Below are 57,671 nucleotides of genomic sequence, written 5' to 3' on the forward strand. Positions count from 1 at the left end.
GGCAACGAGGGCGTCGAGGTGTGCGCCTGTCTGGGCCTGCTCTCCGACGGCCAGGCCGAACGCCTGCGCGAGGCGGGCGCCGACGCCTACAACCACAACCTCAACACCTCCGAGGCCACCTACGGCGACATCACCACCACCCACACGTACGCCGATCGGGTGGACACGGTGCGCAAGGCGCACGAGGCCGGACTGTCCGCCTGCTCGGGCCTGATCGCGGGCATGGGCGAGAGCGACGAGGACCTCGTCGACGTGGTCTTCTCGCTGCGCGGGCTGGACCCCGACTCCGTTCCGGTGAACTTCCTGATCCCGTTCGAGGGCACCCCGCTCGCCAAGGAGTGGAACCTCACCCCGCAGCGCTGCCTGCGCATCCTGGCGATGGTCCGCTTCGTCTGCCCGGACGTGGAGGTGCGCATCGCGGGCGGCCGCGAGGTCCACCTGCGCACGATGCAGCCGCTCGCGCTGCACCTGGCCAACTCCATCTTCCTCGGCGACTACCTGACCAGCGAGGGCCAGGCGGGCAAGGCCGACCTGGAGATGATCGCCGACGCCGGGTTCGAGGTGGAGGGCGCCGGCGAGGTGACCCTGCCCGAGCACCGGGCGGCCGGCGGCGGGTGCGGTACGCGGGCGGAGGCCGGCTGCGGCGGACACGGTGAGGCGGGCTGCGGCGGCGAGGCGGACGGCGAGGTGGACGGCGGCGCCGGGTGCGGGTCGCACGCGGGTGGCGGGGTGTGCGGTACGGCCTCCGTGCCCGCCGCCGCCGAGCCGCGCACCGATCTCGTCGCCGTGCGCCGCCGGGGTGCCGGAACGGATGTCGCGCCCAATGCCTGACCTGCCCCGCATCGGCGTTCCCGAACTGCTCGAACTGGACCGCCGGCACGTGTGGCACCCGTACGGCCCCATGCCCGGACGCGTGGACCCGCTCGTCGTGGAGTCGGCGAGCGGGGTCCGGCTGAAGCTCGCGGACGGCTCGGGCGAGCTGATCGACGGCATGTCGTCCTGGTGGTCGGCGATCCACGGCTACAACCACCCTGTCCTCAACGAGGCGGCGCACGCGCAGCTGGGGCGGATGAGCCATGTGATGTTCGGCGGGCTCACGCACGAGCCCGCCGTGCGGCTGGCGAAGCTCCTCGTCGACCTGTCGCCGGACGGCCTGGAGCACGTGTTCCTCGCCGACTCCGGCTCGGTGTCGGTCGAGGTCGCGGTGAAGATGTGCCTCCAGTACTGGCGGTCCCTCGGCCGCCCCGGCAAACAGCGCCTGCTGACCTGGCGCGGCGGCTACCACGGTGACACGTGGCAGCCGATGTCGGTGTGCGACCCCGAGGGCGGGATGCACGAGCTGTGGTCCGGGGTGCTGCCCCGCCAGGTGTTCGCCGACGCGCCGCCCGCCGGGTACGAGGAGTCGTACGCGGAGCATCTGCGCGAGGAGATCGCACGGCACGCGGACGAGCTGGCCGCGGTGATCGTCGAGCCGGTGGTGCAGGGCGCGGGCGGGATGAGGTTCCACTCCCCCGCCTACCTGCGCGTGCTGCGCGAGGCGTGCGACGCGCACGACGTACTGCTGGTGTTCGACGAGATCGCGACCGGATTCGGCCGCACCGGTGAGCTGTTCGCGGCCGGGCACGCGGGGGTGAGCCCGGATGTCATGTGTGTGGGCAAGGCGCTGACCGGCGGCTACCTGACGCTGGCGGCGACGTTGTGCACCGCGAGGGTGGCGGACGGGATCTCGCGCGGCGAGGTCCCGGTCCTCGCCCACGGTCCGACGTTCATGGGCAATCCGCTGGCCGCGAGCGTGGCCTGCGCGTCCCTGGGGCTGCTCCTCGACCAGGACTGGCGGACCGAGGTCAAGCGGATCGAGGCGGGCCTGCGCGAGGGCCTCGCCCCGGCGGCGGAGCTGCCGGGTGTGCGGGACGTACGGGTCCTCGGTGCCATCGGGGTGGTCCAGCTCGACCACGAGGTGGACATGGCCGCGGCCACCCGGGCCGCGGTGCGGGAGGGCGTGTGGCTGCGCCCGTTCCGCGATCTGGTCTACACGATGCCGCCGTACGTCACGGGTGACGCGGACGTGGCACGGATCGCGCGCGCGGTGTGCGCCGCGGCGCGGGAGGGATGACATGCCGGTACTGGTGATTTCAGGGACGGGCACGGAGATCGGCAAGACGGTCACCACCGCGGCCGTGGCCGCGGCGGCGCTCGCGGCCGGCCGTTCGGTCGCCGTGCTGAAGGCCGCGCAGACAGGACTGCGGCCGGACGAGCGCGGGGACGCCGACGAGGTGGCCCGGCTCGCGGGAGCGGTGACGACGGCCGAACTGGCGCGCTACCCCGAGCCGTTGGCGCCCGGTACGGCCGCCCGGCGGGCCGGGATGCCCCCGGTGCGTCCGCACGAGGTGGCCGAGGCGGCGGCCAAGCTGGCCACCGAGCACGATCTGGTGCTGGTCGAGGGCGCGGGCGGGCTGCTCGTGCGGTTCGACCCGGAGGGCGGCACGCTCGCGGACGCGGCGGCGCTGCTCGGCGCACCCGTGCTGCTCGTCGCCCCGGCCGGGCTGGGCACGCTCAACTCAACCGAGCTGACGGCACGCGAACTGCGGCGCCGTAAGGTCGAGTTGGCGGGCGTGGTGATCGGCAGCTGGCCCGGCTCGCCCGATCTCGCCTCCCGCTGCAACGTCGCCGATCTGCCGGAGGTCGCGGACGCCCCGCTGCTCGGCGCGATCCCGGCCGGGGCGGGCACCCTCGCGCCCGCCGGCTTCCGTGCCGCGGCACCCGGCTGGCTGGCGGCACGGCTGGACGGGAACTGGGACGCCGGGGCGTTCCGGGATCGGGAGGCGCGGTAGCCGTCACCACCGCGTGACCAACTCGGGCTTCTGGAACCGGTGTTCGAGTTCTGGACACCGTAAAGCGCTTCGCATGCGGGTCGGGCCCCACTAGGCTCGGCCCGTTCGCGAGTCGGGGTGTCGAGGTCACGGGGAGGCAGTCTTGTCCACTTCTGCTGCGGAGGACGTGCCGGGCGTTGTGCCCGGCGGCGGGGTCGCGGCCCGCGCCCGCGGCCTCACCAAGGCGTACGGATCGGGCGAGACGGCCGTGCTCGCCCTGGACTCGGTGGACGTGGAGATCGCGAGCGGCCGCTTCACGGCGGTGATGGGTCCCTCCGGCTCGGGCAAGTCCACGCTGATGCACTGTCTGGCCGGGCTCGACACGGTGTCGGCCGGTCAGGTCTGGCTGGGCGACACGGAGATCACGGGTCTGAAGGACCGGGAGCTGACGCGGCTCCGGCGGGACCGGATCGGGTTCATGTTCCAGTCGTTCAACCTCATCCCGACGCTGAACGCCGCCGAGAACATCACCCTGCCCATGGACATAGCCGGCCGCAGGCCCGACCAGCAGTGGCTGGACCAGGTCATCGACACTCTGGGACTGCGCGGGCGGCTCGCGCACCGCCCGGCCCAGCTGTCGGGCGGTCAGCAGCAGCGGGTCGCGTGCGCGCGGGCGCTGGCCTCGCGGCCCGAACTGATCTTCGCGGACGAGCCCACCGGCAACCTGGACTCGCGGGCGGGTCTGGAGGTGCTGGGCTTTCTGCGCAGCGCCGTGGACGAGCTGGGCCAGACGGTGGTGATGGTCACCCACGACCCGGGCGCCGCGGCCCACTCCGATCAGGTGCTCTTCCTCGCCGACGGCCGGATCGTGGACCGGATGGAGCGGCCCTCGGCGGACGCCGTGCTGGAGCGGATGAAGGCGTTCGACGTGGTGCGCGGGCGCGTGGACGAGGGCGGGGCCTCACCGGACGTGGCCGCTTCGGCGGACGACGGGAAGAAGCCGGCGGGGCAGGACGCGCCGGACGGCGGAAAGGCGCGCGACGGGGCGAAGGCGCCGGACGGCGTGCAGGCGCGCGATGTCCTGCGCGAGCAGGACGACCCGACCGTGCGGGAGGGCTGACCCGGTGCTGAAGGCGACCCTGAGGAGTTTCCTCGCGCACAAGGGACGGCTGGCGCTGTCCGCGCTGGCCGTCGTGCTGTCCGTCGCGTTCGTCGCGGGCAGTCTGATCTTCTCCGACACCGTCACCCGCACTTTCGACCGGCTGTTCGCGTCGACCTCCGCGGACGTGACGGTCGAGCCCAAGGAGGACCTGAAGTCCCCGGTGCCGACCGGCACGATCGCGACCGTGCCGGCCGCGCTGCTGGACCGGGTGCTGAAGGTGCCGGGTGTCGCGGCGGCCCACGCGGACGTGTCGGTGCAGAACGTCGTGGTCGTCGACAGCCACGACAAGTCCGTCGGGCCGACCACCGGCGCCCCCACCATCGCCACCTCCTGGTACGTGACCCGCCGCAGTCCGGTGCGGCTGACCTCGGGACACGCGCCGCACGGTGCGGGCGAGGCGCTGCTCGACGCGGACACGGCCGACAAGAAGCACGTGGGCATCGGCGACACGCTGACGGTGCAGGCGCAGCCGGGCACGTTCCCGGTGAAGGTCGTCGGCATCGCCACGTTCACCACCACCAACCCCGGTGCCGCCCTGGTGTTCCTCGACCCCGCCGAGACCGGCCGCCTGCTGCTCGGCTCCGCGGCCCGGGCCACCAGCATCTCGGTGGACGCGGCCGCGGGCGTCTCCGACACCGCGCTCAAGCAGCGCGTCGCCGCCGCGATCGGCACCGGGGACGGCACCTACGAGCTGAAGACCGCGGACGAGCAGGCCAAGTCGGCCGCGGCCGACCTCGGCGGGTTCCTGGACGTCATCAAGTACGTGATGCTGGGATTCGCCGGGATCGCCGTCCTGGTGGGCATCTTCCTGATCGTCAACACCTTCTCCATGCTGATCGCCCAGCGCACCCGTGAGCTCGGACTGTTGCGGGCGCTCGGCGCGGACCGGCGCCAGGTGCGGCGGTCGGTGCTCACGGAGGCGCTGCTGCTCGGTTTCACCGGCTCGACGCTGGGCCTCGCGGCCGGCATCGGGCTGGCGTTCGGGCTGATCCGGCTGATGGGCGCGTTCGGGATGAACCTGAAGGCCGCGGAGATGGTCATCGGCTGGGGCACGCCGGTCGCGGCGTACGCCGTCGGCATGGGCGTCACCTTCGTCGCCGCGTACCTGCCCGCGCGCCGGGCGGCGACCGTGTCCCCGATGGCGGCCCTCTCGGACGCCGAGATCGCCGGTGTGGGAAAGCCCTTGAAGGTACGGGCGGTCGTGGGCGCGGTGATCGGCGCCCTCGGCGCGGCCGCGCTGGCCGGGTGCGCGGCGGCCACGAAGGCCGCTTCGGCCGGGTCGCTCCTTGCGCTGGGCGTGGTGCTGACGCTGGTCGCGACCGTCGTCGCGGGACCGCTGCTGGTACGGCCGGTGATCCGCGTCCTGGGCGGCGTGTTCCCGTTGCTGTTCGGGTCGGTCGGCCGGATGAGCCAGCGCAACGCCCTGCGCAACCCGCGCCGCACCGGCGCCACCGCGGCCGCGCTGATGGTCGGACTGGCCCTGGTCGGCGGCATGTCGGTGGCGAGCGCGTCCATGTCCGCCTCCTTCGACCAGGAGATCGACAAGACGCTCGGCGCCGACTACATCGTCCAGAACTCCAACTTCACCCCGTTCACCAAGGAACTCACCGACCGTGTGGCCGCGACGCCCGGTGTCGGGCTCGTCGTACGGCAGCGGCTCACGGCGATCGCCGTACGGCTCCCGGACGGCAAGCGTGTCGAGACCGCCGCCGCGGGCTACGGGCCCCGCCTCGACGACGTGGCCCATCTCGCCTACACCGAGGGGGACTCGGCGGCCGCGCTGGCGGACGGCAGCCTCGCCATGGACTCGGGGTTCGCGAAGGACCACCGGGTGAAGGTGGGCGATGTCGTCCCGGTCGAGTTCCCGGGCCGGCGCCGGGCCGAGCTGACGGTCGGCGCGCTCACCGACCAGGGCGGTTCCGACGGCTTCGGCGTGCAGGGCGGGATCTTCCTCGGGATGACGACGCTGGACAAGTACGTGCCCGACGGCCAGGACTCCGCGCTCTACGTCAACGCGTCCGCCGGCACCGACGCCAAGCAGCTCCGTCCGCGCCTGGAAGCGGCGCTGAAGCGGTTCCCGCAGGTCCAGGTCCGCGACCAGGCCGACTACAAGAAGCTGGTGCACGACCAGATCGCCGTGCTGCTGTACCTCGTGTACGCGCTGCTCGGACTCGCGATCGTCATCGCCGTGCTCGGCGTGGTCAACACGCTCGCGCTGTCCGTGGTCGAACGCACACGGGAGATCGGGCTGCTGCGCGCGATCGGCCTCGGCCGGCGGCAGTTGCGCCGGATGATCCGTCTGGAGTCGGTGGTGATCGCGGTGTTCGGCGCGGTGCTGGGGCTCGGGCTCGGACTCGTGTGGGGCGTGTGCACCCAGCAGGTGCTGGCCCTCAACGGCATGACGGCGCTCGCGATCCCCTGGGGCACGATCGTGGCGGTGGTCGTCGGCGCGGCGGTCGTCGGCATCGTGGCGGCCCTGCTGCCGGCGTTCCGGGCGTCGCGGATGAACGTGCTGGCGGCGATCGCGCACGAGTGACGGGCTCTACGCCGCCTCCCCGGCAGGGGGCACGCGGATGACGGGGTGGCCCCGGGGCGCGGAGACGGCCCGGGGCCACGGCCGTGTCCGCGCGACCGCACGCGGTCGCCGCCCGGGGCTCAGGCGGGCGGTCGAGTGTCACCTTCCCGTCCGGCACGGTATACATGGTCCAGTAATGCGTGATCTGCACGGGGGCGCGTCCCGGCGCAGACCTCGGGCCTGCTCGGCGGGCCCGCGCCGCCGGGGCCCGTGAGCCGGGCGGCCGGGACCGCCCCTTGAGCACCGTGTCCGGGACACCCGCGCCCGCGCAGACCTTCCGGAAGAAGGATGCGCCATGACAACAGACGCCGAGACCGTGACCTTCGCCGATCTCGAACTGGCCCCCGAAATCCTGCGGGCTCTGACCAGCCTGGGTTACGAGGAACCCACCCCGATCCAGCGGGAGGCCATCCCTCCCCTGCTGGCCGGTCACGACCTGCTGGGCCAGGCGGCCACGGGAACCGGGAAGACGGCCGCCTTCGCCCTGCCGGTGATCGAACGCATCCACCGGGAACGCGGCGGCAAGGGCGGACCCGCCGCGCTGGTGCTGGTGCCCACCCGTGAGCTGGCCATCCAGGTGTCCGAGGCGGTCCACCGCTACGGAACCGATCTGGGCGTCCGGGTCCTGCCCGTGTACGGCGGCCAGCCCATCGGGCGGCAGCTGCGCGCCCTGGAACGCGGCGTGGACGTGGTCGTGGCGACACCGGGCCGGGCGCTGGACCACATCTCCCGAGGCTCGCTGCGCCTGGACGACCTGCGCACGGTCGTCCTGGACGAGGCCGACGAGATGCTGGACATGGGGTTCTCCGAGGACATCGACCAGATCCTGGAGAACGTGCCGGAGGAGCGCCAGACCGTGCTGTTCTCGGCGACGATGCCGTCCCGGATCGACGCGATGGCCCGCCGTCATCTGAAGAAGCCGGTCCGGGTGGAGATCGAACGGGAGGCCCCGGCCCCGGGCGAGGCCCCGCGGGTGCGGGAGTCCGCCTACATCGTGGCGCGCGGGCAGAAGCCGGCCGCGCTCGGCAGGCTGCTGGACGTGGAGTCCCCGGACGCCGCCATCGTCTTCTGCCGTACCCGCGACCAGGTCGACACCCTCACCGAGACGCTGAACGGCCGCGGCTACCGCGCCGAGGCGCTGCACGGCGGCTTGAGCCAGGAACAGCGGGACCGGGTCATGGGCCGGCTGCGCGGCGGTACGGCGGACCTGCTGGTCGCGACCGACGTGGCCGCCCGCGGCATCGACGTCGAACACCTCACCCACGTGATCAACTACGACGTGCCGTCCGCGTCGGAGTCGTACGTGCACCGCAGCGGCCGGGTCGGGCGCGCCGGACGCGAGGGCGTGGCGATCACGCTCGCGGAACCGCGGGAGCACCGGATGCTCAAGTCGATCGAGCGGGCCACCGGACGCACGATCCCGGTGGAGAAGGTGCCCACGGTCGCCGACCTGCGGGCCAGGCGCCTGGAGCTGACGCGGGCCTCGCTGCACGAGAGCCTCCTCGAGGACGAGGACCTGGAACGGTTCCGGGTGGTGGTGGAGACCCTCGGGGACGAGTTCGACGTGATGGACGTGGCGCTGGCGGCGGTGAAGCTGGCCCACGAGTCGAGCGGCGCCGCGTTCGACGAGGAGGAGATCCCCGAGATCGCGCCGCGCGACCGGGACCGTGATCGCGGCCGGGACCGCGGTGCCCCTCGCGGGCGCAGGGGCGGCGGGCGGACGTCGCCGGGCATGACGCGCCTGTTCGTCGGGGCCGGGCGCAGCGCCGGTATCCGGCCGCAGGACCTGGTCGGTGCCATCGCCGGGGAGTCGCGGCTGAGCGGACGGGACATCGGGTCGATCGAGATCGCCGACCGTTTCTCGCTGGTGGAGGTCCCCGAGAACGCGGCCGAGGACGTGATCCGTTCGCTGCGCGGAGCCACGATCAAGGGGCGCAAGGCGCACGTGCGCCGGGAGCGCGACCAGGTCCGCTGACCGGGCAGGCAGAGACCGGACGGACGCAGGCCGAGCAGGCGCGGGCCGAGCAGGCGCGGGCCGGGCAGGCGCGGGCCGGGCGGGCGCGGGCGCCCGAGGGGCGGACCGTCCCCCGGTCCACGGACCGGAATTCGTTCGCGGCGCGCCCCCGCCCTCTGCTTGGCTCGCGCCATGAGTGATCTCCGTATCCGCCACGCGGTCTCCGACGACATCGACACGGTGCTGGGCTTCTGGCGCGAGGCCGCCGAGGGGACGAGCATCAGCGACGACCACGAGGGCGTGTCCCGGCTCCTCGCCACGGACCCCGAAGCGCTGCTCCTCGCGGAGCGCGACGGGGTCCTCGCGGGGACCGTGATCGCCGGCTTCGACGGCTGGCGCTGCTCGGCGTACCGCCTCGCCGTCCACCCCGGCCACCGGCGGCAGGGTGTCGCCACGGCCCTGTTGCGCGCGGCGGAGGAGCGGTTCGCGGCCCTGGGCGGCCGCCGCGTCGACGCGATGGTCCTGGAGGTGAACGAGCGGGCCCGGCTGACCTGGTCCGCGGGCGGCTACCGGCGCGAGGACCACTGGCGGCGCTGGGTGAAGCCGTTGCCGGACGGCGCGGTACCGGGCACGACCGTGCCGGTCGGCGCCGCCCGGAGCGCAGTCGCCGCCGACCGTACGGACGGCACGGACTGACCGGCCGCGTGGGACGCCCAGGGCGGTGCCGCTCCGGTCTTCGCGGCACCGCCCGGGCAGGCTCTTTGCCTTTCCTTTACTCTGGGAGGACACTCGTTCCTCCGTGAAAGGTTGTGAGCGTCCCGCCATGGGCGACCCTCCCCGTCCGCGACATCGCGCGATCCGGCCCGCATTGCCCGATCATGGGACGGGGGTGACCCGATGACCGAAGTGCTGCTCCTTCTGGTGGCGATCCTGCTGTCGCTCGCCTGCGGCGCCTTCGTGGCCGCGGAGTTCTCGCTGACCACGGTCGAACGGGGTGAGCTGGAACGGGCCGCCGCGCGCGGTGAGCGCGGCGCGGCGGGCGCGCTCAAAGCCGTACGGAATCTGACCTTCCAGCTCTCGGGCGCGCAGCTCGGCATCACCGTCACCAACCTGGTCGTCGGCATGCTCGCCGAGCCGTCGATCGCCAAGCTGCTCGCGGGGCCGTTCCGGGCCATGGGCCTGTCCCCCACCACGGCGAGTTCGGTGGCGCTGATCCTGGGCACGGCCCTGTCGACGGTGTTCCTGATGGTCGTCGGCGAGCTGGTGCCCAAGAACTGGGCGATCTCGGCGCCGCTGGCCGTGGCCAAGCGGGTCGGCAACCCCCAGCGCTGGTTCAGCGCCGCCTTCCGCCCCTTCATCACGCACCTCAACAACACCGCCAACCGCGCCGTACGACGGTTCGGTCTCACGCCGACCGAGGAGCTGACCTCCGCGCGCGGACCGCAGGAACTGGTGGCCCTCGCGCGGCACTCCGCGAAGGCGGGAGCCCTGGAGCCGGACACGGCCGAACTGTTCGTGCGCACCCTGAACCTCGCCGATCTGACGGCGGAGAACGTGATGACCCCGCGCGTCCAGGTCGTCGCCCTCGACACCCAGGCGACCTGCGCGGACGTGGCGAACGCGACCCGGGCGACCGGCCTGTCCCGGTTCCCGGTCTACCGCGGGAACCTCGACGCGGTGGTGGGGGTCGCCCACGTCAAGGACGTGCTGGCGCTGCCCGCCGGGGAACGGGCCTTCCGCTCGGTCACCCAGGTGATGCGCGAGCCCCTGCTGGTGCCGGAGTCCCTCACGGTCGACCGGCTGCTCGACCGGCTGTCGGGCCGGCGCACCATGGCCGTCGTCATCGACGAGTACGGCGGCACGGCGGGCGTCGCGACCCTGGAGGACATCGTCGAGGAGGTCGTCGGCGAGGTGCGCGACGAGCACGACCCGCACGAGACGCCCGACCTCGCCCCGGCCGGCGCGGACTCCGAGGGCCGGGCCCTGTACTCCGCGGACGGCGCCGCCCGCATGGACGAGCTGGCCCGGGTGGGCCTTCGGGTGCCCGAGGGGCCGTACGAGACGCTGGCCGGACTCGTCGCGACCGGCCTGGGCCGCATACCGGCCGTCGGGGACCGGATGGAGGTCGCCGGGTGGCGGCTGGACGTCGTGGACTCCTCCGGGCACCGGGCGGCCCGGGTGCTGATGCACGCGCCGCTCGCCGGCGGGCCGCGCGACGGACGCGGGGACGAGCGGCGGGACCGGCTCGGCAGGCGATCGGAGCGGCAGGGGCGGCGGGCGGACCGTGACGGCCGGCCCGGCCACGGTGACGGCCGGCCGGGGCGGGGTGACGGCGGGACGGGGCGGGACGACGGTCCGGCGGACCGGGGCGACGAGTGGACGGAGGGGGCGCGATGACCGCCGTACAGCTGCTGATCGGTCTGGCGACGCTCGTCGTGAACGCGTTCTTCGTGGGCGCCGAGTTCGCGCTGATCTCGGTGCGGCGCTCGCAGGTCGAACCGCTGGCGCAGGAGGGCGACCGGCGGGCCCGGAGCGTGCTGTGGGGCCTGGAGCACGTGTCGGCGCTGCTGGCCGCGGCCCAGCTCGGCATCACGCTGTGCACGCTGGTCCTGGGTGTGGTGGCGGAGCCGGCCATCGCGCATCTGCTGGAGCCGGTGTTCCACGCGATCGGCGTGTCCACGGGCGTGGGGCACGCGGTGTCGTTCGTGATCGCGCTGACCCTGGCGACGTATCTGCACATGCTGCTCGGCGAGATGGTGCCCAAGAACATCGCGCTCGCCGAACCGGTGCGCAGCGCGCTGCTGCTCGGTCCTCCCCTGGTCGCGCTGTCGCGGGCGCTGCGTCCGGTGATCTTCACGATCAACGCCTTCGCGAACACGCTGCTGAAGCTGCTGCGCGTGGAGGCCAAGGGAGAGGTCGCGGCGACGTTCTCGGACACCGAGCTCGCCGAGATCGTCAAGGACGCGGGGGCCGCGGGCCTGATCGACGAACGGGCCCGCGAGCGCCTGCACGACGCCCTCGAACTGGGCAGCCGGCCGGTGCGGGACGTGGTGGTGCCGCTGGAGCGCGTGGTCTACGCGCGCGTGGGCGTCACGCCCGAGCAGCTGGAGGAGCTGTCGGCCGACTCGGGCTTCTCACGGTTCCCCGTGGTCGACGTGGGCCGCCGGATCGTGGGCTACCTGCACGTCAAGGACGCCCTGGACGCCTCGCCGCGGGACGTGCCGTTCCGGCTGCGCGACATGCGGTCCATCGCACGCGTGCGGGAGAGCACGCCGATGGACGACGTGCTCACCGCGATGCGCGGCAGCCGCACGCACCTGGCGGCCGTGCTCGGGGACGACGGGCGGCTGGCCGGCCTGGTGACGATGGAGGACGTGCTGCGGGAGCTGTTCGGCCAGCCGGCGTGAGCGGCCGCGACGGCGGCGGGAAGGGGTGCGCGGGGGGCCGGGGTCACCGGTCCGCGGTTCCCCTGTCCGGGATACGATCGCTGGCGCCATGCAGACGAATCCCACACCCCCCGCGTACACCAGCCTCGTCGCCGTCGGCGACTCCTTCACCGAGGGGATGTCGGACCTGCTGCCCGACGGCTCCTACCGGGGCTGGGCCGACATGCTCGCCGCGCGGATGGCCGCCCGCACCCCCGGTTTCCGGTACGCCAACCTCGCGGTGCGCGGGAAGCTGATCGGGCAGATCGTCGACGAGCAGGTCGACGTGGCGGCGGCGATGAGGCCCGACGTCATCACGCTGGTCGGCGGCCTCAACGACACGCTGCGGCCCAAGTGCGACATGGTGCGGGTGCGGGACCTGCTGACCGAGGCCGTGGAGCGGCTGGCGCCCAGCTGCGAGCGGCTCGTGCTGATGCGCAGCCCCGGCCGGCAGGGCCCGGTGCTGGAGCGGTTCCGGCCGCGCATGGAGGAGCTGTTCGCCTGCGTCGACGAGCTGGCCGCCAAGCACGGCGCCGTGGTCGCCGACCTGTACGCCGCCCCGTCGCTGGCCGACCCGAGGCTGTGGGACGTCGACCGGCTGCACCTGACGCGGGAGGGGCACCGCCGCGTCGCCGAGGCGGTGTGGCAGTCGCTCGGTCACGAGGCCGAGGACAGCGAGTGGCGCACCCCCATGCCGGCCACCCCGCCGCCGGGCTGGGTCTCGCGCCGGACCGCGGACGCGCAGTTCGCCCGGCAGTACCTGCTGCCCTGGATAGGCCGCCGCCTCACCGGCCGCTCCTCCGGCGACGGCCGCGCCCCGAAGCGCCCGGAACTGCTCCCCTACGAGGGCCCGGCGGCCTGACCCCGCCCGGCGGCAGGTCCAGCCGCCGGACCGGCGACTGGACCTGCGGCCGGACCAAGGCCCGGACCAGGAGTCCGGCGCCGGGCCGGGCCCGCCGGGGTGCGCGCGTCGCAGATCCTGTGGCGCCCGTCTCGTAGCTTCCTCCGAAGCCGCACGTGGCGCTGGCCTGCACGAATCGCCAGTAGAATCCGTACACGTGACTTCAGCGCCCGCCAAGCCCCGCATCCCGAACGTCCTCGCCGGACGTTACGCCTCCACCGAGCTCGCCACGCTCTGGTCGCCCGAGCAGAAGGTGAAGCTGGAGCGGCAGCTCTGGCTCGCCGTGCTGCGGGCCCAGAAGGATCTCGGCATCGAGGTGCCGGACGAGGCCATCGCCGACTACGAGCGCGTCCTGGACACCGTGGACCTCGCCTCCATCGCCGAGCGCGAGAAGGTCACCCGGCACGACGTGAAGGCGCGGATCGAGGAGTTCAACGACCTCGCCGGGCACGAGCACGTGCACAAGGGCATGACCTCGCGTGACCTGACGGAGAACGTCGAGCAGCTCCAGATCCGGCTCTCCCTGGAGCTGGTGCGCGACCGCTCGGTGGCGGTCCTGGCCCGTCTGGGCAAGCTGGCCGGCGAGTACGCCGAGCTGGTCATGGCCGGCCGCTCGCACAACGTCGCCGCACAGGCCACCACCCTCGGCAAGCGTTTCGCGACCGCCGCCGACGAGCTGCTCGTGGCGTACGGCCGCGTGGAGGAGCTGCTCGGCCGCTACCCGCTGCGCGGCATCAAGGGCCCCGTCGGCACCGCGCAGGACATGCTGGACCTGCTGGGCGGGGACGCGGCCAAGCTCGCCGAGCTGGAGCAGCGGATCGCCCACCACCTGGGCTTCTCGCAGGCGTTCACCTCGGTGGGCCAGGTCTACCCGCGCTCGCTGGACTACGAGGTCGTCACCGCCCTGGTGCAGCTGGCGGCGGCGCCGTCCTCGCTGGCCAAGACGGTCCGGCTGATGGCCGGGCACGAGCTGGTCACCGAGGGCTTCAAGCCGGGACAGGTCGGCTCGTCCGCGATGCCGCACAAGATGAACACCCGCTCCTGCGAGCGCGTCAACGGCCTGATGGTGATCCTGCGCGGCTACGCGTCGATGACCGGCGAGCTGGCGGGCGACCAGTGGAACGAGGGCGACGTGTCCTGCTCGGTGGTGCGCCGGGTCGCGCTGCCGGACGCGTTCTTCGCGCTGGACGGCCTGCTGGAGACGTTCCTGACGGTGCTGGACGAGTTCGGCGCCTTCCCCGCCGTCGTCGCCCGTGAGCTGGACCGCTACCTGCCGTTCCTGGCCACCACCAAGGTGCTGATGGGCGCGGTGCGCGCGGGTGTCGGCCGTGAGGTCGCGCACGAGGCGATCAAGGAGAACGCCGTGGCCACCGCGCTCGCGATGCGTGAGCAGGGCGCCGAGCGCAACGACCTGCTCGACAAGCTCGCCGCCGACGAGCGGCTGCCGCTCGACCGCGGACAGCTGGCCGCGCTGATGGCCGACAAGCTGTCCTTCACCGGCGCCGCCGCCGACCAGGTGGCCGTGGTCGCCGGCCGGATCGAGGAGATCGTCAAGCAGCGCCCGGAGGCCGCCGGCTACACCCCCGGAGCGATCCTCTGAGGTTCACCCGGGCCGAACTGGAGGCCGCCCGCGACCGCGTCGTCCCGGACGTGGTCGCGGACGGCCTCCGTGTGCTGTTCTGCGGTATCAACCCGGGGCTGATGTCGGCCGCGACGGGCCATCACTTCGCCCGCCCCGGCAACCGCTTCTGGCCGGTGCTGCACCTGTCCGGGTTCACGCCGGGGCAGCTGAGGCCCGACGAGCAGGGCGAGCTGCTGTCGTACGGGCTGGGCATCACCAACGTGGTGGCGCGGGCGACCGCGCGGGCCGACGAGCTGAGCCCCGAGGAGTACGTGGAGGGCGGGCGGCTGCTGACCGCCAGGGTCACGCGGTACGCGCCCCGGTGGCTGGCCGTGGTCGGCGTGACCGCGTACCGGTCCGCCTTCGGGGAGCGCAAGGCAGGGGTCGGGCCGCAGGAGCGGACCATCGGGGACACCCGGGTGTGGGTGCTGCCCAACCCCAGCGGGCTGAACGCGCACTGGACGGCCGCGACGATGGCGGAGGAGTACGCGCGGCTGCGGGAGGCGGCGGGCGTGGCGGATCAGGGAGGGTCCGTCTCGGTCACGACACCGAGCAGCTGAAACGGCAGCTCCTTGTAGCCGTAGGACACGCCGAGGACGACCCATCGGCCCGAGGAGGGCGCCCGCCAGAGATGGACGTCCGGCACGTGCTCGCTCAGGCCGGCCCAGGGTTCCGCTATCTCCTCGTCCTCCATCACCCGGTCCAGGACGCTGCGCAGACTGAAGTGCTGGGACGGCCCCCAGCGGTCGCTGAGCCGCTCCACCAGGCCGTCCCGGTCGGCCTCGTACTGCGCCGCCGTCTCCTCCCATCCGGTGCCGTCGTCCTCCCAGAAGTCGCCGCTCGTCCGCAGCACGGCCGTGTGATGGCCGGGCCCGCTCTCGCCGCACCGCGCCCATACCTCCGTCGGGGAGAACTCCAGGGCGCACAGCCGGTCGATGAGGGCAAGGTGCTGGGCGACGTCCATGTGTTCCAGTAAAGCGGGCACCACTGACAACTGGCGGTCCGTCAGGCGTCCCGGCGCCGTACGCACCAGCCTCCCGCGAGCAGGGCGGCGGCCGCCCACAGCGCGGTGACCGCGAGTCCGCTCCAGGGCCCGGGGGATCCCTCCCAGGCGCTGTGCAGGGCGGCTTGGCCCGCCCGGTCGGGCAGGTAGCCGGCGGCGCCCGCGGACAGGTCGCCGACGACGAAGGACACGATCAGCAGGAACGGGATCAGCAGCCCGAGCGTCACCGCGCCGCTGCGCAGGACGGCCGCGAGCCCGGCGGCGAACAGCGCCATCAGCGTCAGGTACAGGGCGCAGCCCGCCGCTCCCCGCAGTCCCTCGGCCCAGGTGGGCCCGGACGCTCCGAGGGTGGCCCTGCCCACCGCGAGCGCCGCGAGTCCGGTGAGCGCTCCGGTGGCCAGTACCGGCAGCGCCACCGCGGCGGCCTTCGCTGCGAACCAGCGCGTCCGGTCCGGCACCGCCGCCAGCGTCAGCCGCAGCGCACCGCCCCGGTACTCGCCGGACACGGCCGTGGCGCCGAAGGCGACGGCGGCGATCTGCCCGAGGCTCACGCCGAAGAACGCGGAGAACAGCGGGTCGGAGCGGTCGGGGTCGGCGGCGGCGACCGCGGAGAACCCGACGGTGACGACGAGGATCGCGGCCAGGGCGGCGACGAGCGACCGCAGCGTGCGGATCTTGATCCACTCGGCGTGCAGAGCGGGGACGAACGGCATGGTCAGGCCTCCTGCGGCGGTGCGGTGAACTCGGCCTCGGCGGCCGTCAGATCGAGATACGCCTCTTCCAGACTCGCCTCAAGGGCGGCGAGTTCGAGGACGGGCAGGCCCGCCTCGGACATCAGGCGGCCGACTTCCTCCACGCGCGCCTGCCGCACGGTCCATGTGCCGTAGGCGTCCCGTGCGGCCTCGTGGCCGTGCCGGGTGAGCAGCACGCCGAGGCGGTCGGATTCGGCGTCACCGGTACGGACCCTCACCTGGGGCCGCACGCGCGCGTGGATGAACTCCCGTACCGGGGTGTCGGCGAGGAGGTGGCCCCGGCCGAGAATCACGAGGTGGTCGGCGAAGGCCGCGGTCTCGCCCATGAGATGGCTGGAGACCAGGACGGTACGGCCCTCGGCGGCGAGCGAGCGCAGCAGGACGCGGACCCAGACGATGCCCTCCGGGTCGAGGCCGTTGGCGGGCTCGTCGAGGAGGACCACCTCGGGGTCGCCGAGCAGCGCGGCGGCGATGCCGAGACGTTGCCGCATCCCCAAGGAGAACGTCCGCACCCGGCGCCGGGCCACCGGCGTGAGCCCGGTCCGCTCCAGGACGGCGGCCACCCGGCCGACGTCGATGCGGTTGCTCGCCGCGAGGACCCTGAGGTGGTCGTGGGCGGTCCGGGAGCCGTGGGCGGCCCGCGCGTCCAGCAGGGACCCCACCCGGCGCAGCGGATCGCGGAGTCCGGCGTACGGGCGGCCGCCGATGGTCGCGGTGCCCGAGGAGGGGCGGTCGAGGCCGAGGACGAGCCGCATGGTGGTGGACTTTCCGGCGCCGTTGGGGCCGAGGAAGCCGGTGACCCGGCCGGGGCGCACGGTGAGCGTCAGGCCGTCGACGGCACGCCTGCCGCCGTACTCCTTGGTGAGGTCGCGCAGTTCGATGGAGGTCATGGCCGACAGCCTCGCCGGGCGGCGGCCCGGACGCCTCCCCCGCGGGCGGGGACCCTCTCCCCCGCGCGGGGGAGGTCCGCCGCCGTGCCCCCTGCGAGGATGGCGCCATGGTCAGCGCCGTACGTCTCCTGCTCCGCCCGCTGTCGCGCGGGAGGACGTACACGCGCCTGCTGCATCTGTGGGTGCCGATGCTGATCGTCAGCTTCTGGCTGTTCATCGATCCCCGGACGCCGTGGATGCCCGCGCTGCTCGTCGCCCCGGCCGGTCTCGTGCCCGCCGTGCGGATCGGCGAAGGGGTGCAGGCGCGGCTGCTGCTGACGCCGGGTGAGCGGGAGCCGGGCATCTCCGCGACCGCGGCGGCCTCCTGGCGGGACCGCGGGCGCACGGTGCTGTGGCTGGAGGCGCGGATGCTCCTCGGGGCGGCGACCGTGTTCGTCAGCGTGCGGTCGCTGGTCCTCGCGTTCGAACTGGCCGGGTGCGCCTGGGGGCGGGCGCCGTCCGGGGTGCCGCTGCTGGAGCACCTGCCGCCCGGCAGGGGGTACGCCCTGCTGGTGCCGCTCCCCCTGTTCGCCCTGTACGGCGCGGTGGTCGGGCTCGGTGAGCTGGTCACGGTGTGCGCGCGCCGGCTGCTCGGACCGTCGGCCGCCGAACGGCTGGCGGCGCTGGAGGAGCGCACCGAGCAGCTACTGGAACGCACCCGTATCGCCCGGGAGTTGCACGACTCGATCGGGCACGCGCTCACGGTGGCGGTGGTCCAGGCGGGTGCCGCGCGGGCGGCCGGCGACGCCGAGTTCACCGGCCGCGCCCTGTGCGCGATCGAGGAGACCGGCCGGGCCGCGCTGGAGGATCTGGAGCGTGTGCTGGGGGTGCTGCGCGAGTCGGAGCGTCCGGTGGGCGGCCGTCCCACGCTGGCCGACGCCGGCCGGCTGCTGGAGTCGGCGCGTGCCTCGGGCGCGGTGGTGGACGCCGAGGTGACGGGCGCGGTGGCGGCGGTGCCGGGCCCGGTGTCGCGCGAGGGGTACCGGATCCTCCAGGAGGCCCTGACCAATGTGCTGCGGCACGCGGGAGCGGTGCCCGTGAGCGTACGGGTCGCGGCCGGGGACGGCACGCTCGCCCTGGAGGTCCGCAACCCCCTGCCGGGCGGGGCCCCCGCACCCGGCCGGGGCAGCGGGCTGCGCGGCATGCGCGAGCGCGCCGCGCTGCTCGGGGGAAGCGCGCGTACGGGGCCGGAGGGCGGCGAGTGGCTGGTGCGGGCGGAACTTCCGCTGGGCTGACCCGAACTGAGCCGGACCCGGTCGGGCTCCGCTGGGCTGACCCGAGCCGAGCCGAGCCGGGTCCGGCTGGGCTGAGCTGGGCTGGGCTGGGCTGGGCTGGGCCAGGCTCCGCCGGGCTGGAGCGGGCCCCGGCGGCTGGGCGGATCCCGCCCCTGTGGAGGGCGGTCCGCGGCATCTAAGCTGGCCCGATGCCGGTCACCGTACTTCTCGTGGACGACGAGCCCCTGGTCCGCGCGGGGCTGCGGGCCGTGCTGGGGGCACAGCCCGACATCGAGGTGGTGGGCGAGGCGGCGGACGGGGCGTCGGTGATCCCGCTGGTGCGCCGGCTGCGGCCCGACGTCGTCGCGATGGACGTCCGGATGCCCCTGCTGGACGGGATCGAGGCCACGCGCGCCGTCCTGCGCACCGTCGACGACCCGCCGAAGATCCTGGTGGTGACCACCTTCGAGGACGACGAGTACGTCTACGAGGCCCTGCGCGCCGGTGCCGACGGCTTCCTGCTGAAGCGGGCCCGGCCGGCCGAGATCGTGCACGCGGTGCGCCTCGTGGCGGAGGGCGGCTCGCTGCTCTTCCCCGCGTCCGTACGGCGGCTCGCGGACCGCTACGGCGGACGGGACGCGGCCGCGGGCCGCGAGCGGTCCGGCGCGCCCCTGTCGGCGGCCCGGCTCACGGAACGCGAGGCGGAGGTGCTGCGGCTCATGGCGCGGGGACTGACGAACGGTGAGATCGCGGGCCGGCTGGTGGTGGGGACGGAGACGGTGAAGTCGCACGTGAGCGCCGTACTGGCCAAACTCGGGGCCCGGGACCGCACACAGGCGGTGATCTCCGCCTACGAGTCCGGGTTCGTCGCGCCCGGGTGAGCGGTGACGGCCGCGCGCCCGGCGGGGAACCCGGCTCTCGCCGGGGTGGACCGGGCCGAGTACGATCCGCCCCACACGCGCGCGAGCTGGGAGGACGGACGGTGGGGCAACTGACCGGCGGCGATCCCTCGCTGCTGCGGAGGATCAATTCCACGGTGGTGCTGCACGCGCTCCGGGCCACGGACTGCGCGACGCTCACCGAGATCACCCGGCTCACCGGCCTGTCCCGGCCCACCGTCGAGGGGGTCGTGGAAGGGCTGATCGAGGCCGGACTCGTGGTCGAGAAGGCCGCCGACGAGGGCACCGCGCGCCGCCAGGGGCGGCCCGCCCGGCGCTTCCGGTTCCGGGCCGAGGCCGGGCATCTGCTGGGTCTGGAGATCGGGCCCCACCGGGTCGCCGCGCTCCTGTCCGACCTCGACGGACGCGTGCTGGGCACCCAGGCCAGGGAGGTCGGCGAGACGGCTCCGGCGGACGAACGGCTGGACCGGCTGCGCGGCGCGGTCGCCGAGCTGCTGCGCCGGACCGGGGTCGCGCGGGGCTCCCTGCGGGCGGTGGGCGTGGGCACGCCCGGCATCGTGGAGGCCGACGGGACGGTCCGGCTGGGCACCGCGCTGCCGCAGTGGACGGGCCTGCGGCTGGGCGAGCGCCTCGGCCGCTCCTTCAAGTGCCCGGTGCTGGTGGAGAACGACGCCAACGCCGCCGCCGTGGCGGAGCACTGGAAGGGCGCGGCGACGGAGACGGACGACGTGGTGTTCGTCCTGGCCGGGCTGAGTCCGGGGGCGGGTTCGCTGATCGGCGGCCGGCTGCACCGGGGGTACGGCGGTGCGGCCGGGGAGATCGGCGCGCTGCATCTGCTGGGCCGGGAGAAGACCCCGGAGACGCTGCTGTCCACCACGGACGAGCCGCTGCACCCGCTGGACGAGCACGCGGTCGCCGAGGTGTTCACGCTGGCCCGCGAGGGAGACCCGCGCGCGCGGGAGGCCGTCGACCGCTTCATCCAGCGGCTCGTCCACGACGTGGCCGCGCTGGTGCTGGCCCTGGACCCGGAGCTGGTCGTGATCGGCGGCTGGGCGGCGGGGCTCGACGACGTCCTCGATCCGCTGCGCCGGGAACTCGCCCGCTATTGTCTGCGGCCGCCCCGGGTGGCCCTGTCGCTGCTCGGCGAGGCCGTGGTGACCACGGGGGCGCTGCGGCTGGCCCTGGACCACGTCGAGAAGCAGCTGTTCACGGTCGAGGGCACGGTGCCGGCGCCGCGTTGAGGGCGCCACACAAAGGCACGCGCTGAGGGCGCTACGTTGAAAGCGCCGCGTCGAGTACGCCACGCCGAAGGCACCGCGCCGAGGGCGCCGGAAAAGGCTCCGGCCATGCCGCACCCCCGTGCGCCGCGGAGTTCCGGGGCGCGACGGGGGTGCGGGTCGGTCAGGAGGCGCGCTGCTCCGGGTCGTGGTGTATCTCCACGTCGGGCGAGTCGCCGAACGTGAGCCGGCAGGTGTCGGCACGGTAGGTGGCCACGGAGAGCGCCGCGGTGCGGCCGCCGGCGAAGAACCGGGTGGTGACGACCAGCACCGGGGAGCCGGGCAGCCGGTCGAGTTCCCGGGCGTCGTCCGCGCGGGCCGAGCCCAGCTCGACGGCGCGGTCCTGGCCCTCCAGTTCCAGACGCTGCAGTTCGCGCAGGACCGCACGCGCGCGTGCCGGTCCGGACGGGGCGTCGATGGCGGTGAGGTCGGGCACCGACGAGGCCGCGATATAGAGCAGTTCGGTCGCGACGGGCCGCCCGTGCGACATCCGCGAACGGCGGACGGTGTACACCTCGGCGGAGCCGCTCTCCAGGGCCGCCGCGACAGCGGCGGGCGGCACCGCCGGCGCGCAGTCGACGGGCTGCCACGCGTCGTCGTCCGCCCCCGGCCAGACGTGCCGCTCGGTGCCTACGTCGACGCCCACGCGCGGTGGCGCGACCGTCGTGCCGACCCCCCGTCGGCGTTGGAGCCGCCCCTCCAGCTCCAGTTGCTCGAGGGCCTGCCGGAGCGTGGCCCTGGCGACGCCGTAACGGGCGGCGAGATCGCGCTCGTTGGGCAGGATCTCGCCGACGGTGAACTCGGAATCCAATGCCTCGCTGAGCACGGTCTTGAGGTGCCAGTACTTCGGTTCCGGCACCGTTTCGAGCTGCGTGGTCCCCACCCTGTCCTCCGCAAGAGCCGTGGTCCGGCGGTATTTTGCGCCTTGTTTATTAAAGGTTGTTGCAGTTCTCTGCGACCATAGGGCGGCACTCACCCTTGGTCAATACCAATCCTCGTTCCCCCGGGCGGCCCGTGAGGGCCGTGCCGCCAAGCGTTCACACGGCGTTCGTGAGCCGCCGCCCGCGGGGCGGTTCACCCTCCGGCGAGCGACCGGATCTTCTCGGGGTTGCGGATGGCGTACACGGTCGTGATGAGGCCGTCGGCGATGTCCACCTGGAAGACGCTGTCCGGCTCGCCGTCGGCCAGCGCGAGCACCGCGAGGCCGCCGTTGACCTCGATGAACCGGAAGGACAGACCGGGCACGCCCTTGCGGGCGACACCCGCGAGGAAGCGTCCGACCTTGTCGGCGGAGTGCAGGATCCGCACCGGCGCCTTCGCCTTGCCGCCGCTGTCGCCGACGAGCCGTGCGTCCGGGGCGAGCAGGGCCATCAGACCGCCGAGGTCGCCCTCGGCCGCGGCGGCGAGGAAACGCTCGGTCAGATCGCGGCGCTGGGCGGGGTCGACCTCGTAGCGCGGCCGCCGCTCCTCTACGTGCCGGCGGGCCCGGCCGGCGAGCTGCCGTACCGCCGGCTCCCCGCGGTCGAGCAGCGTGGCGATCTCGGCGTAGGGATAGCCGAACGCCTCCCGCAGGACGAAGACCGCGCGCTCCAGCGGGGACAGCGACTCCAGTACGACGAGGACGGCGAGGGAGACGGAGTCGGCGAGCAGGACGCGGTCGGCGGTGTCGGGGACGGTGTCGCCGAAGTCGGTGACGTACGGCTCGGGCAGCCACGGACCGACGTACGCCTCGTCGCGCACCTTCACCTGGCGGAGCCGGTCGATGGCCAGCCGGGTGGTGATGCGCACGAGGTAGGCGCGCGGTTCGCGGACCTCCCCGCGCTCCGCGCGGGACCAGCGCAGCCAGGCGTCCTGGACCACGTCCTCGGCGTCGGCGACACGGCCGAGCATGCGATAGGCGACCCCCATGAGCAGAGGGCGGTTCTCTTCGAAGGCGTCGATCGCGATGTCCGTCGTCACCGTCCCATCCCAGCCGACACGCATGCCCGTGTCCAGACAAAATCGGACCGTTCCCGATCACAATGATCCGGGGCAGCATGGGCCTACCCGCCGGTAGTAATTGCTGACAAGCTGTCTACGGCGTCCGCCAGCCGACCAGCAGAGGAGCACTCCATGGCCGCGACCGTCTCCTTCACGGTTCCCAGCCCGCACGGCCCGAAGGACGTGACCGTCTCCTACGCGCGCGTGGGACGCGGCGAACCGCTGGTCCTCCTGCACGGCATCGGCCACCACCTCCAGGCCTGGGACCCGGTCGTGGACATCCTGGCGACCGAGCGCGAGGTGATCGCGGTGGACCTGCCGGGCTTCGGCGCGTCCCCGGCGCTGCCCGCCGGTCTGGACTACGACCTCGCCACGACGAACACCGTGCTCGGCTCCCTGTTCCGGGCACTGGAGCTGGACCGGCCGCACGTGGCCGGCAACTCGCTGGGCGGCCTGCTGGCCCTGGAACTGGGCCGCGAGAAGCTCGTACGGTCCGTCACCGCGTTCTCCCCCGCAGGCTTCTGGACCCAGGCCGAGCGGCGCTACGCCTTCGGCCTGCTGCTCACCATGCGGGGCGTCGCCCAGCGGCTCCCCGTCCCCCTGGTGGAACGGCTGTCGCGGAGCACGGCCGGCCGCACCGCGCTGACCAGCACCATCTACGCCCGTCCGGCACGCCGTGCGCCCGACGCCGTGGTGGCCGAGACGCTCGCGCTGGTGGGGGCCACCGGATTCGACGCGACCCTCCGGGCGGGTGCCACCGTCCAGTTCACCGACGACCTGCCGGGCATGCCCGTCACCGTCGCGTGGGGGACCCGCGACCGGCTGCTCGTCCGCAGGCAGGGCGTCCGCGCCAAGCGGATCATCCCGCACGCCAGGCTGGTACGCCTGCCCGGCTGCGGGCACTGCCCGATGAGCGACGACCCCGCGCTGGTCGCCCGGGTCATCCTCGACGGGAGCCGCTGAGGGCGGCTCGGGCGCCGGGACGGTACGGACCGGGCCGCCGGTCCCGTAGGCTCGGGGCGTGTCGCGCGCCGGCGTCATCCCCCGGCGCGCGGCATCTTCCGACCCTCCGTCAATTCTCTCTGCCGACCGGCGTTTACGCAGGCAGGGGACACGGTCGTTTCCGCAGGCAGGGGCCATTGTCAGTGGTCGCCTCTACGGTTTTTCCATGACGCGATCACTGCAGACCGTGGCCTATCGCCGCGCCTCCGCGCTGGACTCCGACGCGACCGGACGCCGGCTCGGACTGGAGACGTCCCAGGGGGCGACGCCCACCGGCGCCGAGGACCATCCGCGCTTCTTCGCGGGCTTCCTGACGTCTCCGCAGGCGGCCTCGGCCGCGCTGCTGGCGGTGGCCGACGTGGCGGCCGCGCGTTACCACCAGCCCCGGCTGAGCGCCTCGCTGGACCCGGTGGTCACGGGCAACGGGGACCGGCTGCGCTTCGAGTCCTTCTCCGGCTGCGGCGGGGTCTACGCGCGCCTGGACGTGCTCACCCCGGGGCTCGACGGCGGCGAGGTGGGACACGGCACGACCAACGTGGACGTCAACAACCCGCTGCGTGAGGCGCTCTCCCGTATAGGCACCGACGATCCGCTCCATCTGCGCGTCGGCCCGGACGAGTTGGCCGTCACCACGCTGGACGGTCCGGTGGTGGAGAAGAAGGTCCCGCTGCCGGACCGGTGGCTGCGCGGCTTCGCCGAGGCCCAGGTGATCGCGGCCGGGTTCGACCTGCGGGCGGAGCTGCCGGCGGGCGAGGCGGTCCGGTTCCTGCGCGGGCTGCCGGGGACGGGCGGGGTCCGGCGGGGCCAGGGCGACCCGCGCTGGGTGGTGCCGGCGGGCCGGGGTCTGCGGCCGACGACGCGGCCCGCGCCGGGCGCGGTGTGCCTGCCCGGCCCGCAGCGGCTGGAGGCGCTGCGGCGGGTGCTGCGCCACGCGACGGCCCTGCGCGTGTACGGCCCGGCCGTGAACGGCGCCGCGGACACGGCGGCCACGGCCGCCGCCTGGGAGGTCGTGCTGCCCGGCATGCGGCTCACGCTGACCCTGTCGCCGGACGTCTCGCGCGGATTCTCCGGTGAGGGCGGCGTCCTGACGGCGCTCGCCACCGACGAGGCGGCCGCCGACGCCGAGCTGATCTCCGTGCTGCTGGCCTGGGAACCCCGTATCGACGTGGCCGATCTCGCCGCCTCCTCGGGGCTCACACCCGAGCGGGTCCGCGCGGCCCTGGTGCGTCTCGGAACCTCAGGCCGCGTCGGCTACGACACGGCGGAGGCGGCGTACTTCCACCGTGAACTCCCCTACGACGCCGAGCGGGTCGAGAGGCACAATCCGCGGCTGCGGACGGCCCGCGAGCTGGTGGCGGCCGACGCGGTGACGCTGGACGGCGCGCTGGCCACGGTCACCGCGGCGGACGGCCACCGGCACCGGGTGCGGGACGAGGCCGGGGTGCTCAGCTGCAGCTGCCTGTGGTGGGCGAAGTACCGGGGCGGACGCGGGCCGTGCAAGCACGCGCTGGCGGTACGCATGGCGCGACGGGGCGCCACGGCGGGGTCCGCGGGAACGGCGGGAACCGGCGGGGACGCGCGATGAACACGGCGGACACGGCGGACACAGCGAGCATGACGTACACGACGAACACGGCTGACACGGCTGACACGAAGAACACGACGGGCACAGTGAGTACGGCGGACAGGGCGAGCACAATGGACACGGCCGGCACGGTGGACACGGCGAAGGCGACCGATGCGGCGACCGCGCTGCTGGCCGCGGTGGAGGCCGGCGACACGGCCAGGACGCTGCGGCTGGTGACCCGCATGGGGCCGGCCGAACGGCGCGCCTGCCTGCCCGCGCTGCGGGCCCTGCGCAAGGAGCTGCGCGTGACGGAACCCTGGGGCGCACGGTCGAACCGGGTGCGTCCCGCGCTGCACCTGGCGGGAGCGGCCTGCCACACCGGGGCGGCCTCCGCGGCCGCCTGGCTCGCGGCGACCGACCTGCGGTGGCGTTCGGCGCCCGGGAAACTGCTGGTGGAGGCCCTGAAGGACCGCGACGCCGACTGGCAGACGGACGTGGCGTTCCGGCTCGCCCAGCGCCCGGTGTCGGCGAGGGTGTCGTACACGCTGATGGCCGGGCTCGTGAGCCGCGCCGGATGCGAGGCGCCCCTGACGGACGCCTACGTGACCGGCTGGGCACAGCACGTCAGCAGTTGCTGGCAGGAGAAGGACGGCGTCACGGAGCGGCTGCGCCGCGAGCCGCATCTCGCCGCCCTGGTCGGGGGGCTGTTCACGCTGACCGACGTGTCCGAGGTCCGCTGGCTGCTGAGCGGTGTGGCGGACTGGCCCGCCGCCCTGGCGAAGCTGGCCCGTGAGGGCGTGCTCGACCGCGCGGCACTCGCCGACGCGTGCGTCGCCCGGCTGCTGCGCGGCGGGGCGCCCACGGACCACCAGGCCTTCCTGCCAATCCTGCTCGCTGTCGAACTCACGCGCGAGGAGGAGCGGGAGCGGGTCGCCGACTGGACGGCGATGGCCCGGGACGGGGTCGTCGCGGTCGCCTCACACGCGCAGAAGGTCCTCGCCGGTCTGGTGCTCGACGGCGCCGGTGACGGCGGGGCGCGTCTGACCACCCTCCAGCTGGCCGAGGCCTCCGAAGGGCTGCTCTTCCGTCCCGAGAAGAAACTCGTGCGCGCCCAGCTGGTCCTGCTCGGCAAGGTCCTGTCCCGGGATCCCGGGACCGCGGCGGACCTGCTGCCGGCGGTTGCCCGGGCGTTCGGGCACGAGGACACCCAGCTGCAGGAACGGGCGCTGAAGCTGCTGGAGCGGCACGCGCGCGCCATCGGCACGGAGGAGCTGCGCACCGAACTGGCCGAGGCCGCCGAACAGCTGACGCCCGCGCTGCGGGCCCGCGCGGCCACGCTCCTCGGAATCACGGAGACCGGCACGGAGAGGGAGCCCGAGGACGACGTGCTGCCGCCGGCACCGCGGCCGGTCCGGCTCGCCCCCGCCCCGCACACCGTGGAGGAACTGGCCGAGGAGGTCGGGGCGCTGCTGGCGTCCGAGAGCGGCGTGGCCGCCTTCGAGCGTGCGCTGGACGGCCTGGTACGGCACGCCCACCTGCACCCGGACGCGCTGCGCGCGGCGCTCGCGCCGGTGGTCGCGAAGCGCTGGTGGGCGTCATCGGACCACCCGCTCCACGCACGCCGGGACGCCCTGTTCGGGCACGCGGGCGGCCTGACCGCCCCGCAGTCGGTACTCGACCTGTTGCTCGCGGTCCTGCACGGAAAGGCGGACGCCGCGACGCTCCTCGACGCGGTACGGACAGGACCGCGGCGGCACGCGTGCCCGCACAACGCCCTCACCCGGATCTTCGACGCCCGGTTCCGCGAACTGGCGTACCGCCTGCACACCGATCCGCCGCCGCTGCTGCTCGCCACGCCCACCTGGAGCACCGGTCTGCTGGAGCCGGGCGAACTGGTGGACCGGCTCGCCGAGTACCTGCGCCTGGGCGCCCGGGTCTGCGCCTCCGACTTCGCGCAGGCCCTGCTGCGGGTGCGCCGGGACGACCGGACGGCCGCCGCGGAGGCGGCCCGGCGGGCTGCGGCGCTCGGCAGCCCCGAGGGCGAACGGCTGGCCCGCCTGCTCGGCACCGAACTCACCCTCCCGGAGACGCGGCGCCGCACCAAGGGCGTGCGCGTCCTCCTGGAGCTGGCCGAACTCCCGGAAATGAGGGAGGGATTCCCGCCGGAGTTCCGGGAACTCGGCGACCCGGTACCCGTCTTCACGGCCCGCGGGTGCTACTACCACTTCGGCCGGCACATACGTCCGCACTGGCTGGCCGTGCTCCCGGAGGGCCGGGAACACGTCGCGGCCCGGCTGGTGCACGACATCGCCGACACGGCGGTGGACGACGAGCGGGGCGACGGCGTGCTGCCGCTGCTCGCCGAATCGGAGGGCGAGGCGGGCGAGGCCGTGCACCTGTGCGTGGCGTACGGCCTCGGCGCCCGGCATCACGAGGACCGGCTGGCCGCCGTCGACGCCCTGCTGGTGCTCGCCGCGCGGGGGCAGCTGGACCCGGTACGGCTGGGCGCGGACCTGGGCGAGCTGATGGGGCGCGGCGCGGTGAAGCCGCAGCGGCTGGCCGACGCGGCGCGTACGGCGGCGGCCACGGCAGCGAACGCGACGATCTGGGAGATGCTCGGCCACGCCCTGCCCGTCCCGCTCGCCCGGCTCGCCGGAGCCCGGCCGGAGGCCGCGGCCGTGGCGGCCCGGGGACTCGGGGACCTGCTGGCCGTGGCGGCGGACTGCGCCGAGCGGTCCGGCGCGGCCGGACGCCCCGGTGCCCTCGGGGCCGTACCGCACCTGGCGGAGACGGCGGCCCGCGGCGGGTCGTCGCGGCTGGTCGCCCAGGCGCGGCGGCTGCGGCAGTACCTCTCCGGCGAGGAGGCCGCCTGAGCTGCCCGGACCGATCGTGGAAACGGCAACAAAAAGGGGCGTATGCGCGCTTTACCGATCGGTCACACATCGTTCGTGATCACGCAACACCGTTCCTCCACAGTGGATGCATGACTTCAGACTTGTCTCAGGTGACCCGGTCGCGGAACGGACGGCCGGTGCACCACTGGCGGAGGGATCTCGTCGAGCTCGCCGCGCTGTTCACGGCCGTCGCGGTGGCGGACGGGGTGGCCAACCTGATCGGGCACGGTCCGGACGGTCCCGCCCTGCTGGTGATCTCGGCGGTCGCGCTGGCCGCGACCGCCGGGTTCCACACCTGGTGGGCACGGCGCCACGGTCACGCGCCCCCGGTCGGGGATACCGGCGCCCGGCCGGCCGCCGCGGCGGGGCCGGCCGGGCAGTCCTCGGCCGCCGGACAGGGCGGACCGGCCGGGCGGCACGCCGCGGACTCCTCGGCGGCGGCGGAGGAGCGGACCACGCTGTGGCGGATGCGGACCACGGTGCGGGACGAACCCGGTTCGCTGGCCACGCTGTGCACGGCGCTGGCCGCCCACCGGGTCGACATCCTCAGCCTGCAGACCCACCCGCTGGCCGACGGCACGGTGGACGAGTTCCTGCTGCGGACGCCGGACGCGCTGTCGGCGGCGGAGCTGACCCGGACCGTCGCGCGGGCGGGCGGCAGGTCCACGTGGATCGAGCGGGCCGACACCCACGACCTGGTGGACGCGCCCACCCGGATCCTCGGCCTCGCCACCCGTACCGCCCTGGACGCGGCGGAACTGCCCCTGGCGCTGCGGCAGTTGCTGGGCCGGTGCACGATCCGCTCGCAGCCGGCCGTCCCGCTGAACGGCGGCCGCGGGCCGGAGCCCGTGCCGGTGGAAGGGGTGCTGGAGGAGACGAGGATGCGGCTGCGGGCCCCGGAGGGCGGCGTGCTCACCGTGGAACGGCCGTATCTGCCCTTCACCCCGACCGAGTTCGCGCGGGCGCGGGCCCTGGTGGAGCTGGACGGCCGGCTCGGCCCCCGCCTCCCGCGCGGCGAACAGGTGCTGACGCTGCCCGAGGGCAACGACATCACGGTGCGCCGGATCGACGCCGATGGCCTGGAGGCGGCCCGGGCGATGCACGAGCGGTGCTCGCCGGACACCCTCGCCATGCGCTACCACGGGCCGGTCGGCAACGCGGACCGCTATCTCAACCACCTGCTCAGCCCGCGCTTCGGCCGCACCCTGGCCGCGCGGACCGCCTCCGGCCGGGTCGTCGGCCTCGGGCATCTGCTCTGGGACGGTGACGAGACCGAGGTCGCGCTGCTCGTCGAGGACGACTGGCAGCGGCGCGGCATCGGCGCCGAACTCCTCTCCAGCCTGGTGTCGATGGCGGTGGAGGCCGGCTGCGAGAGCGTGTACGCGGTGACGCGGGCCGCCAACACCGGGATGGTCGCGGCGATGCGCGGCCTCGGCCTGCCGCTGGACTACCAGGTCGAGGAGGGCACCCTCGTCATCACCGCCCGCCTGGGCGCCGCCCCGGCCGCCGCCCGGCCGCCGTACGGCATCGCCCGGGGCACGCTCGGGGACCGGTCCCACCGGAACTGACCGCTTCCTCACGGGAGACCGGGGCGAGGGGGTGGGCGCGGGGCGGGGCGGAGGCGGTGAGGTGCCGGTCGCGGTGGCGCGCCGGTCGGTGTGACGCGCGGTGCGCCGGTCGGTAGGGCGCACGGTGCGCCGGGGCGGGGCCCGTGGCGGGACTCCCGCGCCACGCCCCACACCCCGCCGCTCGACACCCCCGCCACACCCTCGGTACACCGCGCCCCGCCCCCGGTACACCGTCCGCCGCCCCCCTCCGCGCACCGCTCAGCGTTCCCGCCCCGCCGCCTCCCCCGAAGCCGAGCCCGCTCCCGCTCCCACGCGCGCGGGCGTCCGTGTCTCCGGGCCCAGGGCCTGTGTCAGGTCCGCCCAGAGGTCCTCGGTGTCCTCAAGACCCACGGACATCCGCAGGAGACGGTCGCCGACCCCGGCCCCGCGCCGGTCGCCGGCGTCGACGATGCGGTGGCTGATGGAGGCGGGGTGCTGAATGAGGGTGTCGACGCTGCCGAGGCTGACCGCCGGGGTGATCAGCCGGACCCGGGAGATCACCTCGTGCGGGTCGCCGTGGACCTCGAAGGCGACCATGGCGCCGCCCAGGCGCGGGTAGCGGACACGGGCCACGCGCGGGTCCGCGGCCAGCCGTGCGGCCAGTTCGGCGGCGGTCGCGGAGGCGGCGCGGACCCGTACCGGGAGCGTGGACAGCCCCCGGAGCAGCAGGTAGCCGGCCAGCGGATGCAGGACGCCGCCGGTGGCGAAGCGGATCTGCCGCAGGCGGCCCGCGAACTCCTCGTCGCAGGCCACCACTCCGGCCAGGACGTCACCGTGCCCGCCGAGGTACTTGGTGGCGCTGTGCAGCACCAGCCGGGCGCCGTGCTCGGCGGGCCGTTGCAGTACGGGCGTGGCGAAGGTGTTGTCGGCGAGCAGCGGGACGGAGCCGCAGGCATGGGCGACGGCCCGCAGGTCGACCTCGGCGAGGGTGGGGTTGGCCGGGGACTCGACCATCACCAGTCCGGTGTCGGGGCGCAGCGCGTCGGCGATGCCGGCCGGGTCGGTCCAGGTGACCTCGGTGCCGAGCAGCCCGGCGGTCAGCAGATGGTCGCTGCACCCGTACAGGGGCCGTACCGCGACGACATGGCGCAGCCCGGCCGCCGACCGGGCGAGGAGGACGGCGCTGAGCGCGGCCATGCCGCTGGCGAACGCGACGGCGGACTCGGTGCCTTCGAGGCGGGCGAGCGCGGTCTCGAAGCGGGCGACGGTGGGGTTGCCGAGGCGGCCGTAGACCGGTGGTCCGACGGGGTCGGCGCCGTCGGTGGCGAAGGCGTCGATGCGGGCGGCCTCACCGCGGCTGTCGTAGGAGGGGTAGGTCGTCGACAGGTCGATGGGCGGGGCGTGCAGGCCCTGGCGGGCGAGGTCGTCGCGGCCGGCGTGCACGGCCTCGGTGGCCAGTGCCCGCGTCGCGGTGCGCGCGGCGTCGGGAAGGCCGCGGAGGCCGAGGGCGCTGTGAGGGCCGCCGTGGGTGTCGGACATGTCGTGGGCGTCGGACGCGTCGTGGGTGCCGGGGGCGCGCGTGCTGGCTGAGTCCATGAGCGGAAGGGTGAACAGAGGACGGACGGTTGGGGCTGAACTCCGTGTTACGTTCGCCCCATGGCTGAATCCGTCGTACTGGATCCGGTGGATCTCCATCTGCTGAGGCTGTTGCAGAACGACGCCCGGACCACGTACCGGGATCTCGCCGCGCAGGTGGGCGTGGCGCCGTCGACGTGTCTGGACCGGGTGACGCGGCTGCGCCGCTCGGGGGTGATTCTCGGCCATGAGCTGCGGCTGGACCCGGCGAAGCTGGGGCGCGGGCTCCAGGCGCTGCTGTCGGTCCAGGTGAGACCGCACCGCAGGGAACTGGTGGGCCCGTTCGTGGAGCGGATCAGGGCGCTGCCGGAGTCGCGCACCGTGTTCCATCTGACCGGACCCGACGACTACCTGGTGCATGTCGCCGTGGCGGACATGGCCGATCTCCAGCGGCTGGTGCTGGACGAGTTCACCTCGCGGCGCGAAGTGGCGCGGGTGGAGACCCGGTTGATCTTCCAGCAGTGGGACTGCGGGCCGCTGCTGCCACCGGTCACGCCGAGAGCCGAATCGGGAATACCCGGGTGACGTGAGCGCGCTCGGGCGTGAGGATGGACGGCATGTCTGAGACGAAGATCCCGCTGCCCCGAGAGGTAGCCGACGCCTACGTCGACGAGTACATCGCGCTCGACCCCGTCACCGGTACGTATCTGGGGGTGCGGGAGAGTTCGGGCCTGCTGCCCGACTACTCCCCCGCGGGCCGCCGGGCCGTCGCGGACCTGGCCCGCGCCACGCTGGCGAAGCTGGCGGAGGCCGAGCGGCAGCCCGGCGCGGACAGCGACGAGGAGCGGCGCTGCGGGCGGCTGCTCCGCGAGCGGCTCACCGCCGAGCTGGCCATGCACGAAGGTGAGGAGGACCTCCGCGCGGTCGGCAACCTGCACACGCCGGGGCACGCCGTGCGCGAGGTGTTCACGGTGACGCCGTCCGAGACGGAGGAGGACTGGGCGGCGATCGCGCGGCGGCTGCGTGCGGTGCCGGCGGCGCTGGCGGGCTATCAGGAGTCCCTGGCGCTCGGTCTGGAACGCAAGCTGTACGCGGCGCCGCGGCCCACCGCCACGTTCGTCGAGCAGCTCGACCAGTGGTCGGACACGGACGGCACGGGCCGCGGCTGGTTCGAGGAGTTCGCCGCCGCCGGGCCGGACGCGCTGCGCGCGGAGCTGGACGAGGCGGGCCGCGTCGCGACGGGCGCCGTGGTGGCGCTGCGGGACTGGATGCGGGAGGTGTACCTGCCGGCCGTCGAGGGCGCGCCGAACGCGGTGGGCCGCGAGCGGTACGCGCGCTGCGCCCGCTACTTCAACGGCAGCGACCTCGACCTGGAAGAGGCCTACGCCTACGGCTGGTCGGAGTTCCACCGCCTGCTCGGCGAGATGCGGAAGGAGGCCGCGAAGGTGCTGCCCGGCGCGGAGACGCCGTGGGTGGCGCTCGCGCACCTGGACGGGCACGGCCGGCACATCGAGGGTGTGGAGGAGGTACGCGTCTGGCTCCAGGGCCTGATGGACAAGGCCATCGAGGAACTGGACGGCACCCACTTCGAACTCGCCGAGCGGGTACGGAAGGTGGAGTCGCGGATCGCGCCGCCCGGCGGTGCGGCGGCCCCGTACTACACGGCCCCGTCGGAGGACTTCTCCCGCCCGGGACGCACCTGGCTGCCGACGATGGGACAGACCAGGTTCCCGGTGTACGACCTGGTGTCCACCTGGTACCACGAGGGGGTGCCGGGACATCATCTCCAGCTGGCGCAGTGGGCGCACGTGGCGGAGAACCTCTCGCGCTACCAGGCCACGCTCGGCGGGGTCAGCGCCAACGCGGAGGGCTGGGCGCTGTACGCGGAGCGCCTGATGGACGAGCTGGGGTTCCTGACGGAGCCGGACGAGCGGCTCGGCTATCTGGACGCCCAGATGATGCGGGCGACCCGGGTCATCATCGACATCGGCATGCACCTGGAGCTGGAGATCCCGGCGGACTCGCCCTTCCACCCGGGTGAGCGCTGGACGCCGGAGCTGGCCGAGGAGTTCTTCGGGGCGCACAGCAGCCGCCCCGCGGACTTCGTGGAGAGCGAGCTGACCCGCTACCTGACCATGCCGGGCCAGGCCATCGGCTACAAGCTGGGCGAGCGGGCGTGGCTCCTGGGCCGCGAGCGGGCCCGCGAACGGCACGGCGACGCCTTCGACCTGAAGGCCTGGCACATGGCCGCCCTCTCCCAGGGCTCCCTCGGCCTGGACGACCTCCTCGACGAACTGTCCCGGCTCTGAGAACGGGGCGGCCCCGCACCACGGGGCCGCCCGCACCCGAGCCCCCGCTCCCGGCTCCGGCTCCGGCTCCGGCCCCCGCTCCCGGCTCCGGCTCCGGCTCCGGCTCCGGCTCCGGCTCCGGCCGGAACGAGGGTGCTCGCTCAACGCAACGCAGGCGCAGCAGAGTCGATCAACGTCTGAATCCGCCCTCGGAGTTGATGACCTCGCCGGTGATCCAGCCCGCCTCGTCGGTGGCCAGCCACGCGATGAGGCGGGCCGGGTCGTCCGGCTGCCCCCAGCGCCCGGAGGGGAACCGGGCGGCCACGGCCGCGTGCGCCTCGCCCGTGGCGTAACCCGTGTCCACGGGACCGGGGTTGACGGTGTTCACCGTGATCCCCCGGCCGGCGAGATCGGCGGCCAGGGAGCGGGTGACGGAGGCGAGGGCGCCCTTCTGGAGGGCATAGGCGATCTCGCCGGGCATCCCGCCCGCCATGTCCTGGCCGGACGTCATCATCATCACGCGTCCGCCCGGGGCGTCACCGGCAAGGGTGGCGCGGTGCCGGGCGTACGCCTGGACCAGCAGCAGCACCGAGCGGGTGTCCACCGCCCAGTGGGCGTCCAGCATCGCGGCGTCGATCCCGTCCAGGCCGCCGTCCGAACCGCTGAGAGCGTGGTTGGCGACGAGGATGTCGAGCCGGCCGAACTCCGCGACGACCGTGTCGACGAGCCGCGCCGGTCCGGCGGGGTCGGACAGGTCGCCCGGTCCCTCGGTGACGCGTGCCGCCGGATCGCCGAGTGCCTCGCGCACCGAGTCGGCGACCTCCTCGGGGCGGTCGGCGCCCCAGGGCATCGCCGCGTCGTGGGGCACATGGTGGTGGAGGTGGACACTGGCGCCGTGGGCGGCCAGCCGCCGGGCCACCGCGTGCCCGATACCGGCGCGGCGGCCGGCGCCGGTGACGAGCGCGACGCGGCCGCGCAGGGGCAGGGGGTCGCGGCGGAGTTCTTCGGCCGTGGGCCGCGCGAAGCTCGACATGGACGGTCACGCTACGCAGCGGCCGGCCGGATATCGACCCCTTCTGCCCCCGGGCCGAGGCCCACCCACCGCCTCCGCACCCCCTTCTCCGCACCCACCGTCCCTCCGTCCCCGCACCCCCGGTCGCCCGTGTGGTCCGCTCGGCCGGACGGACGTGTTCCGGTGGCGGGGGTGGGGGTGGGGCGGCTTGCTGGTGCGGGGGCGAGACGAAGGAGGCGGGCCGGGCTATGCAGGGCAACAGGCCGGGGCAGCAGGCGCTGGAGACCCCACGGGCCGCCGGGCTCGCCGGAGTCGTGTTCGCGCTGCTGATCGCCGCCGCGATCGTACTGATCCGGCTCGGGATCCCCGAGGGCGCGGACGCGGCGACCGCGCAGGAGCTGAGCGACTCCTCGCGCCGTGACGCCGTACGGGCCGCGCTCGCGCTGGTGCCGTTCGCCGGGATCTTCTTCCTGTGGTTCGTGGGCGCCCTGCGGGCCCATGTCGGGCAGGTGGAGGACAAGTTCCTGGCCACGGTCCTGCTGGGCAGCGGACTGGTCTTCACGGCCACCATGTTCGGAGCCGCGGCGGCGGCCGCTTCCGTGCTCTCGCTCGCGCACACCTCCGGTTCGTCCGCCGGGGCGTCGACCTGGGACTTCGGCCGGCAGTTCGCCTACACCCTGATGACCGGGTACGCGATGCGGATGGCGGCCGTCTTCGTGTGTTCGATGTCGGTGATCGGGCACCGCATGGGCGTGCTGCCCTGCCCGCTGTCGGTGGTGGGCTTCCTCACCGCCCTGACCCTGCTCTTCGTCTCGTCGAACGTGCCCTGGGCGGAGCTGGTCTTCCCGGCCTGGTCGCTGGTGGTGAGCCTGCACATCCTCGTGGCGAGCGGCCGGAACCGCCGCCGCGCGGCGGCGCCCGCGTGACACCGCGGCGCCCCCGCCGACGTCACCCGATCGGCGTGGTCCGGCTCGCGGGTCCGCGGCCGTTCCTCCCATGCTGGCGGACGGGGACGACCGCCGTCCGGGGACGCCCACGCAGCCTGAGTGGCGCGCGCCGGACCTGGCCATCGAAGGGCGGAGCGCGGATGAGGCTCGTCGTCGATCTGAACAAATGCCAGGGGTACGCGCAGTGCGCGTTCCTCGCGCCCGACATCTTCACCATGCACGGCGAGGAGTCGCTGATCTACGACCCGCTGGCGCACGAGGAGCAGCTGGAGCGGCTGGAGCGGGCGGTGGCCGCCTGCCCCGTGCAGGCGATCACGGCGGACGGTCTGGACCCCCGGGACGGCTTCCTGGCCGGGTCCGACTTCGTGGCCGACGCCGGGCGGGAGTCGTCCGATGGCCGCTGACTACGTGGACTGGCTGCGCCGCGAGGGCCGGATCGTCGTCGTCGGCGCCTCGCTGGCCGGGCTGCGCGCCGCGGAGACGCTGCGCGCGGAGGGCTTCGCCGGATCGCTGACGATGGTCGGTGACGAGCCGTACGAGCCGTACGACCGGCCGCCGCTGTCGAAGGCGGTGCTGCTGGGCAAGGCCTCCCCCGATCACACCGATCTGCCGCAGTCGCGGGACATCGACGCGAAGTGGCGGCTCGGCGTCGCCGCGAGCGGTCTCGACATCACGGCGAAGCGGGTACGGCTGTCCGACGGCGACGAGATCGAGTACGACCGGCTGCTCATCGCCACCGGCGTCCGCGCCCGGCCCTGGCCGAACGAGGCGGAGGCCGGACTCGGCGGCGTGTTCGTGCTGCGCACCCGGGACGACGCGGTGGGACTGTACCGGCGCCTGAAGGCGGGGGCCCGCCGGGTGTTCGTCATCGGCGCCGGGTTCGCCGGTTCCGAGGTCGCCTCGGCCTGCCGGGAGCGGGGCATGGAGGTCACCGTCGCGGAACGCGCCGGCGGCCCGCTGGTGGGCGCCCTCGGCGGTGTGGTCGGCGCGGTGGCGACGGACCTCCAGCTCGAGAACGGCGTGGACCTGCGCACCCATGTGACGGTGACGGCGCTGGAGGGCGACTCGGCGGGCAAGGTCAGGGCGGTCCATCTGTCCGACGAGAGCGTCGTCGAGGCGGACGTCGTGGTGGTGTCGCTGGGCTCGATCCGCAACACCGACTGGCTGGCCGGGTCGGGGCTCGGCGCGGGACCGCGCGGCATCGCCACGGACGCGGGCTGCCGGGCCTTCGACTTCCGGGGCATCGTGACGGACGACGTGTTCGCCGCGGGTGACGTGGCGCGGTCCCCGCACCCGCTGTTCGGCTACCAGTTCCTGTCGCTCGAACACTGGGGCAACGCGGTCGCGCAGGGCGCGACGGCCGCGCACAACATGGTCTGCGCGGCCACCGACCGCCGCCCGCACATGTGGATGCCGGCCTTCTGGTCCTCGCAGTTCGGCGTGAACATCAAGTCGGTCGGTGTGCCGCCGATGGCCGACGAGATCATGATCACGCAAGGGTCGCTGGCCGAGCGCCGGTTCGCGGGCGTCTACGGGTACAAGGGCCGGATCGTGGCCGCCGTGACCTTCAACAGCGCGAAGTGGCTGGAGTACTACCAGCGGCAGATCGAGCAGGGCGCGCCGTTCCCCGTCGACTACCCGACGATGGACCGGCGTCCCGAGGGACGGCAGCCGATGCCCGCCGACTTCCCCGACCCGTCGCTGCCCACCCACGGCCCGACCGTGACCCTCAGCGGCTACTCGCCGGCCGACCGCAGGATGGTCTTCACCCCGGCCCACCACTGACCCGCCGCCCGGCCCCGACGCCCCAAGGACCCCTCATGCCGCAAGTCTCGCTGGTGCGCCAGATCCTGGACCACGCCAATCGCCACGATCCGTATCCGCTGTACGCGGAGCTGCTCAAGACGCCGGTGGTGCACGACGGAGAGAACGGCCCGTACGTCATCAGCTCGTACTGGGACATCGAGAGCCTCCTGCACGACCCCCGGATCAGCTCCGACGCGGCCAACCTGACCGTCACCGGTCCGGACGCGCTGCCCCAGGGGGAGGACGACACGGGGCTGCCGCCGTCGTTCATCCGGCTGGACCCCGCCGAGCACGACCGGCTGCGGCGCATCACCAACAGCGCCTTCGGGCCGCCGGACAAGCCGCACCGGGTGTACGACATGCAGCCGGAGATGCACCGGATCGTCACCGAGCTGATCGACGGGTTCGGGGACGCGCGCGAGATCGACCTGGTCGACCAGTTCGCCTATCCCTTCCCGGTCACCGTGATCTGCCGGCTCCTCGGCGTGCCCCGCGAGGACGAGCCGCACTTCCGGGAGCTGGTGGACCCGATCGTGGCCGGCCTCGACCCCGCCACGCGGCTGAAGGGCGGCGAGGCGTTCCAGAAGGAGTGGCAGGAGGCGCGGATGCAGCTCGGCATGTACCTGGCCGGGCTGGTGGAGCAGCGCAAGAAGGAACCGCGCGACGACATGCTGTCCGACCTGGCCAACAGCCACGGCCCGGACGGGTCCATGTCGACGATGGAGGTCCTGGCGACGGCCGTGCTGCTGCTGATCGCCGGTCACGAGACGACGGTCAACCTGATCACCAACGGCATGCTGACGCTGCTGCGGCACCCGGAGATCCTCCAGCGGCTGCGGGAGGACCCGGAGCTGTCGATCAAGATCGTGGAGGAGCTGCTGCGCTACGAGCCGCCGGTCCAGATCGTCCCGCAGCGCACCAACATCACCGACATCGAGGTCCGCGGGGTCACGATCCCGAAGGGGTCGATGATCTGGCTGGTGATCGCCGCGGGCAACCGCGACCCCGAGCGGTTCGCCGACCCCGACCGCTTCGACCCGGACCGCCAGGACATCGAGCACCTCGGCTTCGGCAGCGGCATCCACAGCTGCTTCGGCGCGCCGCTGGCCCGGCTCGAGGCGCAGATCGCGCTGGCCGAGCTGGCCAGGCGGCTGGAGAACCCCCGCCTGGTGGACGACCCGCCGCCGTACCGGGAGAACGCGGTGCTGCGCGGGCCGCGCCATCTGAACATCGCGATCGACGGCGTGCGCTGAGGCGCCGGCCGGCCCGTCGGCGGGCGGGAGCGGTGTCCCCGCGTGCGGAGCGGAGGTCCGCCTCCCCGGAGCCCCGGCGGGCGGGAGCGCTGTCCTCGCGTGCGGCGCGGGGGTCCGCCTGCCCGGCGCCCCGGCGGACGGGACGGGATCAGGGGCCGAGCCGGGTGAGGCGGACCAGGCCGATCCAGGTCTCCGGTTCCGGCTGGACGTAGGCGGCCCGTACCGCGTAGGTACCCGCCTCCAGCGGGACGCGCAGGTGTTCGGCGCCGGCCAGGCCCTCGCCCGGCCACGCCGAGTCGAACAGGACCACCGGGCCGGGTATCCGCCAGCGCAGTTCGCTCCCCCACTCGGCGGACTCCAGGCCGGCACGGGCGCCGGCGAGCAGTTCCTCCTCCGAGTTCGCGGCGGACCAGCGCACAAGGACGCCGTGGTCCGGGAGGTAGGAGGTGGCGGCGGGTTCGCCGCCGAGGACGAGGGCCGTGCCGTCGCCGACCGGGAGCAGGGCGGCGTCCCCGTCGATCTCGCACGCGCGGTCGTAGTCGGTGGCCGGGCCCTCGCCGTCGGCGCCGGACCAGAACGGCAGCACCGCCTCCGGGACCGCCGTCAGCGGGCCACCGCCCGACTCCACCCACTCCAGCTCGCCCGGATCCGCGTATCGCACCATGGTGCGAGAACCTACACGCACAAGGGCGGGGCCCCGCGGGCGAGTTCGGCGTGACGCAGCGGGGGCGGCCGCGGCGGTGTCAGACGCCGTGCTGCCGCAGCGCCGAGCCCGACCTGCCCTTGACGACCTCCAGCCGGGCGTGGACGCGGCGGCGCAGGTCGGCGACGTGGCTGACGATGCCGACGCTGCGGTCGCGTTCGCGCAGCGAGTCGAGGACGTCCAGGACCTCGTCCAGGGTCTGGTCGTCCAGGCTGCCGAACCCCTCGTCGATGAAGAGCGTGTCCAGCCGGACTCCGCCCGCCTCGTCGGTGACGACGTCGGCGAGGCCGAGGGCGAGGGCCAGGGAGGCGAAGAAGGTCTCGCCGCCGGACAGGGTCGCGGTGTCCCGCTCCCGGCCGGTCCAGGCGTCCACGACGTGCAGGGCGAGCCCGCTGCGGCCGCGTCCGGAGCGGTCGGCCGAGTGCACGAGGGTGTAGCGGCCCGAGGACATGCGCTGGAGCCGTACCGTCGCCGCGGCGGCGACCTGTTCCAGGCGCGCGGCCAGGACGTACGACTCCAGGCGCATCCTGCGCTCGTTGTCGGCGGAGGTGCCGGCCGTGAGAGCGGCCAGGCGGGCCACCCGGTCGTACTCCTCGCGCAGCGGGCCGAGCCGTCGTACGGCGTCGGCGGCGCGGGCGGAGAGGCGGTCGAGCTCGTCGGTGCGGCGGGCGGCCGCGTCATGCGCGGAGACGGCCTCGCGCAGCCGCCGGTCCGCCTCGGCGGCGGCGTGTTCCGCGGCGGCGGGGTCGGCGGGCGGCCGCTGAGCGGCGGCCGCGGCGTCGGCCTCGGCCAGCACGGCGCGTACGGCGGCCTCCTCGGACTGCCAGGCGTCCAGGCGGTGCTGGAGAGCGCGGTGGGCGGCGTCGTCCAGGAGGGCGTCGGCGGCGTCCTGCGGGGTGTCGAAGCCGGCGCGGAAGGCGGCGTCGGCGAGACGGGCGTCGGCGTCCTTGAGCCGCTGGGCGGCGTCGTCGGCGGCGCGGACCGCGTCGGCGGCCTCGGTGAGCCGGGCCGCCCGCAGCTCCAGCTGGGCCGCGCGGGCGGCGACGCTGTCCGCGGTGCCGCGCGCCTGCGCCAACTCCGCCTCCAGCAGGCTGTGTTCGTGCTCCAGGGCGTCCCGCCGGGTGAGCCGGGAGGCGGTCCGCAGGGCGGCCTGCTGGCGGTCGGCCAGGCGCTGCTCGCGTTCCTGCTCGGCCCGGCGCAGCTCCTCGTGCGCGGCGTGCAGGGCGGAGGCGGCACGGCGGGCGCGGGTGTACTCCTGCTCCAGCTCATCGGCCTCGGCGGCGAGGCGGGCGGTGGGGGTGTCGCCGGCCTCCGCGGTGGCGGCGGCCAGGGACTCGCGGACGGCGGCGAGGCGCCGCTCCTCCTCGGTGCGCTGCGCGTCGGCCTTCCGGAAGGCGGCGTGGGCGCGTTCCTCGGTCTCGCGGTCGACGTGTCCGGCGTCCTTGCGGGCCGGGGCGGGGTGTTCGGTGGCTCCGCAGACGGCGCAGGGCGCGCCGTCGGTGAGGTGCCCGGCCAGTTCGGCGGCGATGCCGTCCAGGCGCTGTTCCTTCAGGTCCAGCCAGTGGTCGCGGGCGTCGAGGGCGCGCTGTTCGCAGGCGCGGACCCGGCCGCCCGCCTCGTCCAGCGCGGCGGTCAGCCGGTCCCGGTCGCGTGCCGCGTCGAGGCGGCGGCGCGCGGGTTCGCGCTGGACGGCGAGCTGTTCGGCACGGGTGGCCGCCGCCTGGGCGGTCTCGACGCGGTTCTGGAGGGCGGCGCGGGCGGCGTCCCAGCCGTCGAGCCAGGCGTCGGCCTCGCGCAGGACGTCCTCGTCGGCGCGCTCCTGGCGGTCCAGGCCGCGGCGTTCCTCGGCCAGGGCGACGAGCCGCTGTTCGGCGCGCCGGGCCGATTCCAGACCGCCGAGTTCCTCGGCGGCGCGGCGGGCGGCGGCCGCGAGACCGGTCGCGCCGGACTCGGCGTCGGATCCGGGCAGCAGCCCGCGGGCGCGGGCCTCTTCGGCAGCGGCGCGCCGGTGCGCGCTCTCCGACTCCTCGCGCAGTTCCAGCGCGGAGGCGACGGCCTCCGCCTTGCGGCCGCGCTCCATGCGCTCCCGCGCCGCGCGCTGCTCCCCGGCCCGCTCCTGGAGCAGTACGGCGCGCTCGCGGGCCTCGGCGAACCGGGTCTGGAGGCGGGCGAGTTCCCGTACGCCGGACAGGGTGTGCCGGGCGGCGGTGTGCGCGGCCTCGGCGGCGGTCAGGCGGGAGCCGGCGATGGTGAGCTGTTCGCGGACGGTGCCGCGGGCGACGGCGGCCGCGGTGAGGACGGTCTCGGCCAGTCCGGGCTCGCCGGGGGTCAGCCCGGGCAGTTCCATGGCGTCGCCCGCGGCCTGCTGCATGCGGTGCGCGTCGGCGAGCAGCGCGGCGTCGCCCTCGCGCACCCGGGCCTCGGTGGCGCGCCGGCGCTCCGCGAGCCGCTTCTCCACGTCGGCGAAGCGCTGGGTGTCGAAGAGGCGGCCGAGGAGCCGGCCGCGGGCCTCGGCGTCGGCGCGCAGGAACCGGGCGAAGTCGCCCTGGGGCAGCAGGACGACCTGGCAGAACTGCTCGCGGCTCATGCCGAGCAGCTGGGTGATCTCCTCGCCGGTCTCCTGGTGGGAGCGGCTGAGGTCCTTCCAGACGCCGGCGGGTGCGTCGTACTCGCGCAGCCAGGTCTGGGCCTTGTCGAGGGTGGTGCCCGTGCCGCGCTTCTTCGGGCGCTCCCACGGCGGCTGCCGGGTGACCTCCAGGCGGCGTCCGGCGACGGTGAGTTCGAGGCGGACCTCGGTGCGGACGGCCGGGTCGGCGTGGTCGCTGCGCAGGTTCGCGCCCTGGCCGCTCTGGCGGGCGCCGGGCACGGAGCCGTAGAGGGCGTAGCAGACGGCGTCGAGGACGGAGGTCTTGCCGGCGCCGGTGGGGCCGTGCAGCAGGAACAGGCCGGCCGTGGAGAGCGCGGCGAAGTCGACGCTCTGGGAGCCGCCGAAGGGGCCGAAGGCGGTGATGTCGAGCCGGTGCAGCCTCATCGGGCCACCTCCCGCCGGGCGTCGTCGGCGCGGACGGCGTCGAAGGCCTCGCGGAGCACGGCGGTCTCCCGTTCGTCGGGCCCCGCACCGCGCACGTGGGTGACGAAGTCCTGGGCGATCTCATGGTCGTCCCGGCCGGCGAGGCGGCGGGCGTAGGAGACCTCGGGGTCGTCCGGGGCGCGTTCGGGGGCGAAGACGAGGCTGAGGGTGTGCGGGAAGCGCGCGGTGAGCCTGGCCATGGGGTCGGCGGGGCGCACGGCGTCGGTGAGGGTGGCCTCGATCCAGGCGTCCTCGTGGGGGGTCAGCGCGGGGTCGGCGAGCAGCTCGTCCAGGGTGCCCCGGACGCGGGCCAGCGGGCGCGGCACGGGGCAGTCGAGGCGCTCGGCGGTGACCTGGCCGGTGGCGTCGAGGTCGACGAGCCACATGCTCTTGCGGTGCTCGGTCTCGGAGAAGGAGTAGGCGAGCGGGGAGCCCGAGTAGCGCACGCGCTCCGTCAGGGTCTGGCAGCCGTGCAGATGTCCGAGGGCCGCGTAGTCGACGCCGTCGAAGACGGAGACCGGTACGGCGGCCACACCGCCCACCGTGATGTCCCGCTCGCTGTCGCTGCCGCGGCCGCCGGTGACGAAGGCGTGCGCGAGCACGACGGAGCGGGTGCCCGGCGCACGGGTGGCGAGGTCGGCGCGGACCCGTTCCATGGCGGCCGCGAGCACCGCCTCGTGGCCGGCCTTCTCCACCGCGAACTCGTCCTTGACCAGGGCCGGTTCGAGGTACGGCAGTCCGTAGAAGGCGACGTCGCCGTGCGCGTCCGCCAGCACCACCGGGGTGCCCGCGTCGGACGGCCGGGTGCGCAGGTGGATGCCCGCGCGGCCGATGAGTCCGGCGCCCACGCCGAGGCGGCGGGCCGAGTCGTGGTTGCCGGAGATCATCACGGTGGGCACGCCGAGGTCGGCGAGGCGGTGCAGTGCCTCGTCGAAGAGCTCGACCGCGGCGAGCGGGGGCACGGCACGGTCGTAGACGTCCCCCGAGACGACCACGGCGTCGGCGGAGGTCTCCCGCACGGTCGCGACGAGGTGGGTGATGAAGTCGGCCTGGGCTTCGAGCATGTTCACGCGGTGGAAGGACCGGCCCAGGTGCCAGTCGGACGTGTGCAGCAATCTCAAGAACCCGCTCCGACCCGCACCGCTTCCCCCTGCTCCAGCGCTTTCGAGACCAGCCCGATCCGGCACGGTCCCCGCCGGTCGGCACCCACCACGCTAACGCCTTCGCGCACCTCGTCCACCACGAACCTCGGGTTGTCGTGGCGCACCCGACAGCCGATTGCCGGAAATATCCCTTTCGTTCTTTTTCCATGCCCCTTGGCCGGTTCCGCGACGGGGGACCCCGGCGCTCCGGGGTCCCCCGCGGGCGTCAGCTCAGGACGAGCAGGACGGCGAGGGCGACGAGCAGCGAGTCGATCCGGTCGAGCAGGCCGCCGGAGCCGGGCAGCCAGGAAGCGGCGTCCTTGACCCCGGCGCCGCGCTTGACCATGGATTCGAGGAGGTCGCCGGCCGGCCCGCCGACGGCCACCGCGACCGCCATCGGCCAGGTCGGCGCGCCGAGGGCGGCGAGGGTGCCGAGTCCGGCGACGGCTCCGGCCAGGGTGCCGCTCCACCGCTTCGCGGGCGACAGCGGCGACAGCGACGGACCTCCCAGCCGCGGGCCGGCGAAGTACGCCACGATGTCGGCGACCGATACCGCCATGAACAGCGCGAGCGCGCTCGCCCCGAGCGGCACCAGCGCGGCCGTCACCCCGATCCAGGCCAGCCCCAGCAGTCCGGCACCGAGGCGGCGCAGCCCCTGCTCGGCGTCGCCGGCCAGCAGCGGTACGGCGGCCACCGCGAGCGCCCCCGCCGCGAGCACCCGGAACACCTCGCCGGGCGCCAGCCAGGCCGCGAGCACCACGCCGGTCACCGCCGCGGCGAGCACCACCCGGTCGGGCGGGCCGAGCCGCATCAGCGCGCCGAACTCCGTCACCGCGATCACCCCGGCCGTCACCGCGACGGCGGCGGCGCCGGGGCGGCCCCACCAGAACGCGCCGGCGACCAGCGGCACCCCGACCGCCCAGGCGCACCACCGGACCAGCAGTTCGCGGCGCCGGGAGACGGCCACCGCGACACCGCTCAGCGCCAGCGTCCCGCCGAGGACGGGCGCGAGGGAGGCGACGGTGATCACCGGGCGGACCCGGCGGCCCGACCACCCGGGGCCGCCGCGGCAGGGACACCCCGGGACGCCGCGGCGGGCACGACCGGAGACGCCGTGGCGGGAACACCCGGGGACACGACGGCCGGGCCGGCCGCGAACGCCGTGTCAGGAACAGCCGGGGACGCCACGGCGGAGCCGCCCGGGGACCCTGTGACCGGAAGGGCAGAGGACGACATGGCCGGAGGGGCAGGCGACGCCGTGACCGGAAGAGCAGGCGACCCCGTGACCGGAAGGACAGGCGACGCCGCGGCCGGAAGAGCAGCGGACGCCGTGACCGGAAGAGCAGGCGACGACATGGTCGGAAGGACAGGCGACGCCGTGGCGTGTGCGGCCCTAGCCGGGCGCAGCACGGCCAGGGCGGCCGCGCACGCGCTCACGATGCGCGCGTTCTCCTCGGCGTCCCTGACCGCCACGCGCACGGTGCGCCCCTGGTACTCCGGCGACAGGGGCGACAGGTCGCGCAGGTACACGTCGTGGCGGCGGCACGCCTCGACCAGCCGCGCGGCGCTCGGGCCGTCGGCCGGCAGGGTCAGGGTGAGGAAGTTCGCGACGGACTCCTCGACCGACACGCTCTCGTCCAGCGCGGCCAGCGCGGTCGCCAGCTGTCCCCGCAGCTCGTGGGTGCGCCGCCAGCGGTCGCTGTAGTACGCCGGGTCGCGCAGGGCCGCCACCGCGGCCAGCTGGGCCGGGAGGCCGGCCGGCCAGGGCGGTGTCCACCGGCGCAGGAACGCCGCGACGCCCGGCTCGGCCACCAGGTAGGCGGCCCGCACGCCCGAGAGCGCGTACATCTTGGAGAGCGAGGCGCAGACCACCACGCGCGGGTCCGTCGCGGCGAGGCCGGCGAGCGACTCCTCCATGCCGGCGTAGCCGAGGTAGGCCTCGTCGATCCACCAGCGGGTCCCGGCCGGCGCGCCGGCGATCACCGAGCGCAGCTCCGCGGCCGGCGCGTGGCGTCCGGTCGGATTGTTCGGGTTGACCACGACCACGAGGTCGTACCGGCCGGACGCGACGGCGGCGGACAGCCGGCCGGGGTCGATGCGCCAGCCGTCCTCACGGCGCAGCCGGAACCGGTCCACCCGGCATCCGACGACCTTCTCGGTGACATGGGCGTACTCGCCGTAGCCCGGGTCCATGAGCAGCACTCTGCTGCGCGGGGTCAGCCAGCGGCCGAACGCCCTGAAGATCAGGTCGGACGAACCGGCGCCGACCGCGAGGGTCTCCGGCGGGAGGCCGCGGACCGCGGCGATCTCCGCCAGCAGGCCCTCGGCGGCGGCCGGCGGCGAGGTCCGGGCGATCCACCCCGGGTCCTCCTTGAGGACCTTCCGCACCCCGGGGGCCGGCGGGAACCAGGCGTCCAGCACGTCGGCCGCGACCACCCGGTGACGCCGGCCCAGGTCGCGGAAGTCCGTCCCGATGGCGGTGAAGGAGGCGCCGCCGTGTTCGCAGCCGTCGGGCGCGGGGGCGAACGCCACGTCCAGCCGCCAGTCGACCGTGGCCGCCAGACGCTCCAGCGTGCCGTGGTGACGGTCCGTCGCGGCCCTCGTCAGCCCGGCCACGTCGCCGGTGAGCACCTCGAACGTGAGCGCGCCGCTGCGGACGGTACGGCCCACCGGGCGCAGGCCCGCCGCCCGGTACATGCCGAGCAGCTCGGTCCGCCCCATCGCCACCACCCGCCGCCCGCCCCGGGCGGCGATCCAGCGCAGCGCCGCGTACATCAGCAGGGTCGCGGCCGCGGTGGTCCGCCAGCGCGGTTCGACGGTGAGGATGCGTATCTCGAACACGTCGCCGTCGTCCAGCAGCGGCAGTTCCTCACGGGTGAGGTACTTGTCCAGCGCGTAGCGTCCGAGCCACGGTGGGGTCACGCTGACGAAGCCGATCCGGTGCCGCCCTCTCGCCGCGACGAGGTAGACGTTGTCGCCGTCCAGCCCGTCGCGCAGCCGGCCGCCCGGATCGGGCGCGTGCTGGCCCAGTTCCTGGGCGTACACCCGGTGACGCAGTTCGTGGATCCACGCGAGATCCTCCGAAGAAGCAACGCGCAACTGCAGTTCGCGGCCCATGAGCACCTCTCTCGGTACGGAGGGCTTCAGCCTGGGCGACGCGGAACGGCAGCGTGAGGGCCGATCGACGCAGACGGACTGAGTACGGGTACTCAGGCACGGGAGGGAGCGCGCGGGCGGACCGGCTCAGGCGTCGCCGTAGGCCTCCCCGCCCAGTTCGAGCCCGGCCGTGCCCGCCGTCGCGTCGGCGAGCCAGGAGCGGAAGGCGTCGACGTCGGCGTCGGGCAGGCCGATCTCCAGGGTGACCGCCTCGCCGTAGCGGACGTCGCGCACGTCGCGGCCGCCGGAGCGCAGGTCGTTCTGCAGTTTGCCCGCGCGCTGGTGGTCGACGGTGACCGTGACCAGTCGGAAGCGGCGCCGGGTGAGGGTGCCGAGGGTGTCGAGTGCCTCGCCGACCGAGCCGCCGTAGGCGCGGATGAGGCCGCCCGCGCCGAGCTTGACGCCGCCGTAGTAGCGGGTGACGACGGCGACGACGTACCGCATGTCGCGGCGCAGCAGCATCTGGAGCATGGGCACGCCCGCGGTGCCGCCCGGTTCGCCGTCGTCGCTCGCCTTCTGCGTGGAGGCGTCGGCGCCGATGACGTACGCCCAGCAGTTGTGGGTGGCGTCCGCGTGCTCCTTGCGGACGGCGGCGATGAACTCCTGGGCCTCCTGCTCGGTGGCCGCGGGGGCGAGGGCGCACAGGAAGCGGGAGCGGTTGATCTCGGTCTCGTGCACGCCCGGGCGGGCGACTGTGCGGTACTCGTCCTGCATCCCGCCAGCCTATGCGGAGCGGCGCGCGGCCCCGCGCCGGGTGTGCGGGTGAGGATGCGGGGCATACGCGCTCCGCGCTCCGGCGGGCGGCGCGGCGGCACCCTCAGGCTTTCGGACCCACGGAAAATCACCGGCCCGACAGGCATTCGGACTCTCACGGATTCGGCAGGTTCCCCACACGCACGGACACCCGGATTTCCGGGACGAATTCCCGGACCCATCGATCTCCCGGACCCATCGATCTCCGGCCCCATCGATCTCCCGACCATCGATCTCTCGACCCATCGATCTTCAGACTCGCCGATCTCCGGACTCGCACAATTGCAGGTTCGCGGCCGACAGCTCTACGGATATCCATACCTGCTGAGTTCTTTACCCGTAGTTTTCCAGGCCGACGGGCTTCAGACCCTCAGCCTTCCAGGCCCCCGGCTCTCCAGACCCAGGGGCTTCCTGGCCCACAGGACTCTCCGGCTCCCGAGGAGGCAGCACCGCATGACCGGCGCCCCCGCGCAGCGCGCGTCGAACGGCACACCAGGCCCGTCCTCCGTGCGGTCCCGCTGCCGGTCCTGGCTCCTGGAGGGCCTGAGCGAGCAGACGTCCCGGCATCCGGGCCCGCACCGCACGCCGCGGCCGGACCAGAAGGGACGGCCGTGGTGGCGGGTGATGTGCCTGACCGGTGTCGACTACTTCTCCACGCTCGGCTACCAGCCCGGCATCGCCGCCCTCGCGGCCGGCCTGCTCTCGCCGCTGGCCACCCTGGTCCTGATCGCGCTCACCCTGCTCGGCGCGCTGCCGGTGTACCGCAGGGTGGCGGCCGAGAGCCCGCACGGCGAGGGGTCGATCGCCATACTGGAGCGGCTGCTGTCCTGGTGGACCGGGAAGATCCTCGTCCTGGTCCTGCTGGGGTTCGCGGCCACCGACTTCATGATCACGATCACGCTGTCGGCGGCGGACGCGGCCGCGCACGTGGTGGAGAACCCGTTCGCCCCGAGCTGGCTCCAGCACGGCAATACCTGGATCACCCTGGCCCTGGTGGGCCTGCTCGGCGCGGTGTTCCTGAAGGGCTTCAAGGAGGCCATCGGGATCGCCTTCGCCCTGGTGAGCGTCTATCTCACGCTCAACGTGGTCGTCCTCGCGGTCTCCGCCGCGGACATCCTCGGCCGGCCGGTGCGGATCAGCGACTGGGTCGACGGGCTGACGGCGCAGCACTCCTCACCGCTGGCCATGGCCGGAGTGGCGCTGCTCGTCTTCCCGAAGCTGGCGCTCGGCATGTCCGGCTTCGAGACGGGGGTGGCGGTGATGCCGCAGGTCCAGGGCGATCCCTCGGACACCTGGGAGCGGCCCGCCGGGCGCATCCGGGAGACCCGCAAGCTCCTCACGACGGCCGCCCTGATCATGAGCTGCCTGCTGCTGCTCTCCAGCCTGGCGACCACCCTGCTGATCCCGCAGGCCGACTTCAAGGCCGGCGGCCCGGCGAACGGGCGCGCGCTCGCCTATCTGGCGCACGCGGAGCTGGGCGAGGCCTTCGGCACGGTGTACGACCTCTCGACCATCACCATCCTGTGGTTCGCCGGCGCCTCCGCGCTCGCGGGCCTGCTGAACCTCGTACCGCGCTATCTGCCCCGCTACGGCATGGCCCCCGAGTGGACCCGGGCGGTACGGCCGCTGGTGCTCGTGTTCCTGGTGGCGGCGGTGCTGATCACGCTCTGGTTCCACGCGAGCGTGGACGCGCAGAGCGGCGCCTACGCCACCGGCGTGCTGGTGCTGATGCTGTCGGCGGCCTTCGCCTGCACGGTCGCCGCGCACCGCCGCGGGCACCCGGCGGCCATGGCCGGCTTCGGGGTGATCACCCTGGTGTTCGCGTACACGCTGGTGGCGAACGTGATCGAGCGGCCCGACGGCATCAAGATCGCGTCGATCTTCATCGTGGCCATCATGGTGACCTCCTTCGGCTCCCGCGCGCACCGGGCGTTCGAGCTGCGCGCGACCGACGTCGTCTTCGACGGGGCCGCCCTGCGGATCGTGGACGAGGCGGCACGTCAGGGCCCCCTCCAGCTGATCGCGAACGCGCCGGAGGAGCACACCGAGGGCGAGTACCTCGCCAAGGAGGACGAGCAGCGGTCGCACACGCTCATCCCGGCGGGGCTGCCCGTGATCTTCCTGGAGGTGTTCGTGCGGGACTCCTCCGACTTCACCGCCGAGATCAAGGTGCGCGGCGACGAGAGGCACAAGGTGCCGCGACTGCGCGCGACGGGTCCCACGGTGCCGAACACCATCGCGGCGGTCCTGCTGGCGCTGCGCGACCGCACCGGGGTTCCGCCGGACGTCTACTTCAACTGGACCGAGGGCAACCCGGTCACCCATCTGCTCCGCTTCCTGGTCTTCGGCAACGGCGAGGCGGCGCCGGTCACGCGTGAGGTGCTGCGGCGGGCCGAGCCCGAGCCCGCCCGGCGGCCGTCGGTGCACGTCGGCTGAACCGGGCCTCGGCGCACGTCGGCCGGACCGGGCTTCCGCGGGCGTCGGCCGCACCGGCCCCCCGTGCGGGTCGGCCGAACCGGACCTCGGCGCACGTCCGCTGAACCAGGCCTCGGCACACGTCGGCCGGACCGGGCTTCCGCGGGCGTCGGCCGCACCGACCCCCCGTGCGGGTCGGCTGAGCCGGGTCGGCCGAGCCGGGTCGCCGCGCGCCGGCCGGGCCTGCCTGCGCGCCCCGCGCCGCCGACGGCTACTTCTTAGCCCCGCGCGCGACGGTGAGCGCGGTGAGCAGGGCGGAACCGGTGGTGAGGGCGGGCCAGCCGGTGCCGTGCCAGGTGAGCAGGGCGATCGCGGAGGTCGGGAACTTCTCGTGCACCCGCTCCAGCGTGTCGTCCAGGGCGTCGCCCGACAGCTCCAGGACGAGTTGCCGCAGCTCCGGGTTGTGGCCGACCAGCAGCAGGGTCTCCACCTCCGACGGCGTCTCGTGCACCACCTGCAGCAGCCCGGGCACGGAGGCCGCGTAGAGCCGCGGATCGTGGCGTACCGGGGGCGGTGTCCCCCACTGGGCGGAGGCGAGATCCCAGGTGCGGCGGGCGCGTACGGCGGTGGAGCACAGCGCCAGGTCGGGCAGCCAGTCGGCCTCGGCGAGGGCGCGCCCGGCGGCCGGGGCGTCCCGCAGTCCCCTCGGCGCGAGCGGACGCCGCGCGTCCGGGACGCCCTCGGGCCACGCGGACTTGGCGTGGCGCAGCACGACGAGCCGGCGCAGCGGCCCCCTGCCGCCCGCGCGCTCGCTCACGCGAGGCTCCCGAGGTCACGGGAGAGTTCGAGGCCCAGGAGGCGGTCGGCGTACACGTAGGTCTCGAAGCGGGCGCCGTCCGCCAGCGCGGGGTCGTCCGCCACGTCCCGCAGCACCGCCAGCACCCCGGGCAGGTCCAGGTCGTCCTCCCACGCGGCGCGCAGCCTGGTCCGCACCCCCTCCGGGACCGGCCGGGAGGGTTCCCGCGCCCAGCGGGCCACGGCCGAGCGCCAGTGCGCGAGGGTGCGCGCGGCCTCGTCCAGCGTCCCGGCGTCCAGCCGCACCGGGGTGTTCCGGGGCCGGGAGAGCAGGGCGAGGCGCAGGTCCGCGCCGCGCGCCGCCTCCTCCGCCACCCGCGTGTCCCCCGGGTCCCCGGGGCCGCCGGCCCCGGCCGCCGCGTCCACCACGCGCGCCACGGCCACCACCGCCCCGCCGGTCGCCACCGGTTCTCCGTCGGCGACCACGTGGACCACCTGGTCCTCCCCGGGCCATGACGCGAGGTCGCGGCTCTCCTCGAAGGGCCGGATCCCCAGGGCCGTGGCGGCGGCGCGCAGTTCCGCGTGTTCGCGGGGCGCGGTGAGGATCGTCCAGACCGGGGTGCCGCCGATCTCCAGGGCGCGGACGAGGAGGTCGGCGGTGAGCAGCACGCGCAGGGACGTCAGGTCGAGGCCGCGGGCGTAGGCCTCCACCCGGGTCAGGCCACGGCGGGCGGGGACGGCGGCGACGGGTTCACCGGTTCGGGCGTCGAGGATGCGCAGCACGGGGCGAGCGTAGGCGCGCGGAGGGCCGCGCGCAGGTACCTTGCGCCGATTCGCGGCACCGTGGCGGCGTGTCCGAGCGGCGGGCGCGCCCCGCCGGCCCGGCGACGGCCCCCGGCCCGTGGGACTGCCGCCCACCCACGGGCGGACACCGGTCTGCGGGCGCGCACCGGCCCGCGGGCCCGCGGACTGCCGCCCGCCCACGGGCGGACACCGGTCTGCGGGCGGGCACCGGCCCGCGGGTGGTCACCGTCCCGCGAGCCGGCGCGCGGGAATCGCCGCCAGGCGCCCGCTGTTGCCCCGAGGACAGTTCCCCGCAGTCCGAGGAGGGCCGCCGTGCACGGCGACGAAGCGACGATCCGCAGGATCCTGACCGAGCTGGGCGACACCTGGGCGGTGGTCGGCCTGTCGTCGAACCCGGACCGGGCCGCGTACGGGGTGGCACGGGCGCTCCAGCGGTTCGGCAAGCGGATCGTGCCGGTGCATCCGAAGGCGGAGGCGGTCCACGGCGAACGGGGTTACGCCTCCCTCGCGGAGATCCCCTTCGAGGTGGACGTGGTCGACGTGTTCGTCAACTCGGGGCTGGCCGGCGCGGTCGCCGACGAGGCGGTGGCCGGGGGTGCGAAGGCCGTCTGGTTCCAGCTCGGAGTGGTGGACGAGGCGGCGGCGGAGCGGGTGCGGGGCGCCGGCCTGGAGATGGTGATGGACCGCTGCCCGGCGATCGAAATTCCCCTTCTGGGACACACTGTCTCACCGCATTCTCACAATTAGCCACTGAATATTGACATTCGCTCTGGCCTCTGACCTGTGTGAAATCTGTACCCAGCTCACACCGGTGCAACGGTCAAGATTTGGCAACCGCTCTTCTGTAGACGCGGAAAGTCTCCCTACTCTGTGGCCTCTTGTTCGTTAATCCTGCGTTTACGATCTGAGAGGCCCCTTGACATGGTGAAGCTCGACCATGCCCCGCCGCCGACATCCACGAAGGAGGGCGGCGGCCTGCGCCGGGACGTCGGCCTGATCGGCCTGATGTGGGCCTCGGTGGGCTCCATCATCGGTTCCGGCTGGCTCTACGGTGCCAAGGAGGCCGTCGTCGTGGCCGGCCCCGCGGCGATCATCTCGTGGGTGATCGGCGCGCTGGCCATCATTCTCCTGGCCCTGGTCCACGCCGAACTGGGCGGCATGTTCCCGGTGGCCGGCGGCACCGCCCGCTACCCGCACTACGCCTTCGGCGGCGTGGCGGGCATGTCGTTCGGCTGGTTCTCCTGGCTCCAGGCGGCGACCGTGGCCCCGATCGAGGTCGAGGCCATGATCGGGTACGCCCAGCACTGGAAGTGGGCCGCGAGTCTCCAGCACACCGACGGCACGCTGAGCACCAGCGGATTCACCGTCGCCGTGCTCCTCATGGCGCTCTTCGTCGGCGTGAACTTCTTCGGCGTCCGCGCCCTCGCCCATACCAACAGCGCCGCCACCTGGTGGAAGATCGCGGTGCCGCTCGCGGCGATCTTCGTCATCGCCGCCGGGAACTTCCACACCGCCAACTTCACCTCCGAGGGCTTCGCCCCGTTCGGCGCGAAGGGCATCCTCGGCGCGATCAGCACCAGCGGCATCATCTTCGCGCTGCTCGGCTTCGAGCAGGCGATCCAGCTGGCCGGTGAGAGCCGCAACCCCAAGCGCGACCTGCCGCGCGCGACGCTGGGCTCGGTCGTGATCGGCGCCGTGATCTACGTCCTGCTCCAGGTCGTCTTCATCGTCGCGCTGCCGCACAGCTCCTTCGCGCACGGCTGGAACAAGCTCGACTTCCCCGGCATCAGCGGCCCCTGGGCCGGCCTCGCCACCATGGTGGGACTGGGCTGGCTCGGCTTCGTGCTGTACGCCGACGCCATCATCTCCCCCGGCGGCACCGGCCTGATCTACACCACCGCCACCTCCCGCGTCTCGTACGGCCTGGCGAAGAACGGCTACGCGCCGAAGCTGTTCGCCGAGACGGACAAGCGCGGTGTCCCGTGGTTCGGCCTCATCATCTCGTTCGTCACCGGCGTGATCTGCTTCCTGCCGTTCCCGAGCTGGCACGAACTGGTCGGCTTCATCACCTCGGCGAGCGTGCTCATGTACGCGGGCGCGCCGCTCGCGTACGGCGTCTTCGCCGACCGCCTGCCGAACCTCGAGCGTCCGTACCGGCTCCCGGCCGGAAAGCTCGTCTCGCCGCTGTCGTTCGTGGTCGCCAACTTCATCATCTACTGGGCCGGCTGGGACACCCTGTGGCGTCTCGGCTGCGCGATCCTGATCGGCTACGTGCTGCTCGGCTCCTACGCCTGGTACGCGATCCGCAAGAACCTGCCCGACGCGCCCCGGCTGGACTTCAGGGCCGCGCAGTGGCTGCCCGTCTACCTGCTGGGCCTGGGCGGGATCTCCTGGCTGGGCGGCTTCGGCGGCAACGGCACCCTGCCGCTGTGGTGGGACATGCTGGTCATCGCGGTGTTCTCGCTCGCCATCTACTACTGGGCGAAGGCCACCGCGTCGAGCTCCGAGGAGATCGAGCGCAGCATCGAGGAGGTCGTGGTCACCGACGCTCCGGCGCACTGACCCCGCTCCCGCTCTCCCCGGTGTCCCGTCAGCCGTAGCCCGGTTGACGGGACACCGTCATGGTGATCTTGTGCTCTGATGATCCCCCCATCCCCCCACCCCAGCCCCGCGCCCGAAGAGGACCGTACGGTCGTCGTCGTGGGCGCCGGCCCCGCCGGACTCGCCATCGGCAACATCCTGCGGGCCGCCTCCGTCGACTGCGTCGTCCTGGAGACCGGGACCAGACAGTTCATCGAGAACCGGCCGCGGGCCGGTGTCATCGAGGAATGGGCGGTGCGCGAGCTCCAGCGCCGCGGCCTCGCCGGGAACCTCATGGCCAGGGCCGAGGCCCACGACACCTGCGAATTCCGTTTCGAGGGCGAGCGGTTCCGGTTCGCCTACGGCGAGCTGACCGGCCTCGGCCACTACTTCTACCCCCAGCCACTGCTGGTGACCGACCTGGTGCGGGAGTACGCCGACGTGCGCGGCGGCGACATCCGCTTCGGCGTGCGCGACGTGACCCTGCACGATCTCGACTCCGACCGGCCGGCCGTGTCGTACCTCTGCCCGGACACCGGTGAACGCCGCGTCCTGCGCTGCGACTTCGTCGCGGGCTGCGACGGGGCGCGCGGCGTGACGCGGGACGCGGTGCCGGCGGAGCGCCGGCGCATCGCGCGACAGGACGACGGCATCGGCTGGCTGGCCCTGCTCGCCGAGGCACCGCCCTCCGCCGACTGCGCGGTGTTCGGCATCCATCCGCGCGGATTCGCCGGCCACATGGCCCGCAGCCCCGAGGTCACCCGCTACTACCTCCAGTGCGCGCCCGGCGACGACCCGGAGGACTGGACGCACGACAGGGTCTGGGCCGAACTGCGCGCCCGGCTGGGGGCCGACGGGGCTCCCCCGCTGCGGGAGGGCCGGCTGATCGAGAAGCGGATCCTGGACCTGCACCACTACGTGGTCGAACCCCTCGCCCACGGGCGGCTGTTGCTGGCCGGGGACGCCGGACACCTCACGCCGCCCATCGCCGCCAAGGGCATGAACCTCGCGCTGAACGACGCCTTCCTGCTCGGCGACGCACTCGTCGCGTATGCGACGCGGGGCGACCGCGGCGGCCTGGACGGCTACTCGGACGCCTCACTGCGGCGCGTCTGGGAGTACCAGGAGTTCTCGCAGTGGCTGTCGGACGTCTACCACGGCGTGGCCTCCGGCGACCCCTTCCGGGCGGGCGTCACCCGGGCCCGGCTGCGCCGGATGTTCACCTCGCCGACCGCCGCGGCGGCGTTCGCCGAGCAGTACCTGGGCGCGGCGCCCGGCTTCTGAACACGCCGCGGCCCGCGTCCGGCGGCGGCCCCGGCCGCCGGACGCGGGCACTGTGCGACACCCGGGCGCAAGCGGTGTGACGGCACCCGGCGGGGGCCCTCGGAGCGCTCCGGCGGCAGCAGTACGGGGCGCCGGGCGCGGCGGTGCGGCGCACGTCCCGGCGGGGGCGCCCTCAGGCGACCGCGAGTCCCTCCACGACCACCGCGCCCGGCAGTTCGGCGAGCGCCTTGCCCGGCACCAGCAGCTTGCCGCGCCGGCGGCCGCTGCCGACCAGGACGTACGGCAGGTCGGCGACGGCCGCGTCCACGAACAGCGGCCAGCCGGCGGGCAGTCCGACCGGGGTGATGCCGCCGTACTCCATGCCGGTCTCGCCCGTCGCCATGTCCATGGACGCGAACGACGCCTTGCGCGCGCCGAGCCGGCGACGCACGACGCCGTTGACGTCCACCCGGGTGGTGGAGAGCGCCAGGCACGCCGCGAGGGTCGTCTCGCCGCCCCTCCTGCCCGCGACCACCACGCAGTTGGCGGACCGCTCCAGCAGGTCCTGGCCGTAGTGCTCGACGAAGACGGCCGTGTCGGCCCAGCGCGGATCGGTGTCGACGTACAGGATCCGGTCGGCGGGGACGGCGCCCTGCCAGTGGCGTACGGCGTCGGCGACCGGGGCGGTCAGCTCGTCCAGGCATGCGGGGGCGGGGGTGGCGGTCTCGAAGTCGCCGATGGGTGCGCGCATGGCGGCACGGTAACAAGCCCACGCCTCCCTCCGGGCGCGTGTCCCACCGCGGCGCCACCCCCGTTCCCCGCGCGGGCTGCCCGTCCCGGTTCCGCGGCCGGGCCTTCGCGCCTCAGCTCACCGGCGGCACCGAGACGGCCATCACCATCTCCATCGGCACGTCACCGCTGTTGCCGTACACATGAGGGGTGTTGGCCTCGAAGGAGGCGCTCGCGCCGGCCGGGACGCGGTACTCCTCGCCGTCCACGGTGAGCGTCAGCTCGCCCGCCGTGACATGAACCAGCTCGACGGTGCCGGCCGGGTGGGGTTCGGAGGGGCTGCGCTCACCCGGCATCAGCCGCCAGTCCCACATCTCCAGCGGCCCCGGCGCCTCGGTGCCCGCGAGGAGACGGTTGTAGCTGCCGGCCTCGGTGTGCCACAGCCGGACGGCCCGGTCGGCCGGGACGACGCGGACCTTCGGGCCCCGTTCGTAGTCGAGGAGGGTGGTGACGCTGATCCCGAGGGCGTCCCCGATCTTGACCACGGTGCCGATGCTCGGGTTGGTCCGGGCCTGCTCGATCTGGATGAGCATGCCGCGGCTGACGCCGGACCGGGCGGCGAGCACGTCCAGGGTGAAGCCGCGCACCGCACGCCAGTGCTTGACGTTGCGCGCCAGGGACTGGGTCAGGAGTTCGAGGTCCGACACGTTCCGTCCAATATCCAGAAGGGAGGGTCAAGTATTTTGGCTGACAAGGTTCAATGGATCGAACTATCGTGAGCTGTACACACTCGTTCATCGCACTGTACTGCGAGGCATCCGTGACAGCGTTCTTCGCCCTGACCACCAGTCTCCTGTGGGGCCTGGCCGACTTCGGCGGAGGTCTGCTGACCCGGCGCGTGCCCGCGCTGACCGTGGTCGTGGTCTCCCAGGCGATCGCGGCCGCCGTGCTGGGGGTGATCGTGGCCTGCACCGGCGGCTGGAGCGAGGCGGGGCCGCGCCTGTGGTTCGCGGTGGCCGCGGGCGTGGTCGGTCCGGTGGCCGTCTTCTCCTTCTACCAGGCCCTCGCGCTCGGCCCGATGGGCGTCGTCTCCCCGCTCGCCACGCTCAGCGTGGCCGTACCCGTGGGGGTCGGTCTGGCCCTCGGCGAGCGGCCGGGGCCGCTCAGGATCGCGGGCATCGCGGTCGCCGTCACCGGGATCGTCCTGGCGGGCGGTCCGCAGCTGCGCGGCGCGCCCGTGCAGCGGCGCGCCATCCTGCTCACGCTCGTCGCGGCCCTCGGCTTCGGCACGGTGTTCGCGCTGATCGCCGAAGCCTCGACGCAGGTGACCGGCCTGTTCCTGTCCCTGTTCGTGCAGCGGGTGACGAACGTCGTCGTGGGCGGCGCGGCCCTGTACGCGTCGGTCCGGCGGGGCACCCCTGCGCTGCCGGAGGGCGGTCTGTCCCGCTCCGCGCTCCCCGCGCTGGCCTTCGTCGGCCTCGCGGACGTCGCCGCCAACGGCACCTACGCGACCGCGGCCCAGTACGGCCCGGTCACCGTCGCCGCGGTCCTGGCCTCGCTCTACCCGGTGATCACCGCACTCGCCGCGCGAGGTTTCCTCGGCGAACGGCTGCGCGTGACCCAGGCCGCGGGCGCGGGGCTGGCCCTGGTCGGCACACTGCTGCTGGCGACGGGCTGAGGCACCACCCGCGCGACGACGCACGCGCACCGGCGGGCGGACCCGCCGGCCAGTGAGACACCGAGGCCCTCGCGGCCGGTCGACGGGCGGGCGTTCGGCCGGCGAACCGCCTGACGCCGGGCCGGAGTTCAGCTCTCCGGCTCCAGCCGGGCCAGCGCCTCGACCGCCTCCTCGTCGAGTTCGGCCAGCG

General features: G+C 74.2%; 46 protein-coding genes and 2 pseudogenes (2 of these 48 running past the window's edge). 30 read left to right on the forward strand and 18 right to left on the reverse strand.

The genetic code is table 11. From position 1 onward, the window contains the following. The 12 genes and pseudogenes from bioB to mug form a co-directional block, all read left to right on the forward strand. Positions 1–831, forward strand: the 3' portion of a protein-coding gene (gene bioB, locus ACIPRD_RS14445) for a biotin synthase BioB (protein WP_401563005.1). Its footprint begins 402 nt before the window's first position; the window shows 831 of its 1,233 coding nt (coding positions 403–1,233); the start codon falls outside the window, past its left edge; its stop codon occupies positions 829–831. A 1-nt stretch (position 832) separates the two neighbouring features. Beyond that, positions 833–2,113, forward strand: coding sequence for an adenosylmethionine--8-amino-7-oxononanoate transaminase (locus tag ACIPRD_RS14450; RefSeq protein WP_401563195.1), 1,281 nt, complete (start codon positions 833–835; stop codon positions 2,111–2,113). Position 2,114: 1 nt separating this feature from the next. Next, positions 2,115–2,831 carry a dethiobiotin synthase gene (bioD, locus tag ACIPRD_RS14455; protein WP_401563007.1) on the forward strand — a complete coding sequence of 239 codons (717 nt, stop codon included), beginning with the start codon at positions 2,115–2,117 and terminating at the stop codon, positions 2,829–2,831. Positions 2,832–2,973: 142 nt separating this feature from the next. Beyond that, complete coding sequence (locus ACIPRD_RS14460) at positions 2,974–3,930, forward strand: ABC transporter ATP-binding protein (protein WP_401563009.1); 957 nt, start codon at positions 2,974–2,976, stop codon at positions 3,928–3,930. Between the two features lie 4 nt (positions 3,931–3,934). Further along, positions 3,935–6,508 carry an ABC transporter permease gene (locus ACIPRD_RS14465; RefSeq protein ID WP_356403447.1) on the forward strand — a complete coding sequence of 858 codons (2,574 nt, stop codon included), beginning with the start codon at positions 3,935–3,937 and terminating at the stop codon, positions 6,506–6,508. Positions 6,509–6,842: 334 nt separating this feature from the next. Beyond that, positions 6,843–8,522: a DEAD/DEAH box helicase gene (locus ACIPRD_RS14470; RefSeq protein ID WP_356403444.1), complete on the forward strand. Its 1,680-nt coding sequence runs from the start codon at positions 6,843–6,845 to the stop codon at positions 8,520–8,522. A gap of 171 nt (positions 8,523–8,693) precedes the next feature. Then, positions 8,694–9,110: pseudogene (locus tag ACIPRD_RS14475) on the forward strand (GNAT family N-acetyltransferase); the annotation flags it as partial. Positions 9,111–9,398: 288 nt separating this feature from the next. Beyond that, the gene (locus ACIPRD_RS14480) at positions 9,399–10,898 is read left to right on the forward strand and encodes a hemolysin family protein (protein ID WP_401563012.1); all 1,500 of its coding nucleotides are present in this window, start codon (positions 9,399–9,401) and stop codon (positions 10,896–10,898) included. Beyond that, positions 10,895–11,908, forward strand: coding sequence for a hemolysin family protein (locus tag ACIPRD_RS14485; RefSeq protein WP_356403438.1), 1,014 nt, complete (start codon positions 10,895–10,897; stop codon positions 11,906–11,908). Before ACIPRD_RS14480 ends, ACIPRD_RS14485 begins: the two co-directional genes overlap by 4 nt. Positions 11,909–11,996: 88 nt before the next feature. Beyond that, entirely contained in the window at positions 11,997–12,788 is a 792-nt protein-coding gene (locus ACIPRD_RS14490; protein ID WP_356403435.1) for an SGNH/GDSL hydrolase family protein, read from the forward strand. A gap of 196 nt (positions 12,789–12,984) precedes the next feature. Further along, positions 12,985–14,427, forward strand: a complete 1,443-nt coding sequence (gene purB / locus ACIPRD_RS14495) for an adenylosuccinate lyase (protein WP_356403432.1) — start codon at positions 12,985–12,987, stop codon at positions 14,425–14,427. Positions 14,428–14,477: 50 nt separating this feature from the next. Continuing rightward, complete coding sequence (mug, locus tag ACIPRD_RS14500; protein WP_401563015.1) at positions 14,478–15,008, forward strand: G/U mismatch-specific DNA glycosylase; 531 nt, start codon at positions 14,478–14,480, stop codon at positions 15,006–15,008. Here mug and ACIPRD_RS14505 read toward each other — a convergent pair. From ACIPRD_RS14505 to ACIPRD_RS14515, 3 genes are read right to left on the reverse strand one after another with little or no spacing between them, the layout of a single operon-like run. Beyond that, on the reverse strand, positions 14,969–15,412 hold the full coding sequence (locus ACIPRD_RS14505; protein WP_356403426.1) for a hypothetical protein: 444 nt from the start codon (positions 15,410–15,412) through the stop codon (positions 14,969–14,971). The two genes, mug and ACIPRD_RS14505, sit on opposite strands and share 40 nt — an antisense overlap. A gap of 41 nt (positions 15,413–15,453) precedes the next feature. Further along, complete coding sequence (locus ACIPRD_RS14510; RefSeq protein WP_401563017.1) at positions 15,454–16,164, reverse strand: ABC transporter permease; 711 nt, start codon at positions 16,162–16,164, stop codon at positions 15,454–15,456. A 2-nt stretch (positions 16,165–16,166) separates the two neighbouring features. Beyond that, entirely contained in the window at positions 16,167–17,093 is a 927-nt protein-coding gene (locus tag ACIPRD_RS14515; protein WP_401563019.1) for an ABC transporter ATP-binding protein, read from the reverse strand. A 107-nt stretch (positions 17,094–17,200) separates the two neighbouring features. Here ACIPRD_RS14515 and ACIPRD_RS14520 point away from each other — a divergent pair, with 107 nt between their 5' ends. From ACIPRD_RS14520 to ACIPRD_RS14530, 3 genes are all read left to right on the forward strand, one after another. After that, positions 17,201–18,367 carry a histidine kinase gene (locus ACIPRD_RS14520; protein WP_356403417.1) on the forward strand — a complete coding sequence of 389 codons (1,167 nt, stop codon included), beginning with the start codon at positions 17,201–17,203 and terminating at the stop codon, positions 18,365–18,367. Between the two features lie 188 nt (positions 18,368–18,555). Next, positions 18,556–19,227, forward strand: coding sequence for a response regulator (locus ACIPRD_RS14525; protein ID WP_401563021.1), 672 nt, complete (start codon positions 18,556–18,558; stop codon positions 19,225–19,227). 101 nt (positions 19,228–19,328) lie between these two features. Further along, positions 19,329–20,486, forward strand: a complete 1,158-nt coding sequence (locus ACIPRD_RS14530; protein ID WP_356403411.1) for an ROK family transcriptional regulator — start codon at positions 19,329–19,331, stop codon at positions 20,484–20,486. 160 nt (positions 20,487–20,646) lie between these two features. Here ACIPRD_RS14530 and ACIPRD_RS14535 read toward each other — a convergent pair whose 3' ends face one another. Together ACIPRD_RS14535 and ACIPRD_RS14540 are read right to left on the reverse strand one after the other, a co-directional pair. After that, complete coding sequence (locus ACIPRD_RS14535; RefSeq protein WP_401563023.1) at positions 20,647–21,405, reverse strand: GntR family transcriptional regulator; 759 nt, start codon at positions 21,403–21,405, stop codon at positions 20,647–20,649. A gap of 191 nt (positions 21,406–21,596) precedes the next feature. Beyond that, on the reverse strand, positions 21,597–22,481 hold the full coding sequence (locus ACIPRD_RS14540) for an RNA polymerase sigma-70 factor (protein WP_356403405.1): 885 nt from the start codon (positions 22,479–22,481) through the stop codon (positions 21,597–21,599). A gap of 153 nt (positions 22,482–22,634) precedes the next feature. Between ACIPRD_RS14540 and ACIPRD_RS14545 the strand changes: the two genes are divergently transcribed. The 4 genes from ACIPRD_RS14545 to ACIPRD_RS14560 all read left to right on the forward strand — a co-directional run bounded on the left by ACIPRD_RS14545 (position 22,635) and on the right by ACIPRD_RS14560 (position 29,533). Next, positions 22,635–23,465 carry an alpha/beta fold hydrolase gene (locus ACIPRD_RS14545; protein WP_356403402.1) on the forward strand — a complete coding sequence of 277 codons (831 nt, stop codon included), beginning with the start codon at positions 22,635–22,637 and terminating at the stop codon, positions 23,463–23,465. Positions 23,466–23,670: 205 nt separating this feature from the next. Further along, positions 23,671–25,089, forward strand: coding sequence for an SWIM zinc finger family protein (locus tag ACIPRD_RS14550; protein WP_401563025.1), 1,419 nt, complete (start codon positions 23,671–23,673; stop codon positions 25,087–25,089). 29 nt (positions 25,090–25,118) lie between these two features. After that, complete coding sequence (locus ACIPRD_RS14555; protein WP_401563027.1) at positions 25,119–27,944, forward strand: DUF6493 family protein; 2,826 nt, start codon at positions 25,119–25,121, stop codon at positions 27,942–27,944. A gap of 110 nt (positions 27,945–28,054) precedes the next feature. Beyond that, positions 28,055–29,533, forward strand: a complete 1,479-nt coding sequence (locus tag ACIPRD_RS14560) for a GNAT family N-acetyltransferase (protein ID WP_401563029.1) — start codon at positions 28,055–28,057, stop codon at positions 29,531–29,533. Positions 29,534–29,791: 258 nt separating this feature from the next. On the opposite strand, the gene ACIPRD_RS14565 is transcribed toward ACIPRD_RS14560, so the two are convergent. Continuing rightward, positions 29,792–31,051 (reverse strand): trans-sulfuration enzyme family protein, encoded by a 1,260-nt coding sequence (locus ACIPRD_RS14565; protein WP_401563197.1) that lies wholly within the window; start codon positions 31,049–31,051, stop codon positions 29,792–29,794. Positions 31,052–31,168: 117 nt separating this feature from the next. Between ACIPRD_RS14565 and ACIPRD_RS14570 the strand changes: the two genes are divergently transcribed. Together ACIPRD_RS14570 and ACIPRD_RS14575 are read left to right on the forward strand one after the other, a co-directional pair. Further along, on the forward strand, positions 31,169–31,672 hold the full coding sequence (locus ACIPRD_RS14570; protein ID WP_356403391.1) for an Lrp/AsnC family transcriptional regulator: 504 nt from the start codon (positions 31,169–31,171) through the stop codon (positions 31,670–31,672). Between the two features lie 32 nt (positions 31,673–31,704). Beyond that, complete coding sequence (locus ACIPRD_RS14575; protein ID WP_401563031.1) at positions 31,705–33,396, forward strand: DUF885 domain-containing protein; 1,692 nt, start codon at positions 31,705–31,707, stop codon at positions 33,394–33,396. Positions 33,397–33,565: 169 nt separating this feature from the next. Here ACIPRD_RS14575 and ACIPRD_RS14580 read toward each other — a convergent pair whose 3' ends face one another. Then, positions 33,566–34,408, reverse strand: coding sequence for an SDR family oxidoreductase (locus ACIPRD_RS14580; RefSeq protein ID WP_401563033.1), 843 nt, complete (start codon positions 34,406–34,408; stop codon positions 33,566–33,568). Between the two features lie 227 nt (positions 34,409–34,635). Here ACIPRD_RS14580 and ACIPRD_RS14585 point away from each other — a divergent pair, with 227 nt between their 5' ends. The 4 genes from ACIPRD_RS14585 (at position 34,636) to ACIPRD_RS14600 (ending at position 38,393) form a co-directional block, all read left to right on the forward strand. After that, complete coding sequence (locus ACIPRD_RS14585; RefSeq protein WP_401563035.1) at positions 34,636–35,313, forward strand: hypothetical protein; 678 nt, start codon at positions 34,636–34,638, stop codon at positions 35,311–35,313. Between the two features lie 161 nt (positions 35,314–35,474). Then, positions 35,475–35,738: a ferredoxin gene (locus tag ACIPRD_RS14590; protein WP_356403379.1), complete on the forward strand. Its 264-nt coding sequence runs from the start codon at positions 35,475–35,477 to the stop codon at positions 35,736–35,738. Next, complete coding sequence (locus ACIPRD_RS14595; protein ID WP_401563036.1) at positions 35,728–37,119, forward strand: NAD(P)/FAD-dependent oxidoreductase; 1,392 nt, start codon at positions 35,728–35,730, stop codon at positions 37,117–37,119. Before ACIPRD_RS14590 ends, ACIPRD_RS14595 begins: the two co-directional genes overlap by 11 nt. Positions 37,120–37,154: 35 nt before the next feature. Next, a complete protein-coding gene (locus tag ACIPRD_RS14600) occupies positions 37,155–38,393 on the forward strand; it encodes a cytochrome P450 (protein WP_356403373.1) in 1,239 nt (412 codons plus the stop codon). Positions 38,394–38,541: 148 nt separating this feature from the next. Here the strand turns inward: ACIPRD_RS14600 and ACIPRD_RS14605 are convergent, their stop codons facing one another. The 6 genes and pseudogenes from ACIPRD_RS14605 to ACIPRD_RS14630 form a co-directional block, all read right to left on the reverse strand. Next, on the reverse strand, positions 38,542–39,057 hold the full coding sequence (locus ACIPRD_RS14605) for an immunity 21 family protein (protein WP_401563038.1): 516 nt from the start codon (positions 39,055–39,057) through the stop codon (positions 38,542–38,544). A gap of 79 nt (positions 39,058–39,136) precedes the next feature. Continuing rightward, positions 39,137–42,127, reverse strand: a complete 2,991-nt coding sequence (locus tag ACIPRD_RS14610; protein ID WP_401563040.1) for an AAA family ATPase — start codon at positions 42,125–42,127, stop codon at positions 39,137–39,139. Then, positions 42,124–43,287, reverse strand: coding sequence for an exonuclease SbcCD subunit D (locus ACIPRD_RS14615; RefSeq protein WP_401563042.1), 1,164 nt, complete (start codon positions 43,285–43,287; stop codon positions 42,124–42,126). Before ACIPRD_RS14615 ends, ACIPRD_RS14610 begins: the two co-directional genes overlap by 4 nt. Before the next feature lie 247 nt (positions 43,288–43,534). Further along, on the reverse strand, positions 43,535–44,338 hold the full coding sequence (locus ACIPRD_RS14620) for a phosphatidate cytidylyltransferase (protein ID WP_401563044.1): 804 nt from the start codon (positions 44,336–44,338) through the stop codon (positions 43,535–43,537). A 356-nt stretch (positions 44,339–44,694) separates the two neighbouring features. Then, positions 44,695–46,425 (reverse strand): annotated as a pseudogene (locus tag ACIPRD_RS14625) (aminotransferase class I/II-fold pyridoxal phosphate-dependent enzyme); the annotation flags it as partial. A gap of 126 nt (positions 46,426–46,551) precedes the next feature. Continuing rightward, complete coding sequence (locus ACIPRD_RS14630; protein ID WP_356403359.1) at positions 46,552–47,178, reverse strand: YigZ family protein; 627 nt, start codon at positions 47,176–47,178, stop codon at positions 46,552–46,554. A 492-nt stretch (positions 47,179–47,670) separates the two neighbouring features. Here ACIPRD_RS14630 and ACIPRD_RS14635 point away from each other — a divergent pair, with 492 nt between their 5' ends. Next, complete coding sequence (locus ACIPRD_RS14635; protein ID WP_401563045.1) at positions 47,671–49,653, forward strand: amino acid transporter; 1,983 nt, start codon at positions 47,671–47,673, stop codon at positions 49,651–49,653. Positions 49,654–49,903: 250 nt separating this feature from the next. On the opposite strand, the gene ACIPRD_RS14640 is transcribed toward ACIPRD_RS14635, so the two are convergent. Both ACIPRD_RS14640 and ACIPRD_RS14645 read right to left on the reverse strand, forming a co-directional pair. After that, positions 49,904–50,449, reverse strand: coding sequence for a histidine phosphatase family protein (locus tag ACIPRD_RS14640; RefSeq protein WP_356403353.1), 546 nt, complete (start codon positions 50,447–50,449; stop codon positions 49,904–49,906). Further along, a complete protein-coding gene (locus ACIPRD_RS14645; protein ID WP_356403350.1) occupies positions 50,446–51,210 on the reverse strand; it encodes a hypothetical protein in 765 nt (254 codons plus the stop codon). The genes ACIPRD_RS14640 and ACIPRD_RS14645 overlap by 4 nt, the downstream gene beginning before the upstream one ends. Positions 51,211–51,543: 333 nt before the next feature. Here ACIPRD_RS14645 and ACIPRD_RS14650 point away from each other — a divergent pair, with 333 nt between their 5' ends. The 3 genes from ACIPRD_RS14650 (at position 51,544) to ACIPRD_RS14660 (ending at position 55,095) form a co-directional block, all read left to right on the forward strand. After that, entirely contained in the window at positions 51,544–51,978 is a 435-nt protein-coding gene (locus ACIPRD_RS14650; protein ID WP_401563048.1) for a CoA-binding protein, read from the forward strand. A gap of 174 nt (positions 51,979–52,152) precedes the next feature. Then, positions 52,153–53,793, forward strand: coding sequence for an APC family permease (locus tag ACIPRD_RS14655; RefSeq protein ID WP_401563050.1), 1,641 nt, complete (start codon positions 52,153–52,155; stop codon positions 53,791–53,793). 78 nt (positions 53,794–53,871) lie between these two features. Further along, positions 53,872–55,095, forward strand: coding sequence for a 4-hydroxybenzoate 3-monooxygenase (locus tag ACIPRD_RS14660; RefSeq protein ID WP_401563051.1), 1,224 nt, complete (start codon positions 53,872–53,874; stop codon positions 55,093–55,095). 172 nt (positions 55,096–55,267) lie between these two features. Here ACIPRD_RS14660 and ACIPRD_RS14665 read toward each other — a convergent pair whose 3' ends face one another. Beyond that, positions 55,268–55,825, reverse strand: a complete 558-nt coding sequence (locus ACIPRD_RS14665) for a YbaK/EbsC family protein (protein WP_401563053.1) — start codon at positions 55,823–55,825, stop codon at positions 55,268–55,270. Positions 55,826–55,937: 112 nt separating this feature from the next. Next, entirely contained in the window at positions 55,938–56,510 is a 573-nt protein-coding gene (locus ACIPRD_RS14670) for a helix-turn-helix domain-containing protein (RefSeq protein ID WP_401563054.1), read from the reverse strand. A 113-nt stretch (positions 56,511–56,623) separates the two neighbouring features. Between ACIPRD_RS14670 and ACIPRD_RS14675 the strand changes: the two genes are divergently transcribed. Further along, complete coding sequence (locus ACIPRD_RS14675) at positions 56,624–57,481, forward strand: DMT family transporter (RefSeq protein WP_356403832.1); 858 nt, start codon at positions 56,624–56,626, stop codon at positions 57,479–57,481. A 128-nt stretch (positions 57,482–57,609) separates the two neighbouring features. On the opposite strand, the gene ACIPRD_RS14680 is transcribed toward ACIPRD_RS14675, so the two are convergent. Then, positions 57,610–57,671, reverse strand: the end of a protein-coding gene (locus ACIPRD_RS14680; RefSeq protein WP_356403333.1) for an acyltransferase. Its footprint extends 703 nt past the window's final position; only the last 62 of its 765 coding nucleotides appear in the window; its start codon lies beyond the right edge, outside the window — the gene reads right to left on this strand; the stop codon is at positions 57,610–57,612.

It is taken from the genome of Streptomyces sp. NPDC090108 (assembly GCF_044747185.1).
GTDB lineage: Bacteria > Actinomycetota > Actinomycetes > Streptomycetales > Streptomycetaceae > Streptomyces.

Excerpts from the sequence above, each read along its gene's own strand:
- bioD (WP_401563007.1), top strand. The coding sequence starts at position 2,115 with ATGCCGGTACTGGTGATTTCAGGGACGGGCACGGAGATCGGCAAGACG.
- ACIPRD_RS14470 (WP_356403444.1), top strand. The coding sequence starts at position 6,843 with ATGACAACAGACGCCGAGACCGTGACCTTCGCCGATCTCGAACTGGCC.
- ACIPRD_RS14480 (WP_401563012.1), top strand. The coding sequence starts at position 9,399 with ATGACCGAAGTGCTGCTCCTTCTGGTGGCGATCCTGCTGTCGCTCGCC.
- ACIPRD_RS14485 (WP_356403438.1), top strand. The coding sequence starts at position 10,895 with ATGACCGCCGTACAGCTGCTGATCGGTCTGGCGACGCTCGTCGTGAAC.
- ACIPRD_RS14490 (WP_356403435.1), top strand. The coding sequence starts at position 11,997 with ATGCAGACGAATCCCACACCCCCCGCGTACACCAGCCTCGTCGCCGTC.
- ACIPRD_RS14505 (WP_356403426.1), bottom strand. The coding sequence starts at position 15,412 with ATGGACGTCGCCCAGCACCTTGCCCTCATCGACCGGCTGTGCGCCCTG.
- ACIPRD_RS14510 (WP_401563017.1), bottom strand. The coding sequence starts at position 16,164 with ATGCCGTTCGTCCCCGCTCTGCACGCCGAGTGGATCAAGATCCGCACG.
- ACIPRD_RS14515 (WP_401563019.1), bottom strand. The coding sequence starts at position 17,093 with ATGACCTCCATCGAACTGCGCGACCTCACCAAGGAGTACGGCGGCAGG.
- ACIPRD_RS14520 (WP_356403417.1), top strand. The coding sequence starts at position 17,201 with ATGGTCAGCGCCGTACGTCTCCTGCTCCGCCCGCTGTCGCGCGGGAGG.
- ACIPRD_RS14525 (WP_401563021.1), top strand. The coding sequence starts at position 18,556 with ATGCCGGTCACCGTACTTCTCGTGGACGACGAGCCCCTGGTCCGCGCG.
- ACIPRD_RS14545 (WP_356403402.1), top strand. The coding sequence starts at position 22,635 with ATGGCCGCGACCGTCTCCTTCACGGTTCCCAGCCCGCACGGCCCGAAG.
- ACIPRD_RS14550 (WP_401563025.1), top strand. The coding sequence starts at position 23,671 with ATGACGCGATCACTGCAGACCGTGGCCTATCGCCGCGCCTCCGCGCTG.
- ACIPRD_RS14555 (WP_401563027.1), top strand. The coding sequence starts at position 25,119 with ATGACGTACACGACGAACACGGCTGACACGGCTGACACGAAGAACACG.
- ACIPRD_RS14560 (WP_401563029.1), top strand. The coding sequence starts at position 28,055 with ATGACTTCAGACTTGTCTCAGGTGACCCGGTCGCGGAACGGACGGCCG.
- ACIPRD_RS14565 (WP_401563197.1), bottom strand. The coding sequence starts at position 31,051 with ATGTCCGACACCCACGGCGGCCCTCACAGCGCCCTCGGCCTCCGCGGC.
- ACIPRD_RS14570 (WP_356403391.1), top strand. The coding sequence starts at position 31,169 with ATGGCTGAATCCGTCGTACTGGATCCGGTGGATCTCCATCTGCTGAGG.
- ACIPRD_RS14575 (WP_401563031.1), top strand. The coding sequence starts at position 31,705 with ATGTCTGAGACGAAGATCCCGCTGCCCCGAGAGGTAGCCGACGCCTAC.
- ACIPRD_RS14580 (WP_401563033.1), bottom strand. The coding sequence starts at position 34,408 with ATGTCGAGCTTCGCGCGGCCCACGGCCGAAGAACTCCGCCGCGACCCC.
- ACIPRD_RS14585 (WP_401563035.1), top strand. The coding sequence starts at position 34,636 with ATGCAGGGCAACAGGCCGGGGCAGCAGGCGCTGGAGACCCCACGGGCC.
- ACIPRD_RS14590 (WP_356403379.1), top strand. The coding sequence starts at position 35,475 with ATGAGGCTCGTCGTCGATCTGAACAAATGCCAGGGGTACGCGCAGTGC.
- ACIPRD_RS14595 (WP_401563036.1), top strand. The coding sequence starts at position 35,728 with ATGGCCGCTGACTACGTGGACTGGCTGCGCCGCGAGGGCCGGATCGTC.
- ACIPRD_RS14600 (WP_356403373.1), top strand. The coding sequence starts at position 37,155 with ATGCCGCAAGTCTCGCTGGTGCGCCAGATCCTGGACCACGCCAATCGC.
- ACIPRD_RS14605 (WP_401563038.1), bottom strand. The coding sequence starts at position 39,057 with ATGGTGCGATACGCGGATCCGGGCGAGCTGGAGTGGGTGGAGTCGGGC.
- ACIPRD_RS14610 (WP_401563040.1), bottom strand. The coding sequence starts at position 42,127 with ATGAGGCTGCACCGGCTCGACATCACCGCCTTCGGCCCCTTCGGCGGC.
- ACIPRD_RS14630 (WP_356403359.1), bottom strand. The coding sequence starts at position 47,178 with ATGCAGGACGAGTACCGCACAGTCGCCCGCCCGGGCGTGCACGAGACC.
- ACIPRD_RS14635 (WP_401563045.1), top strand. The coding sequence starts at position 47,671 with ATGACCGGCGCCCCCGCGCAGCGCGCGTCGAACGGCACACCAGGCCCG.
- ACIPRD_RS14655 (WP_401563050.1), top strand. The coding sequence starts at position 52,153 with ATGGTGAAGCTCGACCATGCCCCGCCGCCGACATCCACGAAGGAGGGC.
- ACIPRD_RS14660 (WP_401563051.1), top strand. The coding sequence starts at position 53,872 with ATGATCCCCCCATCCCCCCACCCCAGCCCCGCGCCCGAAGAGGACCGT.
- ACIPRD_RS14665 (WP_401563053.1), bottom strand. The coding sequence starts at position 55,825 with ATGCGCGCACCCATCGGCGACTTCGAGACCGCCACCCCCGCCCCCGCA.